45 protein-coding genes and 1 pseudogene are annotated in these 49,211 nt (G+C 69.7%); 13 read left to right on the top strand and 33 right to left on the bottom strand.

Annotation, left to right across the window (positions count from 1 at the left end):
* A partial coding sequence (locus tag A9X03_RS05055; RefSeq protein WP_156746474.1) for an alpha/beta hydrolase occupies nucleotides 1–708 on the top strand: 708 nt, incomplete at its 5' end.
* Nucleotides 709–884: 176 nt separating this feature from the next.
* Nucleotides 885–2,030, top strand: a complete 1,146-nt coding sequence (locus A9X03_RS05050; RefSeq protein WP_068259934.1) for a Rieske 2Fe-2S domain-containing protein — start codon at nucleotides 885–887, stop codon at nucleotides 2,028–2,030.
* Between the two features lie 3 nt (nucleotides 2,031–2,033).
* On the opposite strand, the gene A9X03_RS05045 is transcribed toward A9X03_RS05050, so the two are convergent.
* The 11 genes from A9X03_RS05045 to uvrC all read right to left on the bottom strand — a co-directional run bounded on the left by A9X03_RS05045 (nucleotide 2,034) and on the right by uvrC (nucleotide 16,433).
* Nucleotides 2,034–3,278 (bottom strand): cytochrome P450, encoded by a 1,245-nt coding sequence (locus A9X03_RS05045; RefSeq protein WP_068259932.1) that lies wholly within the window; start codon nucleotides 3,276–3,278, stop codon nucleotides 2,034–2,036.
* 22 nt (nucleotides 3,279–3,300) lie between these two features.
* Nucleotides 3,301–4,479 (bottom strand): 3-hydroxy-9,10-secoandrosta-1,3,5(10)-triene-9,17-dione monooxygenase oxygenase subunit, encoded by a 1,179-nt coding sequence (gene hsaA, locus A9X03_RS05040; RefSeq protein ID WP_068259930.1) that lies wholly within the window; start codon nucleotides 4,477–4,479, stop codon nucleotides 3,301–3,303.
* 360 nt (nucleotides 4,480–4,839) lie between these two features.
* Nucleotides 4,840–6,228, bottom strand: a complete 1,389-nt coding sequence (locus A9X03_RS05035) for a wax ester/triacylglycerol synthase family O-acyltransferase (RefSeq protein WP_067752991.1) — start codon at nucleotides 6,226–6,228, stop codon at nucleotides 4,840–4,842.
* A gap of 274 nt (nucleotides 6,229–6,502) precedes the next feature.
* Nucleotides 6,503–7,510: a PPE family protein gene (locus A9X03_RS05030; protein WP_156746472.1), complete on the bottom strand. Its 1,008-nt coding sequence runs from the start codon at nucleotides 7,508–7,510 to the stop codon at nucleotides 6,503–6,505.
* A gap of 88 nt (nucleotides 7,511–7,598) precedes the next feature.
* Nucleotides 7,599–7,940 (bottom strand): DUF732 domain-containing protein, encoded by a 342-nt coding sequence (locus tag A9X03_RS05025; protein WP_067752988.1) that lies wholly within the window; start codon nucleotides 7,938–7,940, stop codon nucleotides 7,599–7,601.
* 77 nt (nucleotides 7,941–8,017) lie between these two features.
* On the bottom strand, nucleotides 8,018–9,379 hold the full coding sequence (locus A9X03_RS05020; RefSeq protein WP_068016183.1) for a PPE family protein: 1,362 nt from the start codon (nucleotides 9,377–9,379) through the stop codon (nucleotides 8,018–8,020).
* A gap of 14 nt (nucleotides 9,380–9,393) precedes the next feature.
* A complete protein-coding gene (locus A9X03_RS05015) occupies nucleotides 9,394–10,659 on the bottom strand; it encodes a PPE family protein (RefSeq protein ID WP_068259939.1) in 1,266 nt (421 codons plus the stop codon).
* Between the two features lie 857 nt (nucleotides 10,660–11,516).
* Nucleotides 11,517–12,494 carry a DNA-binding protein WhiA gene (gene whiA / locus A9X03_RS05010; RefSeq protein WP_139272911.1) on the bottom strand — a complete coding sequence of 326 codons (978 nt, stop codon included), beginning with the start codon at nucleotides 12,492–12,494 and terminating at the stop codon, nucleotides 11,517–11,519.
* Nucleotides 12,491–13,567 carry a uridine diphosphate-N-acetylglucosamine-binding protein YvcK gene (gene yvcK, locus A9X03_RS05005; protein ID WP_067752982.1) on the bottom strand — a complete coding sequence of 359 codons (1,077 nt, stop codon included), beginning with the start codon at nucleotides 13,565–13,567 and terminating at the stop codon, nucleotides 12,491–12,493. Before yvcK ends, whiA begins: the two co-directional genes overlap by 4 nt.
* Nucleotides 13,564–14,481 (bottom strand): RNase adapter RapZ, encoded by a 918-nt coding sequence (gene rapZ, locus A9X03_RS05000; RefSeq protein ID WP_067752979.1) that lies wholly within the window; start codon nucleotides 14,479–14,481, stop codon nucleotides 13,564–13,566. Before rapZ ends, yvcK begins: the two co-directional genes overlap by 4 nt.
* Nucleotides 14,478–16,433 carry an excinuclease ABC subunit UvrC gene (uvrC, locus tag A9X03_RS04995; RefSeq protein ID WP_067752976.1) on the bottom strand — a complete coding sequence of 652 codons (1,956 nt, stop codon included), beginning with the start codon at nucleotides 16,431–16,433 and terminating at the stop codon, nucleotides 14,478–14,480. Before uvrC ends, rapZ begins: the two co-directional genes overlap by 4 nt.
* A gap of 272 nt (nucleotides 16,434–16,705) precedes the next feature.
* Between uvrC and A9X03_RS04990 the strand changes: the two genes are divergently transcribed.
* The gene (locus A9X03_RS04990; protein WP_068259927.1) at nucleotides 16,706–17,044 is read left to right on the top strand and encodes a hemophore-related protein; all 339 of its coding nucleotides are present in this window, start codon (nucleotides 16,706–16,708) and stop codon (nucleotides 17,042–17,044) included.
* A 47-nt stretch (nucleotides 17,045–17,091) separates the two neighbouring features.
* On the opposite strand, the gene A9X03_RS04985 is transcribed toward A9X03_RS04990, so the two are convergent.
* The 3 genes from A9X03_RS04985 to A9X03_RS04975 are packed head-to-tail and all read right to left on the bottom strand — an operon-like array spanning nucleotide 17,092 to nucleotide 19,359.
* Nucleotides 17,092–17,553 (bottom strand): PH domain-containing protein, encoded by a 462-nt coding sequence (locus tag A9X03_RS04985; protein ID WP_068259924.1) that lies wholly within the window; start codon nucleotides 17,551–17,553, stop codon nucleotides 17,092–17,094.
* On the bottom strand, nucleotides 17,550–18,029 hold the full coding sequence (gene ribH / locus A9X03_RS04980) for a 6,7-dimethyl-8-ribityllumazine synthase (protein WP_067275845.1): 480 nt from the start codon (nucleotides 18,027–18,029) through the stop codon (nucleotides 17,550–17,552). The genes A9X03_RS04985 and ribH overlap by 4 nt, the downstream gene beginning before the upstream one ends.
* A gap of 52 nt (nucleotides 18,030–18,081) precedes the next feature.
* A complete protein-coding gene (locus tag A9X03_RS04975) occupies nucleotides 18,082–19,359 on the bottom strand; it encodes a bifunctional 3,4-dihydroxy-2-butanone-4-phosphate synthase/GTP cyclohydrolase II (RefSeq protein WP_068259922.1) in 1,278 nt (425 codons plus the stop codon).
* 292 nt (nucleotides 19,360–19,651) lie between these two features.
* Here A9X03_RS04975 and A9X03_RS04970 point away from each other — a divergent pair, with 292 nt between their 5' ends.
* Entirely contained in the window at nucleotides 19,652–19,927 is a 276-nt protein-coding gene (locus tag A9X03_RS04970) for a hypothetical protein (RefSeq protein WP_067891074.1), read from the top strand.
* A gap of 15 nt (nucleotides 19,928–19,942) precedes the next feature.
* Here A9X03_RS04970 and A9X03_RS04965 read toward each other — a convergent pair whose 3' ends face one another.
* The gene (locus A9X03_RS04965; protein WP_068259919.1) at nucleotides 19,943–20,536 is read right to left on the bottom strand and encodes a riboflavin synthase; all 594 of its coding nucleotides are present in this window, start codon (nucleotides 20,534–20,536) and stop codon (nucleotides 19,943–19,945) included.
* Nucleotides 20,537–20,666: 130 nt separating this feature from the next.
* Here A9X03_RS04965 and A9X03_RS04960 point away from each other — a divergent pair, with 130 nt between their 5' ends.
* The 3 genes from A9X03_RS04960 to A9X03_RS04950 all read left to right on the top strand — a co-directional run bounded on the left by A9X03_RS04960 (nucleotide 20,667) and on the right by A9X03_RS04950 (nucleotide 24,023).
* Nucleotides 20,667–21,374, top strand: a complete 708-nt coding sequence (locus A9X03_RS04960; protein WP_067752961.1) for an LppX_LprAFG lipoprotein — start codon at nucleotides 20,667–20,669, stop codon at nucleotides 21,372–21,374.
* Nucleotides 21,371–22,927 carry an MFS transporter gene (locus A9X03_RS04955; RefSeq protein WP_068259917.1) on the top strand — a complete coding sequence of 519 codons (1,557 nt, stop codon included), beginning with the start codon at nucleotides 21,371–21,373 and terminating at the stop codon, nucleotides 22,925–22,927. Before A9X03_RS04960 ends, A9X03_RS04955 begins: the two co-directional genes overlap by 4 nt.
* A gap of 250 nt (nucleotides 22,928–23,177) precedes the next feature.
* A complete protein-coding gene (locus A9X03_RS04950; RefSeq protein WP_231975350.1) occupies nucleotides 23,178–24,023 on the top strand; it encodes a GGDEF domain-containing protein in 846 nt (281 codons plus the stop codon).
* Here the strand turns inward: A9X03_RS04950 and ribD are convergent.
* From ribD to fmt, 4 genes are all read right to left on the bottom strand, one after another.
* The gene (ribD, locus tag A9X03_RS04945; RefSeq protein ID WP_067891063.1) at nucleotides 24,020–25,042 is read right to left on the bottom strand and encodes a bifunctional diaminohydroxyphosphoribosylaminopyrimidine deaminase/5-amino-6-(5-phosphoribosylamino)uracil reductase RibD; all 1,023 of its coding nucleotides are present in this window, start codon (nucleotides 25,040–25,042) and stop codon (nucleotides 24,020–24,022) included. The two genes, A9X03_RS04950 and ribD, sit on opposite strands and share 4 nt — an antisense overlap.
* The gene (gene rpe / locus A9X03_RS04940; RefSeq protein WP_067753097.1) at nucleotides 25,039–25,728 is read right to left on the bottom strand and encodes a ribulose-phosphate 3-epimerase; all 690 of its coding nucleotides are present in this window, start codon (nucleotides 25,726–25,728) and stop codon (nucleotides 25,039–25,041) included. Before rpe ends, ribD begins: the two co-directional genes overlap by 4 nt.
* A 94-nt stretch (nucleotides 25,729–25,822) precedes the next feature.
* Nucleotides 25,823–27,211, bottom strand: coding sequence for an RsmB/NOP family class I SAM-dependent RNA methyltransferase (locus tag A9X03_RS04935; protein ID WP_068259909.1), 1,389 nt, complete (start codon nucleotides 27,209–27,211; stop codon nucleotides 25,823–25,825).
* Complete coding sequence (fmt, locus tag A9X03_RS04930; protein WP_067783058.1) at nucleotides 27,208–28,140, bottom strand: methionyl-tRNA formyltransferase; 933 nt, start codon at nucleotides 28,138–28,140, stop codon at nucleotides 27,208–27,210. The genes A9X03_RS04935 and fmt overlap by 4 nt, the downstream gene beginning before the upstream one ends.
* Before the next feature lie 170 nt (nucleotides 28,141–28,310).
* Here fmt and A9X03_RS04925 point away from each other — a divergent pair, with 170 nt between their 5' ends.
* The gene (locus A9X03_RS04925) at nucleotides 28,311–29,123 is read left to right on the top strand and encodes a class I SAM-dependent methyltransferase (protein ID WP_068259906.1); all 813 of its coding nucleotides are present in this window, start codon (nucleotides 28,311–28,313) and stop codon (nucleotides 29,121–29,123) included.
* A gap of 3 nt (nucleotides 29,124–29,126) precedes the next feature.
* On the opposite strand, the gene A9X03_RS04920 is transcribed toward A9X03_RS04925, so the two are convergent.
* From A9X03_RS04920 to A9X03_RS04910, 3 genes are all read right to left on the bottom strand, one after another.
* Nucleotides 29,127–29,615 carry a MarR family winged helix-turn-helix transcriptional regulator gene (locus tag A9X03_RS04920; RefSeq protein WP_067752933.1) on the bottom strand — a complete coding sequence of 163 codons (489 nt, stop codon included), beginning with the start codon at nucleotides 29,613–29,615 and terminating at the stop codon, nucleotides 29,127–29,129.
* Between the two features lie 129 nt (nucleotides 29,616–29,744).
* The gene (locus A9X03_RS04915) at nucleotides 29,745–31,757 is read right to left on the bottom strand and encodes a primosomal protein N' (protein ID WP_231972811.1); all 2,013 of its coding nucleotides are present in this window, start codon (nucleotides 31,755–31,757) and stop codon (nucleotides 29,745–29,747) included.
* Between the two features lie 45 nt (nucleotides 31,758–31,802).
* Complete coding sequence (locus tag A9X03_RS04910) at nucleotides 31,803–32,537, bottom strand: lysoplasmalogenase (RefSeq protein ID WP_068259937.1); 735 nt, start codon at nucleotides 32,535–32,537, stop codon at nucleotides 31,803–31,805.
* On the opposite strand from A9X03_RS04910, the gene A9X03_RS04905 reads away from it, so the two are divergent.
* From A9X03_RS04905 to A9X03_RS04890, 4 genes are read left to right on the top strand one after another with little or no spacing between them, the layout of a single operon-like run.
* Nucleotides 32,536–33,498, top strand: coding sequence for an alpha/beta hydrolase (locus A9X03_RS04905; protein WP_067752930.1), 963 nt, complete (start codon nucleotides 32,536–32,538; stop codon nucleotides 33,496–33,498). The two genes, A9X03_RS04910 and A9X03_RS04905, sit on opposite strands and share 2 nt — an antisense overlap.
* Nucleotides 33,499–33,520: 22 nt before the next feature.
* On the top strand, nucleotides 33,521–34,486 hold the full coding sequence (locus A9X03_RS04900; protein ID WP_067752927.1) for an alpha/beta hydrolase: 966 nt from the start codon (nucleotides 33,521–33,523) through the stop codon (nucleotides 34,484–34,486).
* A gap of 9 nt (nucleotides 34,487–34,495) precedes the next feature.
* Nucleotides 34,496–35,989, top strand: a complete 1,494-nt coding sequence (locus tag A9X03_RS04895; RefSeq protein ID WP_067752923.1) for an NAD(P)/FAD-dependent oxidoreductase — start codon at nucleotides 34,496–34,498, stop codon at nucleotides 35,987–35,989.
* A gap of 55 nt (nucleotides 35,990–36,044) precedes the next feature.
* On the top strand, nucleotides 36,045–36,608 hold the full coding sequence (locus A9X03_RS04890; RefSeq protein WP_067752920.1) for a pyridoxamine 5'-phosphate oxidase family protein: 564 nt from the start codon (nucleotides 36,045–36,047) through the stop codon (nucleotides 36,606–36,608).
* Here the strand turns inward: A9X03_RS04890 and metK are convergent.
* The 5 genes from metK to mihF all read right to left on the bottom strand — a co-directional run bounded on the left by metK (nucleotide 36,601) and on the right by mihF (nucleotide 40,603).
* Nucleotides 36,601–37,812: a methionine adenosyltransferase gene (gene metK / locus A9X03_RS04885; RefSeq protein WP_067752917.1), complete on the bottom strand. Its 1,212-nt coding sequence runs from the start codon at nucleotides 37,810–37,812 to the stop codon at nucleotides 36,601–36,603. The genes A9X03_RS04890 and metK overlap by 8 nt on opposite strands.
* Nucleotides 37,813–37,908: 96 nt before the next feature.
* Nucleotides 37,909–39,156, bottom strand: coding sequence for a bifunctional phosphopantothenoylcysteine decarboxylase/phosphopantothenate--cysteine ligase CoaBC (gene coaBC, locus A9X03_RS04880; RefSeq protein ID WP_067783404.1), 1,248 nt, complete (start codon nucleotides 39,154–39,156; stop codon nucleotides 37,909–37,911).
* A gap of 20 nt (nucleotides 39,157–39,176) precedes the next feature.
* Complete coding sequence (gene rpoZ, locus A9X03_RS04875; protein ID WP_067752911.1) at nucleotides 39,177–39,503, bottom strand: DNA-directed RNA polymerase subunit omega; 327 nt, start codon at nucleotides 39,501–39,503, stop codon at nucleotides 39,177–39,179.
* 65 nt (nucleotides 39,504–39,568) lie between these two features.
* Nucleotides 39,569–40,240, bottom strand: a complete 672-nt coding sequence (gmk, locus tag A9X03_RS04870; protein WP_156670051.1) for a guanylate kinase — start codon at nucleotides 40,238–40,240, stop codon at nucleotides 39,569–39,571.
* A gap of 48 nt (nucleotides 40,241–40,288) precedes the next feature.
* A complete protein-coding gene (gene mihF / locus A9X03_RS04865) occupies nucleotides 40,289–40,603 on the bottom strand; it encodes an integration host factor, actinobacterial type (protein WP_007171927.1) in 315 nt (104 codons plus the stop codon).
* Nucleotides 40,604–41,067: 464 nt separating this feature from the next.
* Here mihF and A9X03_RS04860 point away from each other — a divergent pair, with 464 nt between their 5' ends.
* Entirely contained in the window at nucleotides 41,068–41,490 is a 423-nt protein-coding gene (locus A9X03_RS04860) for a molybdopterin-binding protein (protein WP_067752906.1), read from the top strand.
* Between the two features lie 14 nt (nucleotides 41,491–41,504).
* On the opposite strand, the gene pyrF is transcribed toward A9X03_RS04860, so the two are convergent.
* The 6 genes and pseudogenes from pyrF to A9X03_RS04830 form a co-directional block, all read right to left on the bottom strand.
* Nucleotides 41,505–42,332: an orotidine-5'-phosphate decarboxylase gene (pyrF, locus tag A9X03_RS04855; RefSeq protein ID WP_067783401.1), complete on the bottom strand. Its 828-nt coding sequence runs from the start codon at nucleotides 42,330–42,332 to the stop codon at nucleotides 41,505–41,507.
* A complete protein-coding gene (gene carB / locus A9X03_RS04850) occupies nucleotides 42,329–45,694 on the bottom strand; it encodes a carbamoyl-phosphate synthase large subunit (protein WP_067753085.1) in 3,366 nt (1,121 codons plus the stop codon). The genes pyrF and carB overlap by 4 nt, the downstream gene beginning before the upstream one ends.
* 91 nt (nucleotides 45,695–45,785) lie before the next feature.
* Nucleotides 45,786–46,916 carry a glutamine-hydrolyzing carbamoyl-phosphate synthase small subunit gene (carA, locus tag A9X03_RS04845; protein ID WP_067783398.1) on the bottom strand — a complete coding sequence of 377 codons (1,131 nt, stop codon included), beginning with the start codon at nucleotides 46,914–46,916 and terminating at the stop codon, nucleotides 45,786–45,788.
* Nucleotides 46,913–47,422 (bottom strand): transporter, encoded by a 510-nt coding sequence (locus A9X03_RS04840; RefSeq protein WP_067753082.1) that lies wholly within the window; start codon nucleotides 47,420–47,422, stop codon nucleotides 46,913–46,915. Before A9X03_RS04840 ends, carA begins: the two co-directional genes overlap by 4 nt.
* Entirely contained in the window at nucleotides 47,419–48,711 is a 1,293-nt protein-coding gene (locus A9X03_RS04835) for a dihydroorotase (RefSeq protein WP_067783395.1), read from the bottom strand. Before A9X03_RS04835 ends, A9X03_RS04840 begins: the two co-directional genes overlap by 4 nt.
* A pseudogene (locus tag A9X03_RS04830) lies at nucleotides 48,708–49,211 on the bottom strand (aspartate carbamoyltransferase); the annotation flags it as partial. The gene A9X03_RS04835 and the pseudogene A9X03_RS04830, both read right to left, overlap by 4 nt.

Below are 49,211 nucleotides of genomic sequence, written 5' to 3'. Positions count from 1 at the left end.
GGCGCCTGGATGATCGGGATGCGCCGGCCGCAGGCCTACCCGCTGATGAGCCACCTCGCCGCGCGCGGCTGGGTGTGCGTGTCCATCGGCTACCGCGTCTCCCCCCGCCACACCTGGCCCGACCACATCGTCGACGTCAAACGGGCGCTGGCCTGGGTCAAGGAGAACATCGCGGACTACGGCGGTGATCCCGACTTCGTCGCGGTCACCGGCGGCTCGGCCGGCGGGCACCTGTGCGCGCTGGCGGCGCTGACCCCCAACGACCCGCAATTCCAGCCGGGCTTCGAGGACGCCGACACGTCGGTGGCGGCCGCCGTCCCGATCTACGGCCGCTACGACTGGTTCTCCACCGAGGGCGAGGGCCGACCCGAATTCGTCTCGCTGCTCGAAAAGTTCGTGGTGAAGCGGGAATACGACGCGCACCGCGACGTCTACGTCGACGCCTCGCCGATCCGGCGGCTGCGGGCCGACGCGCCACCGTTCTTCGTCCTGCACGGCTGCGACGATTCGCTGATTCCCGTCGGGGAGGCCCAGGAGTTCATCGAGGAGCTGCGGGCGGTGTCGAAGTCGCCGGTCGCCTACGCCGAATTGCCCAACGCGCAACACGCTTTCGACATTTTCAGTTCCCCGCGGGCGCATCGGTCCGCGGAGGCTGTCGCCCGGTTCCTGTCCTGGGTGTACGCGACGAACCCGCCCGAGCGCGACTAGGCCGGGGCTTACCCGGAACGATTCCTCCGCCGACGGCGGCTCCCCGGGTGAACGCAACCCTGGTCACTAGGGCCATAAGTCACAAATTTAGTGGCTTTAGCCTGCATCCTTCTCGGGCCGGTGCGCCGAAACTATAACGTGTTCTAGTTATGCCCTGGAGCGACTGGAGGCGTGAAGTGAGTATCGATACCGCTGGGGTCGGCATCCGAGAAATAGACGTCGGAACGTTGCCGACCCGGTTTGCCCGCGGCTGGCACTGCCTGGGCGTGGCCAAGGACTTCCTCGACGGGCAGCCGCACCCGGTCAACATCTTCGGCACCAAGCTGGTCGTCTTCGCCGACACCGAACACAACCTGCGGGTCCTCGACGCGTTCTGCCGGCACATGGGCGGGGACCTGTCACAGGGCATGGTCAAGGGCGATACGGTCGCGTGCCCGTTTCACGACTGGCGCTGGGGCGGCGACGGCAGGTGCAAGGACGTGCCCTACGCCAAGCGAACGCCGCGAACGGCGCGGACGCGCACCTGGCCCACCGAGGTGCACAACGGTCTGTTGTTCGTCTGGCACGACCATGAGGGCAGCTTGCCGTCCCCGGACTTGCAGATCCCCGACATCTCCGAGGCCGCCAGCCCCGAGTGGACCGAATGGCGGTGGCGCAGCGAGCTCATCGAGGGCTCCAACTGCCGCGAAATCGTCGACAACATCGTCGACATGGCACATTTCTTCTACATCCACTATGGCTTCCCGACGTACTTCAAGAACGTCTTCGAGGGCCACATCGCGTCGCAGTACCTGCGCACCGTCGGACGGCCCGATGTGCTGCTCGGCGGGTCGCATTACACCGGCGAGCAGACGCTCGACTCCGAGGCCTCCTACTTCGGCCCGTCGTTCATGATCAACTGGCTGCACAACAATTACGGTGGCTACAAGGTGGATTCGATCCTCGTCAACTGCCACTACCCCGTCACGCAGAACTCCTTCATGCTGCACTGGGGCATCATCGTGCGAAAGCCCGAAGGCATGGACGGCCCCGCCACCGAGAAACTGTCCAAGGCGTTCGCCGAGGGCGTCAGCATGGGCTTCCTGCAGGACGTCGAGATCTGGAAGCACAAGACGCGAATCGAAAACCCGTTGCTGGTCGAAGAGGACGGCCCGGTCTATCAGCTCCGCCGCTGGTATCAACAGTTCTATGTGGATGCCGCCGACGTCAGCCCGCAGATGACCGACCGGTTCGAGTACGAGGTGGATACCACCGCCGCGAACAAGCACTGGCACACCGAGGTGGAAGAGAACTTGCGGCCCAAGGTCGTTCAGCCGCAATAGGATTCATTGCGCGACCGGGCACCCACCGGTGTAGTCGACCTGCCAGTGCTTGATGCCGTTGAGCCAGCCCGACCGGATCCGCTCCGGCTTCGAGAGGGGAGCGAGGTCGGGCATGTGGTCGGCGATGGCGTTGAACATCAGGTTGATCGTCAACTTGGCCAGGTTGGCGCCGATGCAGTAGTGCTCGCCGGTTCCACCGAATCCGACGTGCGGGTTCGGGTTTCGTAAGATGTCGAACTCGAACGGCTCGGTGAAGACGTCCTCGTCGAAGTTGGCCGAACGGTAGAACATCAATACCCGCTGACCCTTCTTGATCGTCGCCCCCGAAAGTTTCGTGTCCTCTTTGGCGGTGCGCTGGAATGCCGTAACGGGGGTGGCCCATCGGACGATCTCGTCCGCCGCGGTCTCCGGGCGCTCCTTCTTGTACAGCTCCCACTGGTCGGGGAAGTCAGCGAATGCCATCATGCCTTGCGTGATCGAATTGCGGGTGGTCTCGTTGCCGGCGACCGCGAGCATCATCACGAAAAACCCGAACTCGTCGTCGGAGAGTTTCTCGCCGTCGATATCCGCCTGAAGCAGCGTGGAAACGATGTCATCGGCGGGGTTTTCGGCCTTGGCCTCGGCCATTTTCATCGCGTAGGCGAGCACCTCCGCCGAGGACACCTTCGGATCGACATGCGCATACTCGGGATCCTCGGCGCCGGTCATCTCGTTGGACCAGCGGAACAACTTGCCGCGGTCCTCCTGCGGTACGCCGAGCAGCCCGGCGATGGCCTGCAGCGGCAGTTCGCACGCGACCTGCTCGACGAAATCGCCGGAGGTCTCGGCGGTGGCCGCCTTGGCGATCGCCTGCGCCCGCTCATTGAGCTCGTCGTGCAGCCGGCCGATCGCGCGCGGCGTGAACCCGCGCGAAATGATCCTGCGCAGCCGGGTGTGGTGCGGAGGGTCCATGTTGAGCAGGACGAACCGCTGCAGGTCGATGTCTTCGCGGCTCATGTCGTCGGCGAAGCGCGGGATGGCGCCGTTGAGCCAGCTGGAGAAGACGTCGTTGCGCAGCGACACCTCCTTGACGTCCTTGTGCTTGGTCACCACCCAGAAGCCGCCGTCGTTGAAGCCGCCCTTGCCGATCGGCTGGTCACACCACCAGACGGGCGCGTGGTGGCGCAACTCGGCGAGCTCCTCGACGGGGAGGCGCTCGGCGTAGATGTCCGGGTCGGTCGGATCGAACCGGGGGGAAGATGCGGGCAGGTCATCTTTGGCTCCTCTCGGGTCAGACCATCGTGTCGCCGGGCGGCAGCCCGAATTCGTGGTTTCCGAAGATCATGTAGGCCCGCTCCGGATCGTTGGCGGCGTGCACGCGGCCGGCGTGTGCGTCGCGCCAGAACCGTTGCAGCGGAGCGCTATTTGCCAAGGCGGTCGCACCGGACGCGTCGAACAAGCGGTCTATCGAGGCGATGGCACGCGCCGTGGCACGCACCTGGTCACGCCGGGCCCGGGTCCGCAGCTCGAACGGGACCTCCTGACCCGCCACCAGGCACGAGTACTCGTCGGCGACATTGCCGATCAGTTGTCGCCACGCGGCGTCGATGTCGCTGGCGGCCTCGGCGATGCGCACCTTGGCGAAGGGGTCGTCTTTCGACTTCTCGCCCGCGAAGGCGGCGCGCACCCGCTGGCCTTGATGCTCGACGTGCGATTCGTAGGCGCCGTAGGCCATGCCCACGATGGGGGCGGTGATCGTGGTGGGATGCATGGTGCCCCAGGGCATCTTGTAGACCGGATCGGTGTTGGCCAGCAACCCGCCGGCGGTGTGGTCGTTCATCGACCTGTAAGACAGGAAGCGATGCCGCGGCACGAACACATCCTTGATGTGCAGCGTGTTGCTGCCGGTGCCCTTCAGTCCGACGACATGCCAGACGTCGTCGATGCGGTAATCGCTGACCGGGATCAAGAAGCTGCCGAAGTCGACCGGCTGGCCGTCCTTGATCACCGGGCCGCCGACGAACGTCCACGTGGCGTGGTCGCAACCCGACGACCAATTCCACGAACCGTTGACCAGATAGCCGCCGTCGACCACCAGACCGGCGCCCATCGGGGCGTACGACGAGGAGATCCGCACGCTCGGGTCCTCGCCCCATAAATCCTGTTGGGCTTGCTGGTCGAATTGCGCCGCGTGCCAGTTGTGCACGCCGAGGATCGACGCCACCCAACCCGTAGACCCGCACGCACTGGCCAAGCGCCGGACGGCCTCGAAGAAGATTGTCGGATCGCACTGCATCCCACCCCACTGCGCGGGCTGCAGCAGCCGGAAGAAGCCGATTTCCCGGAGCTCGCTGACGGTGGCGTCCGGCAGCCGCCGCAGCTCCTCCGTTTCCGGTGCCCGCTGCCGCAGCTTGGGCAACAGATCGTCGATGGCGGCCAGGACGGACTGGGTATCAAGAATGGGCGTCACTGCTTTCCTCCACATCGCGCACCTAGCCACGGACTAGAGAGCGTTGCAATTTTGGTCAGTATTTTGATGTTGTCGCTGTGTATCGCGATAAAACACGAACTGTAACTTGTTCTAGTTATTGCCACGGGCGGCGCCGACGCTAGGGCAAAAAGTCCCTAACTGTGCTCGCCCGAGTGCGGCGGGCGGGGGGAACGTCGTCGCGGATTCGATCGGCAGCGCGCCGCGGACCTGGGATGGGAATCGAGAACTCAAGCGGGCCAACGAGATCTGCGAATGCGTTCGCCACCCTCGGCCCCTTCGGGTCTCGCGGCCCGCGTAACGGCCATCACCGAACGCCTTGGCGATTCGATGGTTTCCGGCTCACTCCCGGGTGGCAGCCTTCTCCAGTTCGGTGAGCGCCGGCTCGATGCGGTCGGCCATGTCGTCGATGTCGTTGGCGACCTCGGGCGTCGTCACGAAGCCGAAGTCCAGGTAGTCGGTGTAGGAGAAGCAGGTGATGTTCAGGGCGACGTCCATGACGGGCGGCCCCAGCGGCACCAGCGAATCCAGTTTGGCGCCGGCCATGTACAGCGGGAACGGTGGGCCCGGCACGTTGGACACAACCAGGTTGATGGGGGCCAGGTTTCGCGACAGCCCGCTAGCCGTGTAGGCGCGGGCGGCCAACTGCAGCAGCCCCGGCGGGGTGGTCTCGGTCAGCCCCATGATCTGGTGCGCCGACAACGCCTTGGCCATCAGCTTGGCGTTCTGGGTGCTCTCGTGGATGGCCCGGAGCCGCTCGGCGGGGTCCTCGACGTCGGTGGCCAGCGACACGGTCATCGAGCTCACCTGGTTGCCGACGTCGTCCTTGTTCTCGTCGGTCCGGGTGGAGACGGGGATCTGGGCGATCAGCGGTTTGGCGGGCAGCTCGCCCCGCTTCTGCAGGTACTCGCGGGCGGCACCGGCCACCAGCGCCAGCACGACGTCGTTGAGCTTGACGCCATAGGCATCCTTGACGGCCTTGGCCCGGGCCAGCTCCACGCGGCAGCCGGTGATCCGGCGGTGCGGCGACACGGGCGCGTTGAACCGGGTCTTGGGCGCTTCGAAATAGCGCGGGGGCCTGCCGCTCACACCGAGCGCGGCGATCTGCTGGCGCACCGTCTGCTCCACCAGTCGGGCGATGCGGAAGGGCGTCTTGACGCCGACGTTGATGAGCGCGCCCACCGCCCGCCGCTCTATGCCCGGAATCCGGTTGCCGACCAGGGATCCCACCGTTTCCTGTTGCGGTGGTCGAGGTTCCGGGGTGATGTCCAAGAGAATTTCGCCCAGCCCGGCTCCCGAGACGCCATCGACGATGGCGTGGTGCATCTTGGTCAGCGAAGCGATCCGGCCACCCTCGACCCCCTCGATCACCCACATCTCCCACAGCGGCCGCGCACGATCCAGCTTGTAGGACATCAACCGGCCGACCAGCTCCTCGAGCTCGCGCCGGCCGCCGGGCGCTGGGACGGCGATGCGGCGGATGTGGAAGTCGGGGTCCAGGTCCTCGTCCTCGACGAACCACGGCCGGTCCAGCCCGAGCGGCGCCCCGGTGACCCGCCACCGCAGCTGCGGCAGCTCCGGCAGCCGTTCGATGATCAGTTCGCGCAGCCGCTGGAAGTTGTACTCCGGTGCGTCCTTCGGGTCGCAGATCGCGAGCGCGCCCACATGCATGTGCCAGCCCGCAGTCTCGGCTGACCAGAACGCCGCATCAACACTCGAGAGCCGTTTCATCCCCCGACCGTAGCCCCCCGACCCCCGTCGCGACCAGCAATGGCAAACAAACTACCCGCAGGCTGAGCCGGGCGCGCATCCGCCCGGTCGCCAGGTCGTTGCGACCGCCTGCGCCGTTCGGGACCGGTCCCGAGGAGCCCGCCGCGCAAAGGTGCCGACGGACGCCGGCGGGCACCGCCGGCACGCGAGGTCCGCGGTTGACGTCATGCGTCGCGCGCACAGCGGCGGCGAATGACGGGAACCCTTGCGCCGCAACTCGTCGGCCGCGGATGGCTCACTGGCTTCGATCGACGGGACTCGCTTGCGGACTCGGCCATGGGGGGCTTGGCATCGACCGAGTCCACGCCCTGGGGACCGACAAGGCCCCCACCGCTGCGCGGTTACCGACGCTCACACGCGTCGCGGCGTCGTCCGCGCCGGACGCGGTAACCCACCGGGACCGCACGGCCGAGGCCCTATCCAGCGCGGCGGCCTTGTTGAGGGAACTCAGGTGGTTGAGCGCGACGTCCAGCGGCGCCGACAGTGAACTCAACCTGGACAGGGCCGCCGTTTTCGGCAGCAGGGCCACGTCGAAGGAGGCCAGCGGCGAGGAGGCCAGCGCATCGAGCGCTTCGGAGATGGTCGAGATCACCTGCGCCCCAGTCGATATGACCTCCGGCGCCACCGTCAGACGCCATCGACGGGACGGCTCGGTGACCGCCGCAGCGTGGCGCGTCGTCTCGCTCAGACGAGCGCAAGGCGAACTGAATGGTGTAAGCGTGATGGCCGCCGAGGCGCGGGCGTAGGCAACCAGAGCGGCGGTGTCTTGGGCCCACATCCGATCGTAGTCGGCGTCGGCGTCGGCGATGGCCGGACTCAGCTGGCCTAGGCAGTTCGCCGCGGCCAGCCGGATCCGCCGCAGCCGGTTGGCGATGATCGCACCAGGCGCCGCTGCCGCCGCACGGGTCAGACCGTAAGCGCTTGCGGCCGCCCCGGCCTGGGTGGCCGTCTGCCGGGCCTGGGCAGCGGTGGCGTCGAGCCACGCCGCGTGGGCCGCGAGGGCTTGAGTTATCGCCCTCACCGAAGCGTTCTGTTCCGCCACACCCAGCTCGGAGATCACCGCCCGGTATTTCTCTGCCATCTCACCGAGTTGAGCAGCGAGCACTTCCCACGCCCTGGCGGCTTCCATCATCGATTCGGCGCCGGGCCCCGAATGCATTCGACCGGAAATGGCTTCCGGCGGCAGGGCACCGGAATCCAGCACCGGCTCCAGCTCAATGGCTGGCGACTTGTGTTGCGACATCGGGTTTTTCTCTGCGACGGGGGAACGTGAGTGCTTATCGACCGCGACTCATACCGCGGCGTTGGCTACTTGGGGTTTCAGGCACCGCCTAGCTCTTCGCGGAAGCGTCGAGTTGTCGCGGGCAGAACGACTTCGCTGATATCGTCGCGAACTGGGCGGCACCGTTGGTCGTCAGCGCGGGATTGTTGTCCCGCAGGTCATTGAGCAGCTGAAGGCCGGACACGCCACGAGAGATCAGGCCGCACACCGCCTTTCCGGCGGCGACGGCTTGATCGGGGTCCGCGAAACTGATCCCCACCCTGTGCAGGTCGGCGATGAAGACCTCGTTGTTCTCGTCGGTCGCCGCTTCGTCCTCCCCGGGGATGGCGTGCGCGGGCGCCGCGGCAACGATGCCCAGCGACACACCGAGAAGCGCTAACAACAGTCTCATCAGTCCTCCTTCGTGCGGATTGCCCGCTATGGCCCGGCCCGGCCCGCGATCACGACGCGAAACCCGTTGCGCCCCAACTATCCCGACTTGGCTTCGGCGCCGCCGACCGCGACCTCCGCGCCGTCCGTCACGTGCACGGCGTGCACGCCCGGCGTCGTTCTGAGTTTGGCGACCAGGTCATCGAGCCCGGCCTCGTCGACGTTCCAGTGCTGCACCTGGTCGGGCATCTCCTGGAGCTGGGCGATGATGCGGTCGAGCTTGACCGGTGGGGTGCGCCGCTCGCCGGTGCCGACGCGGGGCTGCTGGATGCCGGTTGAACTGACCACGCGCGCCGCCGGGCCGCCCAGCGCGCCACCGGCCAGGCTGCCCAGCGTCGCCTCGTTGACCAGGCCGGGGACATCCGCCGCCGCGGCCGCGGCCACGCTGGTGCCGGGCAGAGCCGCCAGCCGGACCGCCGGGGCGGCGGTCGCCCAGCCGGGCGGCACCGAAAGCTTCCCCACCGTCGGCGCGTTGCCCAGCACCGCCGACACCGGTTTGGCCGCGACCCCGGCGGCGACGTGGCCCGGCGACGCCAGACCGGCGCCCAGCGAGGTTTTCGACATCGCGGCGCTCCACGGCGCGTAGATGAAGAAGTTCTTCCACTGCGACACGCCCAGGCCGATGCTGGCGTTGGTGACGTTGGTCCACGTTGCCTGGGTGCCGATCTGGGAAATGCTGGAATACAACGTTTCCCACAGGGGTGCGACGTCCGGGCTCCCCGTGACTCCCCCGATCAGCTGCTGCCAGAACTTGGTGTATTGGCCGGTGAGCGAGGTGAGGTAGTCCTCTATCTGCTTCAGCCAGGACGACAACGACGTGGGCTCTGACGCGGCCGTGGCGGCCGCCTGGGCCGCCGGCCCGCCGTCGTTGGTGGTGGCCGGCGCCCCCTCGAAAGCGGTCAGCTCACCGGCCGATTCCGACGCGCCGGCGTAGCTGAACATGGCGGCGACATCCTGGGCCCACATCTGGCCGTACTCGTCTTCGATCGCCGCGATCGCCGCGTCGTTCTGCCCCAGTAGGTTCGTCTGCAACAGTTCGGCCAACGCGATGCGGTTCGCCGCGACGAGCTGCGGCGGCACGGTCGCGGCCAAGGCGGCTTCGTAGGCGGCGGCCGCGGCGCGGGCCTGGGCGCCGGTCTGCTCGGCTTGGCCCGCGGTGGTCGAGATCCACGCGAGATACGGTGCTACCGCCGCGGCCATCGACTCCGACGACGGACCCTGCCAGGCCTCGCCGACGAGGTCCGAGATCACCGTGCCGTAAGAGGCGGCGGTGGAGTGCAACTCGGCGGCCAGCGTGTCCCAGGCCGCGGCGGCGGCCAGCAGCGGCCCGGCGCCCGGGCCCGCATAGATCTGGGTGGAGATCACCTCCGGTGGCAGCGTTGCGAAATCGCTGAAGACCATTGCCGCACCCTTTCTTATTTGGCGTTCGGCGGGATCACGATGACGGTGGACGTGGTCGCGATGTCGTCGACGGCGACGGCACCCGGCACGCGAACGGTCGACCCGGCGACCGCGCGAGTCGCGGTGTCCCCCATGGCACGTCCGGCCAGACTTGACAGGGCAGCCGGGCCGAACATCCCTTGTTGGCCGTTCACGGCCATCGCGGGAGCGGCTTCCACGATCGTCTCCGGCAGCTCGGCCGCCACCGCGCGGATCGCGGGAACGGCAGAAGCCCAATTCGCCGGCACCGACAACGACCCGACCAGCCCGGCCTGACTCGTCGCGGCCGAAACCGGACTCGCACTCGACAACGCGGCCGCTCCGGTCAGCAGGTCGCTGCGCAGCAGCGGCGCAAGGACCCCGGTGAGCGCTTTGGGGTGCAATAGCGGCCCGATACCTTGGATGCCCGTCCCCACGCTCGGGATGCTGAGGGCGATCTGGTACCAGTTCTTCGCGAGGTTGGCCACCCCGAGCGGGGTGTACGGGCCGGAGATCGTGCCCATGATGCTGTTGAAGGTCTTCAGGATCCCGGTGATGTCCGCCAGGCCCAACGGCAGGGCGGCCGCCGGAGTCGTCACCGCGTTCGCGCTCACCGCGAGGCTTTGCACCCCGGCCGGCGCCTGCGAAACCGCTTCCGAGAGCGCAGATTCCACCTCCGAGGCGCTCGACGACCCGAGCGCGGAGGCCACCGCGGCCGACTGGTCGGCCTCCGCGCTGCCGTCGGTGGTCGGCGCCGGCGCCGCGAACGGTGTCAGTTGCGCCGCCGCCGCCGACGAGGCGGCATAGGCATACATGGCGCCCGCGTCCTGCGCCCACATCTCGGCGTACTGCGCCTCGGTGGCCGCGATCGCCGGGGTGTTTTGACCCAGGATGTTGGTCGCGATCAGCGAGGCCAGCAAGGCCCGGTTGGCCGCGACCACCGGGGGCGGGACGGTGGCCGCGAAGACGGCTTCGTAGGCGGCCGCGGCCGCCTTGGCCTGCACGGCGGTCTGCTCGGCCTGCACGGCGGTACCGTCTAGCCACGCGATGTAGGTCGTCGCCGCGGTCGACATCGCCGTCGACGCGGGCCCGCGCCAGAGGACTCTCAGCTCCGAGATCGTGGAACCGTAAGACCTTGCTGCCGAACGTAATTCGGCCGCCAAACCGTCCCAGGAAGCCGCCGCCGCCAGCAGCGGCGCCGGCCCCGGCCCTGAATAGACCCTGCCGGAGTTGATCTCCGGCGGTAACGCCCCGAAATCCATGCCATCCTCCGCCTCCGGCAGTGTCGCCACCGCCGGCCCTGTGCTTGCGTCCGCCGACCAGCCGAACGCCGCCAATCGAGCCCTTCGTGCCGCCGCCGAAAACGGGATAAGAGAATTTGCTGGCGAGCGGGCGATTCCTTGCAGACAGGACACTAGCCAGCCGCGGCCGAAGTGCCTTCCGTCCGACGCGCCCGGTTCGGCACCGTCGCGGCGGCCGGGGTGGACGACCGCTTCTGGGTGGGCCCGGCACGCAAAACGGCGATAAACCTCCCTACCTCGCGCGAATCGGACAAGGCGACCGCATGAATACTTGGTGAAAATGCGAGTGGGAAGCCCGGGAAGCGCCGGCGGATGAATAAAAATCTCACGAGCATAAATTGCGATCACGGCGAAATGAGACCGCTGCCGGACGCCTCCACGGGACGGGGCGACGGAGCAGTACCTGCCATGAGTTGCGTCCGGCCCCACCGGATTCGCCGTGGCACGGGTTATCTGCGCCCGCGTCACTCACCGGCGGCAGACACGTCCGAAACTCATATGATCTTCAGAGAAGATATGTGCGTTGTATGAATTCGCCAGTCACCGGCTTGCGTAACAGCGGAGCGGGCGTGCCGCAGTCAGCCGCCTAAGCGCCCGAAATGGGATTGCATGTCACCAAAGAGCGAATTTATGAATTACATGATCTATGTGAATTGAATGTGGAATGTAGATCAGCGCTGCCAGTCCCGGATTGTTTGGCACCAATCACGCGGGGCAAGCATTGCCGGCGTGATCACTCATGCGCTCGAACGGGATTTGCCAGGGACAGGGCGGCGGTTAGCTCAGCGTCGCGCCCCCGCTACAAGCCGTTGTCCGGGTCAAGCGTCTTCCAGCAGATCGGGCGTGACCGCCGATTCGGTGTCCGGGATGCCCTCGATCTTCGCCTTGCGGTCGGCCATCGACAGCAGTCGCCGAATTCGGCCCGCCACAGCGTCTTTCGTCATCGGCGGATCGGCGAGCCGGCCGAGCTCCTCCAGCGACGCCTGCCGGTGCTCGACCCGCAGCTTGCCGGCCGAGGCCAGGTGGTCGGGGACGGTGTCGCCGAGGATCTCGAGTGCGCGTTCCACCCGGGCGGCCGCCGCGACCGCGGCCCGGGCCGAGCGGCGCAGGTTGGCGTCGTCGAAGTTGGCGAGGCGGTTGGCCGTCGCCCGCACCTCGCGGCGCATCCGGCGCTCCTCCCAGATGAGCCGGGTGTCCTGGGCGCCCATCCGGGTCAGCAACGCGCCGATCGCCTCGCCGTCACGCACCACCACCCGGTCGGCGCCGCGGACCTCGCGGGCCTTCGCGCTGACCCCGAGCCGGCGCGCCGCGCCCACCAGCGCCAGGGCGGCCTCCGGGCCGGGGCAGCTGACCTCCAGGGCCGACGACCGTCCCGGCTCGGTCAGCGAACCGTGCGCCAGGAAGGCCCCGCGCCAGGCGGCTTCGGCGTCGGCGACGCTGCCGCCCACGACTTGGGCGGGCAGACCGCGCACCGGCCGGCCGCGGTTGTCGAGCAGTCCGGTCTGGCGGGCCAGCGCCTCACCGTCGTTGGCCACCCGCAGCACGTAGCGGGTGGTCTTGCGAATCCCGCTGGCCGACAACACATGCACGACGGCGTTGTAGCCGTAGAGCTCGAAGATGTCCTTGCGTAGCCGGCGCGCGACGTTGCCGAGGTCCACCTCGGCCTCCACCACCACGCGACCGCCGACGATGTGCAACCCGCCGGCGAACCTGAGCAGCGACGTGACCTCCGCCCGGCGCGCGCTGACCGACTTCACGACCAGGCGGCTGAGCTCGTCCTTGACTTCGGTCGTCATCGCCACGCGTCGTCACCCCTTGGTCCGCTGCCAGCCGGTCCGCTCCCACCGGTCTGTGGACTTGCACTGTCGACCCGAATATCCGCGGTGGCCGTGACCGGAGGCGCTCCCGGAGCCTTGTGGGCCGTCCGGACCCCGTCCAGGGCCGCCGCGAGTTTGCCCGGATCATGTAAAGGTGTACCAGGTCTGGCCACATCGGCGAAGTGGACCTCGGCTTGAAGCAGCATCGCGGTGCGGCGCAGGTGCTCCCGCTCCCGCTCGCCGGGCACCCGTTCGGCGTCGATGATGATGTCGTGCACGGTGAACCCCGGTGCGTGCTGGGCCAACACGTGCAGATGACGTTCGACGGAGAAGCCCGCCGTCTCCCCCGGCTCGGCCACCAGATTGAGCACCAGCGCCCGACGGGCCGTGGTCGCCCGCAGCGCCGCAGCCAGGCCCGGCACCAGGACATGCGGGATCACGCTGGTGAACCACGAGCCGGGACCCAGCACCACCAGGTCGGCGGCCATGATGGCGTCGACGGCCTGCCGGGTCGCCGGCGGGTCGGACGGGAGCAGCCGCACCCGGCGCACCTTGCCCGGGGTGGTGGCGATCGCCACCTGGCCGCGAATGAGCCGGAACATCCGCGGATCGGTCTCCAGGCCGGAGACGTCGGCCTCGATCTGCAACGCGATCGGGCACATCGGCAGGACGCGGCCCTTGACGCCCAGGATGCGGCCGAGCTCGTCGAGGGCGGCCACCGGATCGGCCAGCACCTCGGACAGCCCGGCGAGCAGCAGGTTGCCGATCGGGTGCCCGGCCAACGCCCCGTTGCCGCCGAATCGGTGTTGCAGGATGGTCGCCCACAGCCGCCCGTGGGGGCTGTCAGATGCCAGGGCCGCCAACGCCATTCGCAGGTCGCCCGGTGGCACCACATCCAATTCGCTACGCAGCCGCCCCGACGAACCGCCGTCGTCCGCGACGGTCACCACGGCGGTCACGTGTGGGGTGAGCCGGCGGGCCGCGGACAGCGTCGCGTACAGGCCGTGGCCGCCGCCCAGGGCGACGATGCCGTGATTCGTCGGCCCGCTCATTCGCGGCCCAGATCCCGGTGCAGCACCCGCACCGACAGTTGAGGATTGGCCTTCAGCAGCCCCATCAGCGCCTCGGCGATCGCGACACTGCGATGCTTGCCGCCGGTGCAGCCGATCGCCACCGTCATGTAGCGCTTGCCCTCCCGGCGGTAGCCGTCGACGACCAGGGACAGCAACCGGTGGTAGGCGTCGAGGAAGTCCGCGGCCCCGGGCTGACTCAAAACGTACTCGCTCACCGCGGGGTCCTGCCCGGTGAGCGGGCGCAGCTCGTCGACCCAGTGCGGGTTGGGCAGGAAACGTACGTCCATCACCATGTCGGCGTCCATCGGCAGGCCGTACTTGAAGCCAAACGATTCGACGGTGACGCTGATCGACGTGCCGGCGTCGCCGCCGAACGCGCGCTCGATGCTCTCCCGCAACCCGCGCACGGACAGGGTCGACGTGTCGATGATCAGATCGGCCGTGGCGCGCACCTGGGCCAGCATCCGGCGCTCGGCGGCGATGCCCTCCGCCAGGGTCGCCTCGCCCTGCAACGGGTGGCTGCGGCGGTTCTGCTCGTAGCGGCGCACCAGCATGTCGTCGGAGGCCTCCATGAACACCACGCGCGGGGTGATGTTGCGGGTGGCCAACTCGTTGCGCACCTCGTCGAGGTCGCCGGTGAAGCCGCGCGACCGCACGTCCATCACCACCGCCAACCGGGTGATCCGAGATCCTGCGTCCATGCCGAAGTCCACCATCCGCGTGATCAGCTGGGGCGGCAGGTTGTCGGCCACGTACCAGCCCAGGTCCTCGAGCACCTTGGCCGCGGTACCCCGCCCGGCGCCCGACAATCCGGTCACCAGAACGACGTCGATGCCGGCCCCGCCTTCGGGGCGGGCCTCCACCGGGTGGCCCTCGGCCACTTCACCCGTCATTCGGCTTCTCCGGGCTGCTCCGGTCGCAGCGCCTCCAGAACGGCGGTGGCGGTGGCCACACCGATTCCGGGAACGGCCGTGATCTGGTCGACGGTGGCCTCCTTGAGGCGGGCTATGGATCCGAAATGGGTTACCAGCGCCTTGCGGCGATGTTCCCCCAATCCTGGCACCGAATCCAGCGCTGAGGCGGTCATTCGCTTAGATCGCTTGCTGCGATGGTAGGTGATGGCGAACCGATGCGCCTCGTCGCGAATTCGTTGCAGCAGATAAAGCCCTTCGCTGTTGCGCGGCATGATGACGGGGTCCGGCTCGGAGGGCACCCATATCTCTTCCAGGCGCTTGGCCAGGCCGATCACCGCGACATCGGTGATGCCGAGGTCTTCGAGCACGGCGCTGGCCGCGTTGACCTGCGGCGCGCCACCGTCGACGACGTAGAGGTTGGGCGGATAGGCGAATCGGCGCGACTTCCCTTCGGGGGAAAGCATATTCGGGTCGTTCTGTTCGCTGAGGTGTCGCGCGAACCGGCGGCGGGTCACCTCGGCGATCGAGGCGACGTCGTCGGAGCGTCCCTGCCCGGCGGCCTCCCGGATCCCGAAGTGGCGGTAGTCCGACTTGCGTGGCAGGCCGTCCTCGAACACCACCAACGAGCCCACCACGTCGGTGCCCTGCACGTGGCTGATGTCGACGCATTCGATGCGCAGCGGCGCGTCGGCCAGCCCCAGCGCCTCCTGAATGTTCTGCAGCGCAGCAGATCTGGCGTTGAAGTCGCCGGCACGCCTCAGCTTGTGTTGTTGCAGAGCCTCTTTGGCGTTGCGTTGCACCGTCTCGGCCAGCGCCCGTTTGTCACCACGGCGCGGCACCCGCAGCACGACCCGGGAGCCACGCAGGCCGGAGAGCCAGCTGGCCAGTTCATCGGAGTTGGACGGCAGGCAGGGCACCAGCACCTCGCGCGGCACCGGGTTGGCGGCTTCGTCGGCCCCTTGGTTGTCGTGGCCACCCAGTTCGGCCTGCTCCCCGTAGAACTGCGTCAGGAACTGCTCCACCAACTGCTCCTCGCCGGAATCACCGGCCTCCGCGGACTTTTCGACGATCCAGCCGCGCTGGCCGCGCACCCGGCCGCCGCGGACGTGAAACACCTGAACCGCGGCCTCCAACTCGTCGTCGGCGAAGGCGACGACGTCGGCGTCGGTGCCGTCACCGAGCACCACCGCCTGCTTCTCCATCGCGCGCTTGAGCGCCCCCAGGTCGTCCCGCAGCCGCGCGGCGCGCTCGAAGTCGAGTTCGTCGGATGCGGCCTGCATCCGCTGTTCCAGCTCGCGGGCGAAGCGGTCGGTCTTGCCGGACAGGAAGTCGCAGAAGTCGTCCACGATCTGGCGGTGCTGCTCGGCGCTGACCCGCCCGATACAGGGCGCCGAGCATTTGTCGATGTAGCCGAGCAGGCACGGACGGTCGATCTGCTTGTGCCGCTTGAACACACCGGCCGAGCACGTGCGGGCCGGGAAAACGCGGGTGAGCAGGTCCAGCGTCTCCCGGATCGCCCAGGCGTGGGAGTAGGGCCCGAAATAGCGGACCCCCTTGCGGCGCGGACCGCGATAGACCATCAGCCGCGGAAATTCCTCGTTGAGGGTGACGGCCAGCACCGGGTACGACTTGTCGTCGCGGTAGCGGACGTTGAAGCGGGGGTCGAACTCTTTGATCCAGTTGTATTCGAGCTGCAACGCCTCGACTTCGGTGTTGACCACGGTCCACTCGACCTTGGCGGCGGTGGTCACCATCTGCCGGGTGCGCGGATGCAGGCTTGCGATGTCGGCGAAGTAGGACGTCAGCCTGCTGCGCAGGCTCTTGGCCTTCCCGACGTAGATGACTCGCCCGTGCGCGTCCCGGAATCGGTAGACGCCCGGCTCGACCGGGATGGACCCGGGCGGGGGACGGTACGTGGCGGGATCTGGCACTCATCCAGGCTAGTAGCCGCCCAGGACACGCCGGCGCCGCGGGAGCACGGCTCGACGCGGCGAAAACGCCGCCCCCGGTTCGGGCACATCCTGTAACGCATTCGAGCGCTTGTTCGATAGACAAGTAGCCCACCGACCGATCCGCCAATTCCCGAAAAGGCCCAATGACCTCGGATTATGACGACCGGTCGGCGGTGTGGACGGTTTGTTCTGGTTACCAAGGGGGTAGCTGGACGTTACAGTGGGTGGCAATCAATGGAGGGAGTCCACAGATGTTCAAGCGCTCGTTGACCAGGATCGCGATGGGGGTCGGCGGCCTGGCATTGGCGTCGGCCGCCGCAACTGGGGTCGCATCCGCGGCCCCCGACTACGGCCCGATGATCAACACGACCTGCAGCTACGACCAGGCGATGCGGGCGGTGCACGCGGAAAACCCGATGGCCGCTCAGTACCTCGACCAGTCGCCGCCGAACCAGCAGTTCTTGCAGCAGTACCTGGCGTCGTCGCCGGATCAGCGCGTGAACCTGCTGCACGCCATCGAGCACAACCAGGGCGCGCAGCAGGCTTTGCCGATCTTCCAGCAGATGATGACCGACTGTAAGAACTTCTGACCCGCTCACCTGAAGGGAGCTATCCGTGCCGGCACGGATAGCTCCCTTCAGTGCGTAGGAAGGTCCGGCCGGTACCGCGCCAGCAGCGACCGCACGGTGTCCATGGCGTTGACCGCGCGTTCCTTGTCGACGGCCTGGATGGCCATCACGGGAATGTATTCGTCGTCGGGTAGATCGACGCGCGCCCACCGGTTGCCCACCGGGAACGAGACGCCGGCGACGTCCGGCCACTCGATGAGCTTGTCGCCCAACAGGTTACGCACGGAGATTCCCGCCGGCCCGATCCGCAGCCGCGGCCGGGCGAACAGCAGCACCAGCCCGGCGAGCACCAGGCCGAGCAGGGCCATCGCCACCTGGTCGGTGGTCTGGAACACCACCCCGGTGGATCCGACCTTGAGCAGGAAGCCGATCGCGATGTGCACCGCGGCGATGGTGAACGCGGCGACGTAGACGAATATCGGTGTGCGGTGGGGACGCAACTCGACGTCCCAGCCCTCGCTCGTGGTCACGACCGAGCGCGCAACTCACGCAGCGTCAGCGCCGCGGTCAATGCCGCCCCGGCCGCCTGGGCGCCCTTGTCTTCGACCGATTCCGGAAGCCCGGCGCGATCAAGCGCCTGCTGCTCGGTATTGGTCGTCAGCACCCCGTTGGCGACCGGCGTCGAGGCGTCCAGCGCCACCCGGGTCAAGCCCTGGGTCACGGCGTCGCAGACGTACTCGAAGTGCGGTGTTCCCCCGCGGATCACGACACCCAGGGCGATGACCGCGTCGTGGTTGCGAGCGAGCTCCTGCGCCACCACCGGGAGCTCGATGGCGCCCAGCACGCGGACCACCGTCGGGTTGTCGATGCCCGACTCGGCGGCCACCCGGCGGGCGCCGTCCAGCAGCGCTTCGCAGATCTTGCTGTGCCAGGTGCTGGCCACGATGCCGACGCGCAGGCCGGACGCGTCGAGCGCCGGGATGTCCGGCTCCCCGCTACCGCTCACCTGAGCCGTCCCCCACCAGCGGGAGGCGCCCCCACTGCGTCGTCGCCGGCGGTCACAGAGCGCCGCCGAACTCGCCCGGCAGGTGAACCGATTCGTGGAAGTCGTCGAGACCGGCCAGGTCGTGGCCCATCTTGTCGCGCTTGGTCATCAGGTAGCGGATGTTCTCGGCGTTGGCGCGGACGGGCAGCGGCACCCGCTCGATGATGTGCAGGCCGTAGCCGTCCAGCCCGACGCGCTTGGCCGGATTGTTGGTCAGCAGCCGCATCGAGCGCACCCCGAGGTCGACCAGGATCTGCGCCCCGATTCCGTAATCCCTTGCGTCAGCCGGCAATCCGAGTTTGAGATTGGCGTCGACGGTGTCCTCGCCGGCGTCCTGCAGCTGGTAGGCCTGCAGCTTGTGCATCAGGCCGATGCCGCGGCCCTCGTGGCCGCGCATGTACAGCACGATGCCTCGCCCCTCCCGCGCGACCATCGCCATCGCGGCGTCCAGTTGGGGCCCACAATCGCAGCGCCGGGAGCCGAACACGTCACCGGTCAGGCACTCGGAGTGCACGCGCACCAAGACGTCGTCGCCGTCGGCGTTCGGCCCGGCGATCTCGCCGCGCACCAGCGCGACGTGTTCGACGTCCTCGTAGATGCTGGCGTAGCCGATGGCACGAAACTCGCCGTGCCGGGTCGGTATGCGGGCCTCGGCGATCCGCTCGATGTGCTTCTCGTGCTTGCGTCGCCACTCGATGAGGTCGGCGATGGTGATCAGTGCGAGGTCGTGCTCGTCGGCGAAGACCCGCAGCTCATCGGTCTGCGCCATCGAGCCTTCGTCCTTTTGGCTGACGATCTCGCAGATCGCGCCGGCCGGCTGCAACCCGGCCATCCGGGCCAGGTCGACGGCGGCCTCGGTGTGCCCGGGCCGGCGCAGCACGCCGCCGTCCTTGGCGCGCAACGGAACCACGTGCCCCGGGCGGGTGAAATCGTTGGCGACGCTGGCGGGGTCGGCCAGCAGCCGCATGGTGGTGGCCCGATCGGAGGCCGAGATTCCGGTGCCCACACCGTTTTTCGCGTCGACGGTGACGGTGTAGGCGGTCCCGTGCTTGTCCTGGTTCACCGCGTACATGGGCAGCAGACCCAGCCGGTCGCAGATCGCGCCGTCCAGCGGCACGCAGAGGTAGCCCGAGGTGTAGCGGACCATGAACGCCACCATCTCCGGCGTCGCCTTCTCGGCGGCGAAGATCAGATCGCCTTCGTTCTCACGATCCTCGTCATCGATGACGACCACGGCCTTACCGGCCGCAATGTCGGCAACCGCCCTCTCGACGGAGTCCAACCTCGTCATCGTCGCTACCTTGCTGTCTCAGGGGTCCGCAGGAAGAGCCCAAGTCTCGCATTCAGTATGAACCACCGGGCGAGGCCGGTTATTGCGATGCTGTTCACAGGGACGCGCGGGCGCGGGCGACCCCGGGAGGTTGTGCCCCTATACATTCGTCGCGGCCCGCACTGCATCATCGGCCTGAACCGCGGGCAAAAGCGCCCACGCCCGCGGTCGCCGGCCCCGGGTGGGCTCCAGCAATACGCCGACTGCGGCGAAACGGCTCCCTATTCGCGGCCAGCAATCTACTCTGACCGGCATGAGCATCACAGTGAGACTGGCGGTACCGGTCGTGACCTCGATATTCGCGGCCGGACTTGGAGCGGGCATCGCCTGCCCGCAACGGGCCACGGCCGACGCGTGCGCCGACGTCGGCGGTCGGCACGTGAGCGTCGGTGGCTGCACCGACCCGGGGCGCTGGGGTAACTGGGTGCTGCCTGCCGGTGCGATGACGGTCCCGCCGCCCGACGCACCACCGCCGTGCTACACCCCGTCCGGCGAGCCGTACTGGACGCCGCCGGGCGAGCCCTGCTGACCCGAGGCGGCAGGCTTATCGCGCGGTGAGCAACCGCTCTACGTACTTCGCGATCACGTCGACTTCCAGGTTCACCTGCGTCCCGACCGGGGCGCGACCCAACGTGGTCAGCTCCCGGGTGGTGGGGATCAGCGAAACCTCGAACCAGTCGGGGCCGAGCCCGGAGACCGTCAGGGAGATGCCGTCGACGGTGATCGATCCCTTCTCGACGACGTAGCGCGCCACCGCCGCGGGGACCTCGATCCGCACCACTTCCCAGTGCTCGGACGGCGACCGGCTGACCACCTGACCCGTCCCGTCCACGTGCCCCTGCACGATGTGCCCACCGAGCCGGCTGTTCACCGCCGCGGCACGCTCCAGGTTGACCGGGCTGCCGACCTCCAGGGCGCCCAGGTTCGACCGGGTGAGGGTTTCGGCCATCACGTCGGCGGTGAACTGGCCGTCGGGCAGCAGCTCCGCGACGGTCAGGCAGACGCCGTTGACGGCGATCGAGTCGCCATGCCCGGCGTCCGAGGTGACGACGGGTCCGCGGATGGTGAGCCGCGCGGCGTCGGCCAGCATGTCGCGGCCCGTCACCTCTCCGAGTTCCTCGACAATTCCGGTGAACATGCCATCAGGTTAATCGGACGCCCAAACGCGGCGGTCGCGCTGGTGAGCAGCCCCAAACCGGCGTCGCCGGGCGGGCACCGGGCCCCCGCGTCTCCAAAGCCGGCCGGCGGCACCCTCTACGATGCAAGGTATGCAGACCCGCCGCCGTCTATCGGCCGTCATCGCATCCCTGACCCTCGCCACCGCCTTGATCGCCGGCTGTTCATCGGGTTCAAAGCAGAGCGGCGCCCCGCTGCCCGACGCCACGACCCTGGTCAAGCAGTCGGCCGACGCCACCAAGGCCGTCAAGAGCGTGCACCTGGTCCTGTCGATCCAAGGCAAGATCCAGGGGCTGCCCATCAAGACGCTCACCGGTGACCTCACCACGGCGCCGGCCACCGCCGCCAAGGGCAACGCCACCATCACCCTGGGTGGATCCGACATCGACGCCAACTTCGTGGTCGTCGACGGCACCCTGTACGCCACCCTGACGCCGAACAAGTGGAGCGACTTCGGCAAGGCTTCCGACATCTACGACGTGTCGGTGCTGCTGAACCCGGACACCGGGCTGGGCAACGCGCTGGCCAACTTCAGCAACGCCAAGGCCGAGGGCCGCGAGACCATCAACGGGCAGAGCACCATTCGGGTCAGCGGCAACGTGTCGGCGGACGCGGTGAACAAGATCATGCCGCAGTTCAACGCGACGCAGCCGGTGCCCAGCACGGTGTGGATCCAGGAGAGCGGCGACCACCAGCTGGTGCAGGCGAACATGCAGAAGAGTTCGGGCAATTCCGTTCAGGTCACCCTGTCGAACTGGGGTGAGCAGGTCCAGGTCACCAAGCCCCCGGTGAGTTCATGAGTTCGCAGACCGGACGCCGCGTCGCGATCAGCGCCGGCAGTCTGGCGGTGCTGCTGGGCGCGCTGGACGCCTATGTCGTCGTGACGATCATGCGCGACATCATGAGCGACGTTCACATCCCCATCAACCAGCTGCAGCGCATCACCTGGATCATCACGATGTACCTGCTGGGCTACATCGCCGCCATGCCGCTGCTGGGCCGGGCCTCGGACCGGTTCGGCCGCAAGCTGGTGCTGCAGGTCAGCCTGGCCCTGTTCATGGTGGGCTCGGTGGTGACCGCCCTCGCCGGGCACTGGGGCGATTTCCACCTGCTGATCGCCGGCCGCACCATCCAGGGTGTGGCCAGCGGCGCGCTGCTTCCGGTCACCCTCGCCCTGGGCGCCGACCTGTGGGCGCAGCGCAACCGCGCCGGCGTGCTGGGCGGCATCGGCGCCGCGCAGGAGCTCGGCAGCGTGCTGGGCCCGCTGTACGGGATCTTCATCGTGTACCTGTTCCACGACTGGCGCTACGTGTTCTGGATCAACGTGCCGCTCACCCTGATCGCGATGGCGATGATCCAATTCAGCCTCCCGTCGCACGAGAAGGTCGAGAACCCCGAGCGGGTCGACCTGGTCGGCGGAGTGCTGCTCGCGGTCGCCCTGGGCCTGGCCGTCATCGGCCTGTACAACCCGCAACCCGACGGCAAGCAGATCCTGCCGAGCTACGGGCTCCCGCTGGTCATCGGGGCGGTCGTCGTCGCGGTGCTGTTTTTGCTCTGGGAACGGTTCTCGCGCACCCGGCTGATCGAGCCGGCGGGGGTGCACTTCCGCCCCTTCCTGGCCGCGCTGGGCGCATCGTTGGCCGCAGGTGCGGCGCTGATGGTGACGCTGGTCGACGTGGAGCTGTTCGGCCAGGGCGTGCTGCAGATGGACCAGACGCAGGCCGCCGGCTTGTTGTTGTGGTTCTTGATCGCGCTGCCGATCGGGGCCGTGCTGGGCGGCTGGATCGCCACCCGCGTGGGCGACCGGGTGATGACGTTCATCGGGCTGCTGATCGCGGCCTACGGTTACTGGCTGATCCACTACTGGCGCCAGGACGTATTGAGCCAGAAGCACGACATCTTCGGGGTGTTCAGCGTTCCCGTGTTGCACGCCGACCTTCTGGTCGCCGGCATCGGCCTGGGCCTGGTGATCGGGCCCCTGACGTCCGCGGCGCTGCGGGTCGTGCCGTCGGCACAGCACGGCATCGCCTCGGCGGCCGTGGTGGTGGCCCGGATGACCGGCATGCTGATCGGGGTCGCGGCGCTCAGCGCGTGGGGCCTCTACCGGTTCAACCAGATCGTCGCGGGGCTGACCGCTGCGATACCGCCCAACGCCTCCCTGCTGGAGCGGATCGCCGCGCAGGGGACGATGTACCTCAAGGCGTTCGCGATGATGTACGGCGACATCTTCAGCGCCACCGTGGTCATCTGCATCGTGGGAGCGCTGCTCGGCCTGTTGATCGGCGGTCGCAAAGAACACGCCGAGGAGCCGGAAACCGTTGAGCCGCAAGCGGTTTCGTTGGGCGAGCGCTAGCGCTAGGCGCTTCCGATCGTCGCCGGCGGACCGGTAGCACACCCGACAGGGTGGCCGGCGCCGGCGCTTGGGTCCCGCACGGTGGCCCCGGGTCTCCTATTCTGGCTGCGTGCCGTGGCGCATTGATCCTCAACCGTCAGCCGAACGGTTGCACGCGATCGGCTGCACCGCCTTCCTTGCGATGCTCGGCTTGTACGCCGCGGCCGGAGCGCGCGCTGGAACCACCGGCCGCGACACCACCCTGAATTGGGTGCTCGGCGCGGCCGCGTTGCTGGCGGCGTTCGTCGCGCTGACGGGCCGGCTCCGCGGTTGGCAAGGCCGGCGCGGATTGCTGGTGGGATGGCCGGTGGCGTCGCTTGTCGTCACCCTCCTCGCCGGAGCCATCGAACCGGCCGCCACGCGCGACTTCCCCGGCACGATCACGATCACCTTCGCCTACCTCGGCCTCACCGGTCGGCGGTGGCGCTCACTGGCCCTGCTCCCGCTCGGCGCCGCGGCGTTCGTGGTGGCCTGCGTGAAACCGCTTCCCGCCTCGACGCTGACCGTGGTGCTGGCCGCGACCATGTGGGTCCTCGTCGCGGAGGTGCCGGCCTGGCTCATCGACCGGCTCGTGCAGCAGAGCCTGTTGCTGCGCGACATCGCGCAGACCGACGCGTTGACCCAATTGCTGAACCGGACCACCCTGGCACACCGGCTGTCGCAACACGCCGGCCGGTGCGCCGTGGTGCTCGCCGATCTCGACAACTTCAAGCGCTACAACGACCGTCACGGCCACGAGGCCGGCGATGAAGTTCTGGTCGCCTTCGCCGACGCGCTGCGCCGGTCGGCCCGCAAGAATGACGTCGCCTTCCGCATCGGCGGCGACGAATTCCTCCTCCTGCTGATCGATGCCGATGCTCCCGAGGCCGGGCGGATCCTCGATCGGCTCCGCCGCCGGTGGGCCGAGGTCGGCGCGCCGGTCGACTTCAGCGCAGGCATTGCCGCCGGCGAGCGCGACGTCATGCGTCTTGCCGACGCAGACATGTATGCCGACAAGCGTGCGCGCGGCCTAACCGGCAAGGACCCGATGCAAGGCGATTCGGCCGGTCACCGCTAATCGACGCGTGGAACCAGGCTGAGCACGAGATCCGGCCCGAGCCGGTCCACTCCGTCGAAATGCCAGCGCAACGCCCGCGCGATGGTGGGCACCCCGACGTCGTCGACGACGGAGATCGGGCCGCCCAGCAGCGTCGGCGCGACGTACGCCAGGATGCGGTTGACCGCCCCCGCCCGCAGGAACGCGCCCGCGAGGGTGGGACCGCCCTCCAGCAGGACGTCGGTGCGGTCCGACAACGCCTTGATCACCTCCATGGGGTCGTGCGTGCGAATCACCATGGTCCGCGAGTCGTCGTTGAGAACCTTTGCCTCCGAAGGTATTTCGCGCATTCCCACCACCACGCGCAGCGGTTGCCGGTCGGCCAGCGAGCCGTCGGGCAACCGGGCGGTCAGCGCCGGATCGTCGGCAAGCACGGTGCCCGTGCCGACCACGATCGCGTCGGCCGCCGCGCGGCGGCGATGCAGGTCCAGCCGCGAGGCCTCGCTGGAAATCCATTGGCTGGTGCCATCGGCGGCCGCGCTGCGGCCGTCGACGCTGCCGGCGTACTTCCAGGTGACGTGCGGCAGCCCGGTCCGCTGCTTGTGCAGCCACTCCCGCAAGGGCCCGCCGGCCACCTCGTCGCCCAGCACCCCGGCCGTCACCCGCACGCCGGCCTCCGTCAGCCGGGCCGCGCCACCGGCGGCGTCCGGGTTCGGGTCGGCGACGGCGTAAACCACCGCCGCGAGCTCGGCGGCCAGGAGGGCGTTCACGCACGGCGGGGTCTTGCCGTAGTGGTTGCAAGGCTCGAGGGTGACCACCGCGGTTCCACCGGCCGCCAGGTCGCCGGCCCGCCGCAACGCCAACACCTCCGCGTGGTCGCCGCCGGCGGGTTCGGTGCCACCGACGCCGACGACCACGCCCGCGGAGTCCAGGATGACCGCACCCACGGGCGGGTTCGGATAGGTGGTGCCCTTGACGTGGTTGGACTGCTCGATCGCCAGGCGCATGGCCGCGTCGAGGCCGCCCGCGGGCTGGTTCATCGGCGCAGGTGCGGTGAGGCGGCGGCGGCCTGCCTCCGCAGCGCCTCGATGGCGGCCTCCGGGTCCTCCGCGCCGTAAACGGCCGACCCGGCGACGAAGCAGTCGACGCCGGCCTCGGCGGCCTGCTCGATGGTGTCGTCGTTGATGCCGCCGTCGATCTCGACCAGGATCGTCAGCTCCCCGGCGTCGATCAGCTTGCGCGCGGTGCGCACCTTGCTCAGCACGTCGGGGATGAAGCTTTGGCCGCCGAAGCCGGGTTCGACCGACATGATCAGCAGCGTGTCGAACTGCGGCAGGATCTCCAGGTACGGCTCGAGCGGGGTGCCCGGCTTGACGCTGATACCGGCCTTGGCGCCCGCGGCGCGGATATCGCGCGCCACGCCGACCGGGTTGTCGGTGGCCTCGGCGTGGAACGTCACGTTGTAGGCGCCGGCCTCGGCGTAGCCGGGCGCCCACCGGTCGGGGTCCTCGATCATCAGATGGCAGTCCATCGGGATGTTCGTGGTGGCCAGCAGGCTTTCGACCACCGGCAGGCCGATGGTCAGGTTCGGCACGAAGTGGTTGTCCATCACGTCGACGTGCAGCCAGTCGGCGCCCACGACGGCGGCGGCCTCGTCGGCTAGCCGCGCGAAATCGGCGGACAGGATGGACGGCGCGATCAGCGGCCTACCGGTGTTGCCAGACATGTGCGCCAGACTACTGAGCGCCGCCGGCGGCTTCACGCCGGCAAGCCGCGCCGTTCCCCGCCCGCGCCCGATTGCCCGGGCGCTCGCCGCGGCCCTACCCCGCTTCTCGGCGCAGCGCGGCCGCGAACATCGCATCGGTGCCGTGTCGATGCGGCCAGAGCTGGACGTGCGGCCCATCCCCCAGCCCGGTGACCGGCTCGAAGAGCGGCCGAGTGTCCAACGCGGACACCGGATGCCGGCGCAGCGCGTCGGCCACCACGCCGACGGTCTCGGCGAGATGCGGCGAGCAGGTCGCGTAGAGCACCACACCGCCCGGCCGGGTCAGCTCGATCGCGGCGCCCAGCAGCTCGCGCTGCAATTTGGTGAGCGCGGGCACGTCGCCCGGCTGGCGTCGCCACCGGGCCTCGGGCCGGCGCCGCAGCGCGCCCAGCCCGGTGCACGGCGCGTCGACGAGAACCCGGTCGAACTTCGGCTCGAGTCCGCTTTGCCGCCCGTCCACCCGCAGCACGTCGACCGGGAGGCCGCGGGTGTTCTGCACAACCAGGTCGGCGCGGCGGGGCGCGGGCTCCACGGCCGTGACGCGGGCCCCGGACTCCGAGCCCAGCGCGGCCAGCAGCGCGGTCTTGCCGCCCGGTCCGGCACACAGGTCCAGCCACCGCCCCGCATCGCCCTCGACCGGCGCCAAGGTCAGCGCCCGCGCGACCAGCTGGCTGCCCTCGTCCTGGACCAGCGCGGCGCCATCGCGTACCTGGGCCAGCCGACCCGGGTCGCCGCCCGGCAGGTACACCGCGTAGGGCGAATACCGGCCGACCGTGCCGCCGACGGCGTCGGCCAGCTCGGCGGCGCTCAGCACACCGGGGCGGGCCGCCAGGTGCACCTGCGGGCGGTCGTCGTCGCTGGCCAGCACCGCGTCGAGCTCGGCCGCGGCCGGCCCCAGCGCATCGGCGAAGGCCTGCGCGATCCAGCGCGGGTGCGCGTGCACGAAGGCGGCATGACCGACCGGATCGCGCGCCGAATCGGGCGCCAGCTCCTCGACCCAGGACTTCTCGTCCCGGGCGGCGACGGCGCGCAGTACGCCGTTGACGAAACCCGCTCGCGCCGAATCGAATTCGATCCCCGCCTGTTCCACCGTCGTCGAGACCGCGGCGTAGGTGTCGACCCTGGTGCGCAGCAACTGGTAGGTGCCCAACCGCAGCAGATCGAGCAGCACCGGGTCGATGGTGTCCGGCGACCGGTTGGCGGCGGCCCCGATGACCGCGTCGAGCAGGCCCCGGGTGCGGCAGGTGCCGTAGGTCAGTTCGGTGGCGAACGCGGCGTCGCGGCCGCCGATTCCGCGTTCGCGCAGCAGGGCGGGCAGGGCCAGGTTCGCGTAGGCGTCGCGCTCGCTGACCGCCCGCAGCACGTCGAACGCGGCGGCGCGTGCCGGGTCGAACGGCCGCCGCCGCCTGCCGCGCCCGCGGTCGGTGGGCCGCGGCGGGCTCATGTCGCCCGCGCCGCGGAGTCGAGACGCGCTCCCCGGGCCCAGTCGACCGCGCTCATGAGCTTCTTGCCGGGTGGTTGAATCTGGCCCAGCCGCACCGCCTGCGAGCCGGTGCCGATCCACACGTTCTTGCGGTCGACGTGAATAGCGCCGGGCGCCAACGGTTCTGGGGCATCGGCGTCGATACTCACCGGGCCGAGCTTGATGCGCAGGTCGCCGATCAGCGTCCAGGCGCCCGGATTGGGTGTGACCGAGCGGATCCGGCGCTCCACGACCGGCGCCGGCAGGTCCCAGCGCACGCGGGCCTGCTCGACGGTGATCTTCGGCGCGATGCTGACCCCGTCGGCGGGTTGCGGTCGCGGCGTCAACGTCCGGTCTTCGATGCCGTCCATGGTGGTCGACAGCAGCGCCGCGCCCGAAACGGCCAGTCGCCCAAGCAGTTCCCCGGCGGTGTCGGTCGGCCGGATCGTCTCGGTGACGACGCCGTAGACGGGCCCGGAGTCCAGGCTGGGCTCGATCTGAAAGGTCGTCGCGCCGGTGACGGTGTCCCCGGCCGCGATCGCCGCCTGCACCGGCGCCGCCCCGCGCCAGGCTGGTAGCAGCGAGAAGTGCAGGTTGATCCATCCGTGCGGGGGCACGCCGAGCAGGCCGTCGCGCAGCAAGGCGCCGTAGGCCACGACGGCGCAGCAGTCGGGCGCCAGCTCTCGCAGTTCGGCGACGAATTCGTCCGAGTTCGGCCGCGCCGGCCGCAGCAACGGGATGCCCCGGTCGAGCGCTTCGCGGGCCACCGGCGACGGCTGCGGCCGACCGTGTCGGCCGACGGCCGCGTCGGGCCGGGTCAGCACGGCGATCACCTCGTGACGGGGCGAGTCGATGAGGCGGCGCAGCGCGGGCAGCGCGGGTTCGGGGGTGCCGGCGAAGACGAGACGCACCGGCACAGTCTAGAAAGCGGCGCCCGCCACCCACCAAAAACTTGCGCGAGTCGATTATTTCTCATGCATACTGTTTCTAGCGGTTACCATCTGCCGATGTGACCGCACTGCCGTGCTGGTGACAACGGGGTCGAGTGGGCAGCCCTTTTCCTTACCACGAAGGAGGTCTGATGACCCTCGACACGACGATCAGCGACAGCGCCGTGCATCGCACCGTATGGGCGCTGGGAGACTACGCCCTGATGGCCGAGGAAGTGATGGCGCCGTTGGGCCCGGTCCTGGTCAGGGCCACCGGCATCGGCCCCGGCGTCCGCGTGCTCGACGTCGCCGCCGGCTCCGGAAACATCTCGCTGCCCGCGGCCGCCACGGGTGCCACGGTGGTGTCCAGCGACCTCACCCCCGAGCTGCTGCAGCGGTCGCGGGCCCGCGCCGCGGCGCAGGGCCTGACGCTCGACTACCGGGAAGCCAACGCGCACGCGCTGCCCTTCGGCGACGGCGAGTTCGACGTCGTGATGTCCGCGATCGGCGTCCAGTTCGCCCCCGATCAGCAGCGGGCCGCCGACGAGCTGGTCCGGGTCTGCCGGCCGGGCGGGACGATCGGCGTGATCAGTTGGACGCCGGAGGGATTCTTCGGCCGGATGCTCGCCACCATCCGGCCGTACCGCCCCAGCCTGTCGCAGGCCGTGCCGCCCGCCGCGCTGTGGGGGCGCGAGGGCTACGTCACCGGACTGCTGGGCCACCGTGTCGGGCGGGTGACCGCGGTGCGCGGACTGCTCAAAGTGAACCGGTTCGACAGCGCCGAGGCGGTGCACGCCTACTTCAAGAACCACTACGGCCCGACGATCGAGGCCTACACGAACATCGGCCACAACCGCGTGCTGGCCGCCGAGCTGGACGCGCAACTCGTCGAGCTTGCGGAGCAATATCTCGCCTACGGCAGCATGGACTGGGAGTACCTGCTGGTCACCGCCGAGAAGCGGTGACGGCTAAAGGTCGATCTCGGCGTCGAGGTGAACGTCCGGCTCGCCGCCGGCGGCGGTGAAGGCGGTCAGGGCCCGCACCAGCCCGTGGCGCTCCGCCGGCGGCATCTTTTCCACGATGGCCGCGATCTCGGCGCGCCGGTAGGAGGTGACCTGGCGAACGACCTCGCGCCCCCGCTTCGTCAGCGCGGCCAGCAGCTCGCGCCGGGAGGTCGGGTGCGGGAGGCGGTCGATCAGCCCGGCCGCGACCAGCCGGTCGACCATCCGCCCGGTGGCCGACGGCTGCACCCCGAGCAGGCCGGCCAGCGTGGCGAGGTTCACCGGGCCCCGATTGGACAGGATCACCAGCGTCCGGAACTGCGGAATCGTGATGGTCTCGTCCACCTGCCCGATGGACCGCGCCGAAATGGCGACCAGCAAGCGGGAAGCCGTCAGCAAAGCGTCGGTGATTACGTCCAGCGAATCGTCCGCCGTGGTCACGTTCTCCGCTGCCATCTCGCCCCTTCTTCGGGATCGTCTCCGGCCTATCGGCGGCAGAAGACCAGGAAGTGTAACAACCTTCCAATGTCGTAGTCAGGCATTATTTCCGACGCATACTATCGCCTCGGGCAGGATTTGGCGAGGTCATCCGATGTGCAGCGGATCGATCTGCACCCGGACCGGCTCGTGGGTCTGGCGCGCGGACAACACGCTCACGCCGCGGCGCAGCGCCGCGGCCAGCGCCAGCCCCTGCTCCCGGCGGGCGCGCACCAGCATCCTGGTCACCGGCACGCCGGCCGGGGTCCCCGCCGGCCGGCGGACACCCGCCGGCAAATCCACCGGCCCCAACACGTCGGCGCCCTCCGGTAACCCGGCCTCCTCGAGCAGCGCCGCCACCGCGTCGGCGGCGCCGTCCAGGGCCGCCATGTGCACGCTCGGTGGCAGGCCCACCTCCGTCCGGGCCGCCAGGTCGGCCTCGGCATGACCCACCGGATCCCAGCGGATCAGCGATTGCACCGTGGGAATCGACGATTCGGCCACCGCCAGCACCACCCCGCCGTCGCCGCGGGCACGCACCAGCGCCGCGGCGGACATCCAGCGCCACAGCGCTTCCTCCGCGGCGCGCAGGTCCTGGCGACCCAGCAGCGCCCAGGTGTCCAGCAGCAGCGCCGCCCCGTAACCGCCCGCCGCGGCGGGCTCCGCCCCCGGCGTGGCCACCACCAGCGCCGGGCCCGCGGCCACCTGCGGGACGACGCCCTCGCCCGACGAGGTGACCACCGCGGTGCCGGGAAACGCGCGCCCGAGTTCCTCGGCGGTGCGGCGCGCCCCGACGACCACGGCGCGCACCGCGTCCGACCCGCAGCGCGCGCAGCGCCGCGTCGGCTCAGTCCGCCCGCACCAACGGCAGACCAGCGCCGGGCCGCCCTCCCGCAACGACTCGGCCAGGGAGAGCGGACCCGTGCAGTGCCGGCACCGGGCGATGGTGCGGCAGCGCGCGCAGGCCAGCGACGGGACGTATCCGCGCCGCGGCACCTGCACCAGCACCGGCGCCCCGGCCTCCAGCGACGAGCGGGCGGCGCGCAGCGCGATCGACGGGATGCGCGCGGTCCGCGCGGCCGGGTCGCGTTCGTCGGCGTAGCCGGTGTCGTCGAGGGCGACCACCCGCGGCGTGCGGGCGCGCACCACCGCCCGGGCCGCGACGATGTCGTGCGCCCACCCGCTGCGCACCAACGCCTGCGCCTCGGCGGTGCGCGCGTAGCCCCCGATCAGCGCCGCGCACCGCGCCTGGTGGGCGCGCAGCATCGCCACCTCGCGGGCGTGCGGGTACGGCGCCCGGGGCTCGGCCAGGCTGTCGTCGGCGTCCGCCCACACCATCACCAGACCCAGATCGCTCAGCGGCGCGAAAGCCGCGCTGCGGGTGCCGATCACCAGCCTGGCCTGACCGCGCAACGCTGCCAGCCATCGCCGGTAGCGGGCCGCCGGCCCCAGCCCGGCCGACAGCGCCACCACGCCGCTCTCGTCGATCCGCGCGGCCGCGGCCCGCACCAGCGAGTCCAGGTCGCGCTGGTCGGGCACGATCGCCAGCACCGCCCGACCGGCGCGGACCGTCTGCGCGGCGGCCTCGGCGAACCGGTCCGCCCACGACTCCCCCGGCAGGGCCTGCCAGACGGCCCGCGCAGCGCGGGACTCGGCCAGGGCGTCCAGGAACTGGGCGCCCCGCCCGTAGACCGCCCACGCCGACGGGTCGACCGGCGCGGGTGGCGGCGGCCGCACCGCCGCCGTCGGTTCCCGCTCCACCCGCGCGTGCCGGGGCGGCACCGCCAGGCGCAGGACGTCCGGCCGGGTGCCGGCGTAGCGCGCCGCCACCGCGTCGACCAGCCGGCGGATCTCGGCTGTCAGCACCGGTTCGGCCGAGACGACGCGGTCCAGGTAACCGAGCTTGCCCTGATGGTCGGTGTCGTTGCGGCGCTCCAGCACGAACGCGTCGACCAGCCGGCCGTGAAACCGCACCCGCACCCGCACCCCCGGCTGGGCGTCGTCGGACTGCTCGGCCGACACCAGGTAATCGAACTCGCGGTCCAGGTGCGGCACCGAGAGCATCGGCAGCACCCGGGCAATGGGCTCGACCTGAACGGGTGTGCGCGCGCTGCCGCTCAAGGCGCTCTCATGGCCCGGCTGGTGCTCAACCCCGTACCGTCCGGGTCAGCTTTCGGCCGGTTCCGGGGTGCCGGCGTCGGCCGGCGCCTCACGACCGAAGAAGAACCCCGCGGTCATCAGGATCAGCGCCGCGGCGTACGACCACCAGATCGGCACTGCCAGCGCCTCGTTGCCGAGGATGAAGCGGCCGATGGCGATCAGCGAATCCGACGCCGCGAAACACACCGCCCCCACCGCCGTCCAGATCGTCGGCAGCTTCGCCACCAGAGCGGCGCACACCATCGCGGTCAGCACCAGAATGTACGCCGCCACCGGGAGCGTCAGCTTGCCCAGGTGCGGCCAGAACCAGGCCAGCAGCGCGACGGTGGCCACACACATCGCGACCACGGCGGCGATGCGCAACCGCGACGGGCGCCTGGCGGCCAGGGGCAGCAGCGCGCCCAGGAAACACAAGTGCGCCAACAGGAATGCGCCAAGGCCCACGACGAACGACTGGGCCCACCACGGGATCGCCAGCGACCAGTCACCGACGGCCGACAGCAGCAGCGCCGGCATCAGCCACCGCCGCTCACGCACGACGGCGTGGCCCGCCGCGGCGGCGGTCAGCAACAGCGCCATCGAGGCCTTGAACAGCGGCTGCGCCACCCAGTGCCCGGTCAGCTCGGCCCCCGGCTCCGAACCCAGCGCCAACACCGTCAGGTACACGCCGTAACCGAGGGCCGCCCAGCCGGCCAGCACCCAGCCGCCGAACACCAGCCGAGGTGCGTACGGTACGTCCATGCCCAGCTTGGACAACACAGCCGACGAAAAGCCCGCTATCGACCCCATCCTGCAGAAGGTACTGGATGCGGTTCCGTTCCGGCTATCCACCGAGGACGGCGTCGACGCGGCGCGGCAACGGTTCCGCGACCTGCCCCGCCGGCCGCTGCACCCCGAGCTGCGCGTCGAGGACCGCGCCATCCCCGGTCCAGGAGGGTCGGTCGGCGTCCGGATCTATTGGCCGCCAATCGAATCCGAGAGCGCCACCCCGCCCGTCGTGCTGTATTTCCACGGCGGCGGATTCGTGGTGGGCGACCTCGACAGCTACGACGGCACGGCCCGCCAGCACGCGGTCGGCGCCGACGCCATCGTGGTCTCCGTCGACTACCGGCTGGCGCCGGAGCACCCCTACCCCGCCGCGATCGAAGACGCCTGGGCCGCAACGCTTTGGGTCGCCGAGAACGCCGCCGGGCTGGGCGGTGACCCGAACCGGATGGGCGTGGCCGGGGATTCGGCCGGTGGCACGATCAGCGCGGTGATGGCCCATCGGGCGCGGGACCACGGCGCACCGGCCATCGCGTTTCAGCTGCTGTGGTACCCGTCGACGATGTGGGACGCGTCGCTGCCGTCCTTCACCGAGAACGCCGGCGCGCCGATCCTCGACGTCAAGGCCGTCGCCGAGTTCTCGCGTTGGTACGCGGGCGAAGTCGACCTGTCCGCCCCGCCGCCGGGCATGGCGCCCGGGCGGGCCGGCGACGTGTCCAACCTGCCGCCCGCCTACATCGCCGTCGCGGGTCACGACCCGCTGCGCGACGACGGCATCCGGTACGGCGAACGCCTTGCCGCCGCCGGCGTGACCGTCGAGGTGCACAACGCCGAGACGCTGGTGCACGGTTACCTCGGCTACGGCGGCGTGGTGCCCGCGGCCACCGCCGCGATGGAACGCGGGCTGACGGCCCTGCGAACGGGGCTACGCCGCTGAAGCCGGAGCGTACGGTGAATCCATGACGGAGCCCACCTTCGCCCGACCGGGGATCGACCCGACGTTCAAGGCGTTGCTCGACGCCTTCCCGATGACCTTCACCGCAGCCGACGGCGTGGAGACCGCGCGCTCGCGGCTGCGAATGCTCAAGGTGCCACCCGAGATGCTGCCCGACCTGCGCGTCGAGGAGCGCACGATCGGACATGGCGACGTCAGCGACGTCGGAGTGCGGATCTACTGGCCGCCCCTGGAACCCGAAGAGCCGCTGCCCGTCGTCGTCTTCTACCACGGCGGCGGCTTCTGCCTCGGTGACCTCGACACCCACGACCCCCTGGCCCGCGCGCACGCCGTCGGCGCCGAGGCCATCGTGGTGTCCGTGGACTACCGGCTCGCCCCCGAGCACCCGTTCCCGGCCGGCGTGCACGACTCCTGGGCGGCGCTGCAGTGGGTCGCCGAGAACGCCGCGGAACTGGGCGGTGACCCCGGCCGGATCGCCGTCGCCGGCGACTCGGCCGGCGGCAACCTGGCCGCCGTGATGGCGCACCTGGCCACCGCGAACGCCGGGCCGGAGCTGAGCTTCCAGCTGCTCTGGTACCCGGTCGTCACCGCCGACCTGTCGCTGCCGTCCTACACCGACAACGCCAACGCGCCCATCCTGGACCGCGACGTGATCGACGCCTTCCTGGCGTGGTATCTGCCCGACATCGACATCAGCGACCCGACGGTGCTGCCCACCACCCTGGCCCCGGCGAACGCGACGGACCTGTCCGGGTTGCCGCCCGCCTACATCGCGACCGCCGAACACGATCCGCTGCGCGACGACGGGGCCCGCTACGCCGAGCTGCTCGACGCCGCCGGCGTGCCCGCGGAATTGAGCAACGAGCCCAACCTGGTGCACGGCTACGCGAGCTTCGCCCTGGTGATCCCCGCGGCCTCCGCTGCCACCGACCGCGGGCTGGCCGCGCTGAAGAAGGCGCTACACCCCTAGGCGGTCACGATGAGCAGCACTCCCGACTACCACACGCTGATCGTCGGCGCCGGCTTCTCCGGGATCGGCGCCGCCATCAAGCTCGACAACGCCGGGCTGTCCGACTACCTCGTCGTCGAGGCGGGCGACGGGGTCGGCGGGACGTGGCACTGGAACACGTATCCCGGTATCGCCGTGGACATCCCGTCGTTCTCCTACCAGTTCTCCTTCGAGCAGAGCCCGGACTGGTCGCGGACCTACGCGCGGGGCCGCGAACTCAAGGCCTACGCCGAACACTGCGTCGACAAGTACGGCATCCGATCGCGAATCCGGTTGAACACCAAGGTGCAATCCGCCGAGTTCGACGACGAGCGGTCCCTGTGGCGGGTGCAGACCGACCCCGGCGGAACCGTCACCGCCCGCTTCCTGATCAGCGCGTGCGGCGTGCTCACCGTGCCCAACCTGCCCGACATCGACGGCGTCGACAGCTTCGGCGGTGTCACGATGCACACCGCGCGCTGGGATCACGACCAGGATCTGAGCGGCAAGCGCGTCGCGATCATCGGCACCGGCGCCTCGGCCGTCCAGGTCATTCCCGAAATCGCGCCGATTGTCAAGCAGCTCACCGTTTTCCAGCGCACCCCGATCTGGTGCTTCCCCAAGCTGGACGTCGCGCTGCCGGCCCCGGCCCGCTGGGCGATGCGGATCCCGGGCGGCAAGATCGTGCAGCGGCTGCTCAGCCAGGCCTTCGTCGAAGTCACCTTCCCGATCTCCGCGCACTACTTCACGGTGGTGCCGCTGGCCAAGAGGATGGAGTCGGCGGGGCTGGCCTACCTACGCAAACAGGTGCACGACCCCACGGTGCGCGACCAACTCACCCCGCGCTACGCGGTCGGCTGCAAGCGCCCCGGCTTCCACAACGAGTACCTGGCCACGTTCAACCGCGACAACGTGCGACTGGTCACCGAGCCGATCGACAAGATCACGCCCACGGCGGTGGCCAGCACCGACGGCGAAGCCCATGAGATAGACGTGCTGATCCTGGCCACCGGTTTCAAGGTGATGGATCCCGACGACGTCCCGACGTTCGCGGTGACCGGCAGCGGCGGCAAGTCGTTGAGCCGGTTCTGGGACGAGCACCGGCTGCAGGCCTACGAGGGCGTGAGCGTGCCCGATTTCCCCAACCTGTTCACGGTTTTCGGCCCGTACGGCTACGTGGGCTCGTCGTATTTCGCGCTGATCGAGACGCAGACCCACCACATCGTGCGGTGCCTGAAACGGGCGCAGCGCGACGGCGCGACGCGCGTGGAGGTCACCGGCGAGGCCAACGACCGGTACTTCGCCGAGATGCTGCGCCGACGGCACCGGCAGATCTTCTGGCAGGACAGCTGCCGACTGGCGAACAGCTACTACTTCGACAAGAACGGCGACGTCCCGCTGCGGCCCACCACCACCGTCGAGGCCTACTGGCGCAGCCGGCGCTTCGACCTCGACGACTACCGATTCACCGGCAGTTCCGCCTAGCGAACGCACCTAAAACCCGGTGCTGGTTGTCACCACCCGGCGCTAGGCTGCACGCGTGGCCAAGGAGTTTCCGCGTCTCGACGAGTCGCTCACCGAGTTCATCAACGATCAGGCCATGTTCTTCGTCGCCACCGCGCCGTCCGAGGGAGGCCGAATCAACCTCTCCCCCAAAGGGTATCGGGACACCTTCGCGGTCATCGACGATCACACCGTGGCCTATCTGGACCTGTTCGGCAGCGGGGTGGAAACGATTGCGCACTTGCGTGACAACGGCCGGATCACCATCATGTTCTGCTCGTTCACCCGCAACTCGCGCATCCTGCGGCTGTTCGGCACCGGACGGGTGGTCCGCCCCGACGACGCCGAGTTCGGCGAATTCGTCGGCAAGTTCGGGAACCCGCACGCGGGCGTGCGCGCCGTCATCGTCGTCGATCTCGAGCGAATCGCCGACGCGTGCGGGTTCGCGGTGCCGTACTACGAGCTCGTCGACGAACGCCCGGTGCTCGACGACTACCACAGCAAGGCGCCCGGCGAGGCCTACGTTCGCCTGGTGGGGCGCAACCGGCGAAGCATCGATGGATTGCCGGCGCTGGACGCCGACCACCCGCTGCCTAGATAGCGCGCTTGAGGTCGTCGACCTTGTCGAGCTGCTCCCACGGCAGTTCGACGTCGGTGCGGCCGAAGTGGCCGTAGGCGGCGGTCTGCGCGTAGATCGGGCGCAGCAGGTCCAGGTCACGGATGATCGCGCCGGGCCGCAGGTCGAACACCTCGGGCACGATCTTCTCGATCTTGACCGGGTCTACCGTCGCGGTGCCGAACGTCTCGATGAACAGGCCGACCGGGGCCGCCTTGCCGATGGCGTAGGCCACCTGCACCTCGACGCGCTCCGCGAGCCCGGCGGCGACGATGTTCTTCGCCACCCAGCGCATCGCGTACGCCGCCGACCGGTCCACCTTGGACGGATCCTTACCGGAGAAGGCGCCGCCGCCGTGGCGGGCCCAGCCGCCGTAGGTGTCGACGATGATCTTGCGGCCGGTGAGGCCGGCGTCGCCCATCGGCCCGCCGAGGACGAACTTGCCGGTCGGGTTGACCAGCACCCGGGTCGACGACGAATCCAGGGTGTCGTGCGCCAGCTCGCTCAGCACGCTCTTGAGCACGTGCTCCCGGATGTCGGGGTCGAGCGTCTTCTCCAGGTCGATGCCGTCGGCGTGCTGCGTCGAGACGACCACGGTGTCGAGGCGTACGGGGACGTCGTCCTCGTAGGCGATGGTGACCTGGGTCTTGCCGTCCGGGCGCAGGTATCCCAGCGTGCCGTTCTTGCGCACCTCGGTCAGCTTCCGTGACAGCCGGTGGGCCAGCGCGATGGGCAGGGGCATCAGCTCGGGGGTGTCGGCGATCGCGTAGCCGAACATCAGGCCCTGGTCGCCGGCGCCCTGGGAGTCCAGCGGGTCCGCGGCGCCCTCGACGCGCGCCTCGTGGGCGGTGTCGACGCCCTGGGCGATGTCGGGCGACTGGGCGCCGATGCCGATGTTCACCCCGCACGACGCCCCGTCGAAGCCCTTGTCCGACGAGTCGTAGCCGATGTCCAAAATGCGCGCGCGGACCGTGTTGGTGATGTCGGCGAACGCCTCCTTCGCCGTCGTCGTCACCTCGCCGACGACGTGCACCTGACCGGTGGTGACCAGCGTCTCCACCGCGACGCGTGAGCGGGGGTCCTGCGCCAGCAGGGCGTCGAGGACCGAGTCGCTGATCGCGTCACAGATCTTGTCGGGATGTCCCTCAGTCACCGACTCACTGGTAAACAGGCGACCCTTTTCGCTCACAATCGAATCCTTCCGAATAGTTAGTTAACCGAATTATATCGGCTGGCATCGGGCCGGCCGGCGCCTGGCCCCGCGCCACAGCAAAATCGAACCGTATTACCCGCCGCCGTGCAGGAACGTGGCGATCGCATCCACGATACGACTGGCCATCAGCGTCTTGGAGCCGTGTTGCAGCGCCGACTCGGTGCCGTCGGAGGCCAGCAGCCAGCCGTCGTTGCTGTCCACCTCGAACGCCCTGCCGTCGCCCACCGCGTTGACCACCAACAGGTCGCAACCCTTGCGGCGCAGCTTGGCCCTGGCGTGAAACAGCACATCGCCGTTGGCGTCGCCCGTTTCGGCGGCGAACCCGACAATGGCCCGCATGTTGGGCAGCTCGCCGCCGGCGCGCGCCCGCACCGCACCGGCCAGCACGTCGTCGTTGCGGACCAGCTCGATCGTCGGTGGCTGTTCCCGGTCGTTCGAGCCCTTTTTGATCTTCGCGGCGGAAACCTGCGCGGGGCGGAAGTCGGCGACGGCCGCGGCCATCACCAGCACGTCGGCCGCGGGCGCGTGCTTGGCCACCGCGTCGCCGAGTTGCTCGGCCGAGCTGACGTGGACCACCTCGACGCCGGCCGGGTCGATCAGGCCCGCGGTGTGCCCGGCGATCAGCGTGACCTCGGCGCCGCGCTGGGCGGCGACGCGCGCCACCGCGTAGCCCTGCTTACCGGAGCTGCGGTTGCCGATGAAGCGCACGGGGTCGATCGGTTCGCGGGTGCCGCCAGCGGTGACCAGGAGCTTGCAGCCGGCGAGGTCGTACGGGAGCGCGTCGTGGCGTTCCAGCAGCAGTTGGGCGAGCGTGGTGATCTCCTCGGCCTCGGGCAGCCGGCCGGAGCCGCTGTCGGACCCGGTGAGCCGCCCGAACGCCGGCTCCAGCACCACCGCCCCGCGGCGGCGCAGGGTGGCCACGTTGTCGACGGTGGCCGGGTGCAACCACATCTCGGTGTGCATGGCCGGCGCGAACAACACCGGGCATCGCGCGGTGAGCAGGGTGGCGGTCAGCAGGTCGTCGGCGCGGCCGTGCACCGCGCGGGCGAGCAGGTCCGCGGTGGCCGGCGCTACCACCACCAGATCGGCCTGCTGGCCGAGCTGGACGTGCGGCACCTCCGGGACGTTCTCGAAGATGCCGGTGTGCACCGGCTGGCCGGACAGCGCCTCGAACGTGGCGGCCCCGACGAACCGCAGCGCGGACTCGGTGGGCACGACCCGGACCAGATGGCCGGCCTCGGAGAGCTGACGAACTACCGTGCACGCCTTGTAGGCGGCGATGCCACCGGAGACGCCGACGACAATCCGTTTGCGGTCCACAGTTGGCCGGCCCTGCCCTGTTACTCGCCCTCGGTGTGCTCGAGCAGGTCGGCGTGGATCTCGCGCAGCGCGATCGACAGCGGCTTCTCCTGAAGCCCCGGCTCGACCAGCGGCCCAACGTATTCGAGGATGCCCTCGCCGAGCTGGTTGTAGTAGTCGTTGATCTGACGGGCCCGCTTGGCGGCGTAGATCACCAGGGCGTACTTGCTCGACACGCGGTCGAGCAGCTCGTCGATGGGCGGGTTGGTGATGCCCAGCGGGGTGTCGTAGGCGCCCTGCCCCCCGGCCGATGGGTCGAACCGGTCGGGGACGGCGGCCAGCGCCGCGTCGGACTGCGGAATGCTCACTTAGGTCAAACTCCTTGGCGGTCAGAGCCCCGAAACGGATTGGCTACCGCTGATGATTCGAATGCTCAATCTCGATTGGATCTGGTCTGGCTCCTGGTCTGGCCAGGCGGGTCATGCGGACTCGGCGCAGTTCCTAGCAGCAAGGATACCAATTCGGCGCACGCGGACTCCAATTGACTGTTGACCACGACCTCGTCGAAGTCGTCCTGGGCCGCCATCTCGACGCGGGCGGTCTCCAGGCGGCGCTGCATGGCCTCCGGCGTTTCGGTGCCGCGGCCGACGAGTCTGGCCTCCAGGTCCTCCCAACTGGGCGGCGCCAGGAACACCGTGATGGCCTCGGGCATCGCCCTCTTGACGGCCCTGGCGCCGGCCAGGTCGACCTCGATGAGTACCGGGATCCCGGCCGCAGTGGCGGTCCGCACCGGCTCGGCCAGGGTGCCCGACCGGTGCAGTCCGCCGTGGATCTCGGCCCATTCCAGCAGCGCGCCGTCGTCGATGAGCTGCTGAAAGCGGTCCGGGCTGACGAAGTGGTAATCGACGCCGTCGACCTCGCCCGGCCGCGGCGCCCGCGTCGTGGCCGAGACGGAAAAATGCAGCTCCGGAATTCGCTCGCGCAGGCAGCGGACGACTGTCGACTTGCCGACCGCGGAGGGACCGGACAGCACGACCACACGCCCCTTACCTGGTGGTGCGGGACGCGTGCCGTGCTCGACGTCCGGTCCCCCGCTAGCGCTCACTGGCGCTCCTGGGCTGGTGGCCCATAGCGCGGGTTGGCCGGGGCCGGGCTAGGAGCCGAACTTTTCCAGCAGGGCCTTGCGCTGGCGGTCGCCGAGGCCGCGCAGGCGGCGGGTGGGGGCGATCTCCAGCTCAGTCATGATTTCCTGCGCCTTGACCTTGCCCACCTTGGGCAACGCCTCGAGAAGCGCAGAAACCTTCATCTTGCCAAGGACTTCGTCGGTCTCGGCGTCCTTGAGCACCTGGGTGAGGTTGGTGCCGCCGCGCTTCAGCCGGTCCTTGAGCTCTGCTCGTGCTCGACGTGCGGCAGCAGCCTTCTCCAACGCGGCCGCGCGCTGCTCGTCGGTCAACTGGGGAAGGGCCACGATTCCTCCGTATCTGATCAATCAATTTCAATCGATCTCTTTTTGTCTCGCCGGTTCTTCTGCCAGCGGAGACGACCGTACTCAGGCCTCCTGACGAAATCTAACCCGGCCCCCTGGTTCAGGGGACAAACTCCCAGCATGAGCCCCGCCTGTGGCCGGAAAATGCCGTCCGGCGGACGCCTGCGATGACCGCCCGGCCGGGCCCCGCCCGCGCTTTGCGAGCGCCCGGCCCTGATCCGAAATATGGGCTCTGAGCTGCGGTTTTACCGAGTGGGCCCGGCGTCCGGCCGGCCGCCGGGGCGGCGGCCAAGGGCGGCCGCGGCGCGGCGAAACGCCTCGTGCCGGGGATCACGCATTTTTCGTTGCGTGTCGCGCGTGTCGCACCCGCGCGGCCCCCGCGTGGCGCGACGACGCCCTTCGCTGGTAAGGCCGCCAGCTAATACCCCGCGAGTTACCATCTAGCGGTGTCGAACCTGCGGATCCGTCAGGCCGCTGAACTGCTCGGAGTCAGCGACGACACCGTCCGGCGCTGGATCAACCAGGGATCGCTGACGGTCAGCCACGACGCGGCGGGCCGCAAGGTCATCGCCAGCGAAGATCTGGCCCGGTTTTCCCGGAACAACGCCCCCGCCCCGCCGCCCGACCCGCTCAGCATCGGCAGCTCGGCCCGCAACCGCTTCGTCGGGCTGGTCACCAGGGTCACCAGCGACAAGGTGATGTCCCAGGTCGAGATGCAGTGCGGCCCGTTCACCGTCGTGTCGCTGATGAGCACCGAGGCCGCCGAGGAACTGCAGTTGCGGCCCGGCAGCGTCGCCGTGGCGGTCGTCAAGGCGACCACGGTGATCGTGGAGACCGCGCGGCCAAGTACGGCCCTAGCGTCCGACTGAGCGCCGGGGCGGCCCTACGGCGCGCCCAGATAGGCGACGGCGTCCAGCATCCGCTCGCCCGCCGCCCGCAGTTCGTCCACGCCCGGCCCGGCCCGCAGCACCTCGCGGGCCACCGCGGGCAGCAGCTGGCCGGGGGCCGCCCCGCCCAGCCCGGCGAGCGCGTCGGGCCGTCCGCCCTGCACACCGAGCCCGGGCACCAGCACCGGCCCGCCCAGCGCGCTGAGATCGGGCGCCTCGAGCACCGTCGCGCCCACCACCACGCCGACGTACCCGGGCCCCGACGGCGTCGCCGACTTGTTCACCACCGCCGCCTGGTCGACCACCAGCTGGGCCACCGTGCGGCCGTCGAACGCGGCGCGCTGCACGGTGGCGCCCTCCGGGTTGGAGGTCGCCGCCAGCACGAACACGCCCCGGTCGTGAGCGGCGGCGGCTTCCAGCAGCGGCCGCAACGACCCGAATCCCAGGTACGGCGAGGCCGTGACGGCGTCGGCCGCCAGTGGCGAGTCGCCGGCCCAGGCGGCGGCGTAGGCCGCCATCGTGGTGCCGATGTCCCCGCGCTTGGCGTCGGCCAGCACCAGCACCCCGACCGAACGCAGGGCCTCGACGGTGCGTTCGAGCACCGCGAACCCGGCGGCGCCGTAGGCCTCGAAGAACGCCACCTGGGGCTTGACCACGGCGAAGCCGGCGAACGCCTCGATGCAGATGTCACAGAAGGCGGCCAGTCCGTCGGCGGTGGTCGGCAAATCCCAGGCGCGGAGCAGCTCGGGATGCGGGTCGATGCCCACGCACAGCGGGCCGCGTTGCGCTTTCGCCTCGGCCAGGCGGACGCCGAACCCGGTCACCGGGCGCCTTCGCCGGGCGCGGCGCCCAGGCCGATCACGCTGTGCAGTTCTTGCAGGGACCGCACGCCGATGTCGCCGCGGATGCCCGCCTCGATGCCCTGGATGGCGGCGGAGGCGCCCTGCACCGTGGTGACGCAGGGGATGTTGACCGACACCGCGGCCGAACGGATCTCGTAGCCATCGATGCGTGGCCCGGAGTTGCCGTACGGCGTGTTGATCACCATGTCGACCTCGCCGGCCTTGATCGCGTCGACGGCCGACGCGGCCGGGCGGCCCGCCTGGGGGGGCTCGAAGTGCTTGCGGACCTCGTCACACGGAATGCCGTTGCGCCGCAACATCTCCGCGGTGCCCTCGGTGGCCAGGACGCGGAAGCCCAGGTCGGCCAGCCGCTTGACCGGGAACACCAGGGAGCGCTTGTCCCGGTTGGCAACCGAGACGAACACGGTGCCCTCGGCCGGCAGCGAGCCGTAGGCGGCCGTCTGACTCTTGGCGAAGGCGGTGCCGAAGTCGCGGTCGATCCCCATCACCTCGCCGGTGGACTTCATCTCCGGGCCCAGCAGCGAATCGATGGCCGCCCCGTCGATCCGGCGGAACCTGTGGAACGGCAGGACCGCCTCCTTGACGGCGATCGGGGCGTCGAAGGCCGCGTGGGCACCGTCCCCGGACGCCGCCAGCATGCCTTCGTCACGCAGCTGGGCAATGGTGGCGCCCAACATGATCCGGGCGCACGCCTTGGCGAGCGGCACGGCAGTGGCCTTCGACACGAACGGAACGGTGCGGCTCGCCCTCGGGTTGGCCTCCAGGACGTAGAGCACGTCGTCCTTGAGGGCGTACTGCACGTTGAGCAGCCCGATCACCCCGATGCCGTGGGCGATGGCCTCGGTCGCTCGGCGCACCTTCTCGATGTCGCTGCGGCCCAGCGTGACCGGGGGCAGCGCGCACGCCGAGTCGCCGGAGTGGATGCCGGCCTCCTCGATGTGCTCCATGATGCCGCCGATGTAGACCTCCGCGCCGTCGCACAGCGCGTCGACGTCGATCTCCACCGCGTCCTCGAGGAACCGGTCGACCAGCACCGGGTGCTCGGGCGAGAGCTCGGTGGCGCGGGTGATGTAGCCCTCCAGCGTCTCCTCGTCGTAGACGATCTCCATCCCGCGGCCGCCCAGCACGTATGACGGCCGCACCAGCACGGGATAACCGATGCCCTCGGCGATCCGGCGGGCCTGCGCGAAAGTCGTTGCCATGCCGTATTTCGGTGCGGGCAGGCCGGCGCCGGCCAGCACGTCGCCGAACGCGCCGCGGTCCTCGGCCAGGTCGATCGCCTCCGGCGGGGTGCCCACGATGGGGACCCCGGCGTCGGCCAGGCGCTGCGCCAGCCCGAGCGGGGTCTGGCCGCCCAGTTGCACGATGACGCCGACCACGCCGGGGCCCGCGCCGGCCGATTGCTGCTCGGCGCGGTACACCTCGAGGACGTCCTCGAACGTCAGCGGCTCGAAGTACAGCCGGTCGGCGGTGTCGTAGTCGGTCGACACCGTCTCGGGATTGCAGTTGACCATCACGGTCTCGAAGCCGGCCTGGCTCAACGTGGTTGCGGCGTGCACGCAGCTGTAGTCGAATTCGATGCCCTGGCCGATGCGGTTGGGTCCCGACCCGAGGATCAGCACCTTGGGCCGCTCGGCCTGCGGCGCGACTTCCGTCTCGGCGGCCGGGTCGAGTTCGTAGCTGCTGTAGTGATACGGCGTCTTGGCCTCGAACTCGGCCGCGCAGGTGTCGACGGTCTTGTACACCGGGTGGATGCCGAGCCGCTCGCGCAGCGAACGCACTCCGTTCTCCCCCGCCAGTTCCGGCCGCAGCGAGGCGATCTGGCGGTCCGACAGCCCGCTGTGCTTGGCCCGCCGCAGCAGGTCGGTGTCGAGCACCGGGGCGTCCACCAGCTCGGCGCGCAGCTTGCCCAGCTCGCCGATCTGGGCCACGAACCACGGGTCGACGCCGCTGGCCTCGGCGACCTGCTCGATCGACGCGCCCAGCCGCAGCGCCAGCTCGATGTCGTAGAGCCGGCCCTCGGTCGGGGTGCGCAGCCGGTCCAGCACCTCGGCGACATCCCCGTCCGGGTCGGGCTTGGTCCAGAAACCCGCGCGGGTGGTCTCCAGCGACCGCATCACCTTGCCGAGCGCCTCGATGAAGTTGCGGCCCAACGACATCGCCTCGCCGACCGACTTCATCGTGGTGGTCAGGGTGGGGTCCGCGCCGGGGAACTTCTCGAACGCGAACCGCGGCGCCTTGACGACGACGTAGTCGAGCGTCGGTTCGAAGCAGGCCGGCGTTTCCTTGGTGATGTCGTTGACGATCTCGTCGAGGGTGTACCCGATGGCCAGCTTCGCGGCGATCTTGGCGATCGGGAAACCGGTGGCCTTGGAGGCCAGCGCGCTGGACCGCGACACCCGTGGGTTCATCTCGATGACGATCAGCCGCCCGTCGACCGGGTTGATCGCGAACTGGATGTTGCAGCCGCCGGTGTCCACCCCGACCTCGCGCAGGATCGCGATGCCCAGGTCGCGCATCCGCTGGTATTCCCGGTCGGTCAGCGTCATCGCCGGCGCGACGGTGACCGAGTCTCCGGTGTGCACGCCCATCGGGTCGAAGTTCTCGATCGAGCAGACCACGACCACGTTGTCGTTGCCGTCGCGCATCAGCTCGAGCTCGAATTCCTTCCAGCCGTAGATCGATTCCTCGATCAGCACGTTGGCGCTGGGGCTTTCGGCCAGGCCGGCGCCGGCCATCCGGTCGACCTCCTCGACGGACCGCGCCATGCCCGACCCCAGCCCGCCCATCGTGAAGCTGGGCCGCACCACGACCGGCAGCCCGAGCTCCTCGACCGTCTCGCGGACCTCTTCCATGGTGAAACACACTCGGCTGCGGGCGGATTCACCACCGACCTTGGCGACGATGTCCTTGAACATCTGCCGGTCCTCGCCGCGCTGGATGGCGTCGATGTCCGCCCCGATCAGCTCGACGCCGTGGCGCTCCAGCGCGCCGTTCTCGAACAGCGCGACGGCGGTGTTGAGCGCGGTCTGCCCGCCCAGCGTGGCCAGCAGCGCGTCGATCTTGTTGCCGCGCTCGGCCTGCTGGGCGATCACCCGCTCCACGAAGGCCGGGGTGATCGGCTCGACGTAGGTGTGGTCGGCGTACTCCGGGTCGGTCATGATGGTGGCCGGGTTGGAGTTGATCAGGCTGACCTGCAGCCCCTCCGCCCGCAGCACCCGGCAGGCCTGGGTGCCGGAGTAGTCGAATTCGGCCGCCTGGCCGATGACGATCGGCCCCGAGCCGATCACCAGCACGTGGTTGAGGTCACTGCGCCGCGGCATCAGTTGCTCCCTTCCATTGCGCGAGGGTGCGTGTTGCCACGGCGACACGCCGTGCACCGCGTACAACTGCGCACGCTCGCGGCGAGGTACATCAGCGCCCCTCTGCCATCAGGTCGATGAATTGGTCGAACAGGTATTCCGCGTCGTGGGGTCCGGCGGCGGCCTCCGGGTGGTACTGCACCGAGAACGCCCGCCCGTCGGCGAGTTTGACGCCCTCGACGACCCCGTCGTTGGCGCAGGTGTGGCTGACGACCGCGGGGCCGAACGGGGTGTCGAAGGACTGGCCGGCCTCGCCTTCCAGCGCGAAGCCGTGGTTCTGCGCGGTCACCGCCACCCGCCCGGTCGCGTGGTCCATCACCGGGATGTTGATGCCGCGGTGGCCGAACACCATCTTGTAGGTGGACAGCCCCAGCGCGCGGCCCAGGATCTGGTTGCCGAAACAGATGCCGAACAACGGGATTCCGGCGCCCAGCACCTCGCGGGTGAGCGCGACGACGTGGTCGGCGGTGGCGGGATCGCCCGGGCCGTTGGACAAGAACACCCCGTCGGGTGAGATGTCGGCGATCTGGGAGAACGTGGTCGACGACGGCAACACGTGGCTGCGTACCCCGCGGCGGGCGAAGTTGCGCGGCGTGTTGGTCTTGATCCCCAGATCGAGCGCGACCACCGTGAACCTCGAAGATCCCGGTGGCCCTTCGGGTTCCACGATGTAGCGCTCCGGCGTGCTGACCTCCCCGGCGAGATCGGCGCCGAGCATCGACTGCTGTCCGCGCACCCGCTCGACCAGCTCGGCGGGGTCGGCAAGCGCCTCACCGGAGAACACCCCCGCCTTCATCGACCCACGGGTGCGCAGATGGCGCACCACCGCGCGGGTGTCGATGCCGGCGATCCCGACGATGTGCTGGCGCACCAGCTCGTCCTCCAGGGTGCCGGTGGCGCGCCAGTTGGACGCCCGCGGCGACGGGTCGCGCACCGCGTAGCCGGCGACCCAGATCTTGTCGCCACGGCTCTCGGCGTCCTCGGTGTTCCAGCCGGTGTTGCCGATCTGCGGAGCGGTGGCCACCACGATCTGCCGGTGATAGCTGGGATCGGTCAGCGTCTCCTGGTAGCCGGACATGCCGGTGGAAAAGACCGCCTCGCCGAGCGTTTGGCCGACCTTGCCGAACGGCGTGCCCGTGAACACGCGGCCGTCTTCGAGCACGAGCAGTGCTTTGTTGTTCACGCGGCTCCCTCCTGCTGGGACTCCAGCCACTCGGTGTATTCCTCGCGGTGATTCGCCCGAAAGCCGGTGTCGATCTCGGCTCCCGACGGCAGCCGCCACCGAATCGCCAGGATCCCGATCCGGGCCGTGGCCCTGCCGCCCATGCTGCGCTCCATGCGGATACCGGTGATCGCGTCTTTCGGTATCCAAATCGGTTGGGCGCGCAAGCGTTCCACCATGATCCCGCCGGCATAGCGGGTCAGTACCGCCTTGCTGCGGAAACCCATGTCGCCGGCCGCGATCCGCTCGTGCCAACCCGGCGCCATCATGGAACCGCAATAGTGGCCCCGGGTGGTGATGAGCGCCGCGCCCACCTGGTCGGGCACGTCGGGCAGGTCGCCGATCAGCTCCTCCTGCCGCTCCGAGCGACGCCGCCAGCTGCGCATCATCAGCTGGATCACCACCGCGATCACCACCACCAGCACCGCCGCGAAGATCAGCGACCCCACCAGCGTGCCTGAATTCATGCCGGGCACTTCCCGTCTCGAGCGGTGACCTTGCCCCGCAGCAGCGTCGCCGTCACGGTGGCCGGCAGGGCCATCGACTCGAACGGCGTGTTGGCCGACCGGCTGGCCAGATCGGACCCGGCGACGGTCCAGGTGGCCTCCGGGTCCACCACCGTCAGGTTGGCCGGCTCCCCCACCTCCAGCGGGCGGCCGTGATCGGGCAGCCCGACGATGCGCGCGGGGTTTTCGCTCATCACGCGCGCGACGTCGCGCCAGGTCAGCAGCCCGGGCGTCACCATGGTGTGCACCACGACCGACAGCGCGGTCTGCAGGCCCAGCATGCCCGGGCGGGCCGCGGCGAATTCCACGCACTTCTCGTGTTCGGCGTGCGGGGCATGGTCGGTGGCCACGCAGTCGATGACGCCGTCGGCCAGGGCCTGACGCAACGCCACCGCGTCGGCGGCCTCCCGCAGCGGGGGGTTGACGCGGTTGCGCCCGTCGTAGGTGGCCAGCCTGCTGTCGTCGAGCAGCAGGTGATGCGGGGTGACCTCGGCGGTGATCGAAATGCCTTGATCCTTGGCCCATTTCAACAACTCGACGGTGCCGGCGGTGGACGCGTGGCAGATGTGCACCCGGGCGCCCGCGTCGCGCGCCAGCAGCGCGTCGCGGGCGACGATCGATTCCTCGGCGGCCCGCGGCCAGCCCGAGAGCCCGAGCCGGGCGGCGGCGGGCCCCTCGTGGGCGACGGCGCCGACGGTGAGCCGGGGTTCCTCGGCGTGCTGGGCGATCAGCACGCCCAGGCCGGTGGCGTACTCGAGGGCGCGGCGCATCACCAGCGGGTCGTGCACGCAGACGCCGTCGTCGGAGAACATCCGCACCTGCGCGGCCCCGGCCGCCATCATGCCCATCTCGGTGAGCTCGGCGCCGGCCAGTCCGACGGTGACGGCGCCGACGGGGTGGACGTCGACCAGTCCGACCTGCTGGCCGCGGTGCCAGACGTGGTCGGTGACCACCGGGCTGTCGGCGACGGGATTGGTGTTGGCCATCGCGAACACCGCCGTGTATCCGCCCAGAGCCGCTGCGGCCGAGCCGGTTTCGATGTCCTCGGCGTATTCGCGGCCCGGCTCGCGCAGGTGGGTGTGCAGGTCGACGAACCCGGGCAGCAACACCTGCCCGGTCGCGTCGATGACGTCGGCCGTGTCGGGGACCGCGAGCTCCGCGCCGATTTCGGCGATCTGGCCGTCATCGACGAGCACGTCGACCCGGTCGCCCTCGCCGTACAACCGGACCCCACGGATCAGCACGCTCACGCCGCACCCTCACTTCCGGCCGACTCGGCGCCGACCAGCACATGGAACAGCACCGCCATGCGCACGTGCACACCGTTGGACACCTGTTGCAGTACGGCCGATTGCGACGAGTCGGCCACCGAGGACGCGATCTCCATACCACGCAGCATCGGACCCGGGTGCAGCACCACGGCGTGGCCGGGCAGCATCGCCTGGCGGCGATCGGAAAGCCCGAAGCGCGAGGAGTATTCGCGCACCGACGGGAAGAAGCCGCCGTTCATGCGCTCGGCCTGCACCCGCAGCATCAGCACCGCGTCGGCGGCGGGCAGCTCGGCGTCGAAGTCGTTCGCGACGGTGACCGGCCAGCCGTCGACGCCGACCGGCAACAGCGTCGGCGGCGCCACCAGGACCACCTCGGCGCCCAGGGTGTTGAGCAGCATGACGTTGGAACGGGCGACCCGGCTGTGCAGGATGTCGCCGACGATCACGATGCGCCGGCCCTCGATGCCGCCGAGGCGCTG

The organism is Mycobacterium sp. E1715 (assembly GCF_001667625.1).
Taxonomy (GTDB): domain Bacteria; phylum Actinomycetota; class Actinomycetes; order Mycobacteriales; family Mycobacteriaceae; genus Mycobacterium.
This window is presented reverse-complemented; position numbering and strand designations above follow the sequence as displayed.

Bases quoted from the DNA above. Each gene is read 5' to 3' on its own strand.
- A9X03_RS04990 (WP_068259927.1), top strand. From the start codon at position 16,706: ATGTTCAAGCGCTCGTTGACCAGGATCGCGATGGGGGTCGGCGGCCTG.
- A9X03_RS05020 (WP_068016183.1), bottom strand. From the start codon at position 9,379: ATGGTCTTCAGCGATTTCGCAACGCTGCCACCGGAGGTGATCTCCACC.
- rpe (WP_067753097.1), bottom strand. From the start codon at position 25,728: ATGTCTGGCAACACCGGTAGGCCGCTGATCGCGCCGTCCATCCTGTCC.
- A9X03_RS05025 (WP_067752988.1), bottom strand. From the start codon at position 7,940: ATGAGACTGTTGTTAGCGCTTCTCGGTGTGTCGCTGGGCATCGTTGCC.
- A9X03_RS04955 (WP_068259917.1), top strand. From the start codon at position 21,371: ATGAGTTCGCAGACCGGACGCCGCGTCGCGATCAGCGCCGGCAGTCTG.
- A9X03_RS04935 (WP_068259909.1), bottom strand. From the start codon at position 27,211: ATGAGCCCGCCGCGGCCCACCGACCGCGGGCGCGGCAGGCGGCGGCGG.
- yvcK (WP_067752982.1), bottom strand. From the start codon at position 13,567: ATGAGCGGGCCGACGAATCACGGCATCGTCGCCCTGGGCGGCGGCCAC.
- whiA (WP_139272911.1), bottom strand. From the start codon at position 12,494: ATGACGACCGAAGTCAAGGACGAGCTCAGCCGCCTGGTCGTGAAGTCG.
- A9X03_RS05035 (WP_067752991.1), bottom strand. From the start codon at position 6,228: ATGAAACGGCTCTCGAGTGTTGATGCGGCGTTCTGGTCAGCCGAGACT.
- ribD (WP_067891063.1), bottom strand. From the start codon at position 25,042: ATGAACCAGCCCGCGGGCGGCCTCGACGCGGCCATGCGCCTGGCGATC.
- carB (WP_067753085.1), bottom strand. From the start codon at position 45,694: ATGCCGCGGCGCAGTGACCTCAACCACGTGCTGGTGATCGGCTCGGGG.
- A9X03_RS04905 (WP_067752930.1), top strand. From the start codon at position 32,536: ATGCCCAGCTTGGACAACACAGCCGACGAAAAGCCCGCTATCGACCCC.
- rapZ (WP_067752979.1), bottom strand. From the start codon at position 14,481: ATGACGGGTGAAGTGGCCGAGGGCCACCCGGTGGAGGCCCGCCCCGAA.
- A9X03_RS04975 (WP_068259922.1), bottom strand. From the start codon at position 19,359: ATGACGAGGTTGGACTCCGTCGAGAGGGCGGTTGCCGACATTGCGGCC.
- A9X03_RS05015 (WP_068259939.1), bottom strand. From the start codon at position 10,659: ATGGATTTCGGGGCGTTACCGCCGGAGATCAACTCCGGCAGGGTCTAT.
- A9X03_RS04920 (WP_067752933.1), bottom strand. From the start codon at position 29,615: ATGGCAGCGGAGAACGTGACCACGGCGGACGATTCGCTGGACGTAATC.
- A9X03_RS04960 (WP_067752961.1), top strand. From the start codon at position 20,667: ATGCAGACCCGCCGCCGTCTATCGGCCGTCATCGCATCCCTGACCCTC.
- A9X03_RS04895 (WP_067752923.1), top strand. From the start codon at position 34,496: ATGAGCAGCACTCCCGACTACCACACGCTGATCGTCGGCGCCGGCTTC.
- A9X03_RS04900 (WP_067752927.1), top strand. From the start codon at position 33,521: ATGACGGAGCCCACCTTCGCCCGACCGGGGATCGACCCGACGTTCAAG.
- A9X03_RS04840 (WP_067753082.1), bottom strand. From the start codon at position 47,422: ATGAATTCAGGCACGCTGGTGGGGTCGCTGATCTTCGCGGCGGTGCTG.
- A9X03_RS05030 (WP_156746472.1), bottom strand. From the start codon at position 7,510: ATGTCGCAACACAAGTCGCCAGCCATTGAGCTGGAGCCGGTGCTGGAT.
- A9X03_RS04965 (WP_068259919.1), bottom strand. From the start codon at position 20,536: ATGTTCACCGGAATTGTCGAGGAACTCGGAGAGGTGACGGGCCGCGAC.
- A9X03_RS04925 (WP_068259906.1), top strand. From the start codon at position 28,311: ATGACCCTCGACACGACGATCAGCGACAGCGCCGTGCATCGCACCGTA.
- A9X03_RS04910 (WP_068259937.1), bottom strand. From the start codon at position 32,537: ATGGACGTACCGTACGCACCTCGGCTGGTGTTCGGCGGCTGGGTGCTG.
- A9X03_RS04970 (WP_067891074.1), top strand. From the start codon at position 19,652: ATGAGCATCACAGTGAGACTGGCGGTACCGGTCGTGACCTCGATATTC.